49 protein-coding genes and 1 riboswitch (1 of these 50 running past the window's edge) are annotated in these 57,671 nt (G+C 39.5%); of the genes, 18 read left to right on the top strand and 31 right to left on the bottom strand.

Annotated elements, in window-relative coordinates; all coding sequences use genetic code 11:
• Positions 1-390, top strand: the 3' portion of a protein-coding gene (locus tag ADS77_RS17355; RefSeq protein WP_054205690.1) for a hypothetical protein. It extends 48 nt beyond the left edge of the window; the window shows 390 of its 438 coding nt (coding positions 49-438); its start codon lies beyond the left edge, outside the window; the stop codon is at positions 388-390.
• Between the two features lie 30 nt (positions 391-420).
• On the opposite strand, the gene ADS77_RS17350 is transcribed toward ADS77_RS17355, so the two are convergent.
• The 5 genes from ADS77_RS17350 to ADS77_RS17330 form a co-directional block, all read right to left on the bottom strand.
• Positions 421-984 (bottom strand): PepSY-associated TM helix domain-containing protein, encoded by a 564-nt coding sequence (locus tag ADS77_RS17350; RefSeq protein ID WP_054205689.1) that lies wholly within the window; start codon positions 982-984, stop codon positions 421-423.
• Complete coding sequence (locus ADS77_RS17345) at positions 977-1,462, bottom strand: DUF4920 domain-containing protein (protein WP_054205688.1); 486 nt, start codon at positions 1,460-1,462, stop codon at positions 977-979. The genes ADS77_RS17350 and ADS77_RS17345 overlap by 8 nt, the downstream gene beginning before the upstream one ends.
• 132 nt (positions 1,463-1,594) lie before the next feature.
• Entirely contained in the window at positions 1,595-2,023 is a 429-nt protein-coding gene (locus ADS77_RS17340; protein ID WP_054205687.1) for a hypothetical protein, read from the bottom strand.
• A 106-nt stretch (positions 2,024-2,129) separates the two neighbouring features.
• Complete coding sequence (locus tag ADS77_RS17335) at positions 2,130-5,051, bottom strand: UvrD-helicase domain-containing protein (RefSeq protein WP_054455543.1); 2,922 nt, start codon at positions 5,049-5,051, stop codon at positions 2,130-2,132.
• A gap of 107 nt (positions 5,052-5,158) precedes the next feature.
• Entirely contained in the window at positions 5,159-5,671 is a 513-nt protein-coding gene (locus ADS77_RS17330; protein ID WP_082355713.1) for a M23 family metallopeptidase, read from the bottom strand.
• A gap of 193 nt (positions 5,672-5,864) precedes the next feature.
• Here ADS77_RS17330 and ADS77_RS17325 point away from each other — a divergent pair, with 193 nt between their 5' ends.
• A complete protein-coding gene (locus tag ADS77_RS17325) occupies positions 5,865-7,610 on the top strand; it encodes a methyl-accepting chemotaxis protein (RefSeq protein WP_054455541.1) in 1,746 nt (581 codons plus the stop codon).
• 123 nt (positions 7,611-7,733) lie between these two features.
• Here ADS77_RS17325 and ADS77_RS17320 read toward each other — a convergent pair whose 3' ends face one another.
• The 5 genes from ADS77_RS17320 to ADS77_RS17300 all read right to left on the bottom strand — a co-directional run bounded on the left by ADS77_RS17320 (position 7,734) and on the right by ADS77_RS17300 (position 13,876).
• Positions 7,734-9,071 (bottom strand): SPFH domain-containing protein, encoded by a 1,338-nt coding sequence (locus tag ADS77_RS17320; RefSeq protein WP_054455539.1) that lies wholly within the window; start codon positions 9,069-9,071, stop codon positions 7,734-7,736.
• Positions 9,064-9,402: a hypothetical protein gene (locus ADS77_RS17315; protein ID WP_054205683.1), complete on the bottom strand. Its 339-nt coding sequence runs from the start codon at positions 9,400-9,402 to the stop codon at positions 9,064-9,066. Before ADS77_RS17315 ends, ADS77_RS17320 begins: the two co-directional genes overlap by 8 nt.
• Before the next feature lie 192 nt (positions 9,403-9,594).
• Positions 9,595-10,419, bottom strand: coding sequence for a phytanoyl-CoA dioxygenase family protein (locus ADS77_RS17310; protein ID WP_054455537.1), 825 nt, complete (start codon positions 10,417-10,419; stop codon positions 9,595-9,597).
• Between the two features lie 295 nt (positions 10,420-10,714).
• Positions 10,715-12,922: a M14 family zinc carboxypeptidase gene (locus tag ADS77_RS17305; protein ID WP_054455535.1), complete on the bottom strand. Its 2,208-nt coding sequence runs from the start codon at positions 12,920-12,922 to the stop codon at positions 10,715-10,717.
• Between the two features lie 144 nt (positions 12,923-13,066).
• Positions 13,067-13,876, bottom strand: coding sequence for a sulfite exporter TauE/SafE family protein (locus ADS77_RS17300; protein ID WP_054205680.1), 810 nt, complete (start codon positions 13,874-13,876; stop codon positions 13,067-13,069).
• Positions 13,877-14,438: 562 nt separating this feature from the next.
• Between ADS77_RS17300 and ADS77_RS17295 the strand changes: the two genes are divergently transcribed.
• The 3 genes from ADS77_RS17295 (at position 14,439) to sbcB (ending at position 18,457) form a co-directional block, all read left to right on the top strand.
• Positions 14,439-15,413 (top strand): DUF1852 domain-containing protein, encoded by a 975-nt coding sequence (locus ADS77_RS17295; RefSeq protein ID WP_054205679.1) that lies wholly within the window; start codon positions 14,439-14,441, stop codon positions 15,411-15,413.
• A 43-nt stretch (positions 15,414-15,456) separates the two neighbouring features.
• The gene (locus tag ADS77_RS17290; protein WP_054205678.1) at positions 15,457-16,500 is read left to right on the top strand and encodes a methionine synthase; all 1,044 of its coding nucleotides are present in this window, start codon (positions 15,457-15,459) and stop codon (positions 16,498-16,500) included.
• 511 nt (positions 16,501-17,011) lie between these two features.
• Positions 17,012-18,457, top strand: coding sequence for an exodeoxyribonuclease I (gene sbcB / locus ADS77_RS17285; RefSeq protein ID WP_054455533.1), 1,446 nt, complete (start codon positions 17,012-17,014; stop codon positions 18,455-18,457).
• 84 nt (positions 18,458-18,541) lie between these two features.
• Here sbcB and ADS77_RS17280 read toward each other — a convergent pair whose 3' ends face one another.
• Positions 18,542-19,423 carry an NAD(P)-dependent oxidoreductase gene (locus ADS77_RS17280; protein ID WP_054455531.1) on the bottom strand — a complete coding sequence of 294 codons (882 nt, stop codon included), beginning with the start codon at positions 19,421-19,423 and terminating at the stop codon, positions 18,542-18,544.
• Between the two features lie 122 nt (positions 19,424-19,545).
• On the opposite strand from ADS77_RS17280, the gene ADS77_RS17275 reads away from it, so the two are divergent.
• From ADS77_RS17275 to ADS77_RS17255, 4 genes are all read left to right on the top strand, one after another.
• Complete coding sequence (locus ADS77_RS17275; RefSeq protein ID WP_054205675.1) at positions 19,546-20,067, top strand: glutathione peroxidase; 522 nt, start codon at positions 19,546-19,548, stop codon at positions 20,065-20,067.
• Complete coding sequence (locus ADS77_RS17270) at positions 20,024-21,013, top strand: 2-hydroxyacid dehydrogenase (RefSeq protein WP_054205674.1); 990 nt, start codon at positions 20,024-20,026, stop codon at positions 21,011-21,013. The genes ADS77_RS17275 and ADS77_RS17270 overlap by 44 nt, the downstream gene beginning before the upstream one ends.
• A gap of 1,220 nt (positions 21,014-22,233) precedes the next feature.
• Entirely contained in the window at positions 22,234-23,442 is a 1,209-nt protein-coding gene (locus ADS77_RS17260; RefSeq protein ID WP_054205672.1) for a beta-propeller fold lactonase family protein, read from the top strand.
• A gap of 235 nt (positions 23,443-23,677) precedes the next feature.
• Positions 23,678-24,115: a hypothetical protein gene (locus ADS77_RS17255; protein ID WP_054205671.1), complete on the top strand. Its 438-nt coding sequence runs from the start codon at positions 23,678-23,680 to the stop codon at positions 24,113-24,115.
• A 154-nt stretch (positions 24,116-24,269) separates the two neighbouring features.
• Here the strand turns inward: ADS77_RS17255 and ADS77_RS21770 are convergent, their stop codons facing one another.
• On the bottom strand, positions 24,270-24,524 hold the full coding sequence (locus tag ADS77_RS21770; protein WP_231659057.1) for a zinc-ribbon domain containing protein: 255 nt from the start codon (positions 24,522-24,524) through the stop codon (positions 24,270-24,272).
• A gap of 232 nt (positions 24,525-24,756) precedes the next feature.
• On the bottom strand, positions 24,757-26,079 hold the full coding sequence (locus tag ADS77_RS17250; RefSeq protein WP_054205670.1) for a sodium-dependent transporter: 1,323 nt from the start codon (positions 26,077-26,079) through the stop codon (positions 24,757-24,759).
• A 153-nt stretch (positions 26,080-26,232) separates the two neighbouring features.
• Between ADS77_RS17250 and ADS77_RS17245 the strand changes: the two genes are divergently transcribed.
• Complete coding sequence (locus ADS77_RS17245; RefSeq protein WP_054205669.1) at positions 26,233-26,979, top strand: 4'-phosphopantetheinyl transferase family protein; 747 nt, start codon at positions 26,233-26,235, stop codon at positions 26,977-26,979.
• Here ADS77_RS17245 and lysC read toward each other — a convergent pair.
• Both lysC and nhaD read right to left on the bottom strand, forming a co-directional pair.
• Positions 26,956-28,359, bottom strand: a complete 1,404-nt coding sequence (gene lysC, locus ADS77_RS17240; RefSeq protein WP_054205668.1) for a lysine-sensitive aspartokinase 3 — start codon at positions 28,357-28,359, stop codon at positions 26,956-26,958. The genes ADS77_RS17245 and lysC overlap by 24 nt on opposite strands.
• A 77-nt stretch (positions 28,360-28,436) precedes the next feature.
• A riboswitch (Lysine riboswitch) is annotated at positions 28,437-28,609 on the bottom strand.
• Positions 28,610-28,724: 115 nt separating this feature from the next.
• Positions 28,725-29,972: a sodium:proton antiporter NhaD gene (gene nhaD / locus ADS77_RS17235; protein ID WP_054205667.1), complete on the bottom strand. Its 1,248-nt coding sequence runs from the start codon at positions 29,970-29,972 to the stop codon at positions 28,725-28,727.
• Positions 29,973-30,150: 178 nt separating this feature from the next.
• Here nhaD and ADS77_RS17230 point away from each other — a divergent pair, with 178 nt between their 5' ends.
• The 4 genes from ADS77_RS17230 to ADS77_RS17215 all read left to right on the top strand — a co-directional run bounded on the left by ADS77_RS17230 (position 30,151) and on the right by ADS77_RS17215 (position 35,619).
• A complete protein-coding gene (locus ADS77_RS17230; RefSeq protein WP_054455529.1) occupies positions 30,151-31,446 on the top strand; it encodes a hypothetical protein in 1,296 nt (431 codons plus the stop codon).
• Between the two features lie 5 nt (positions 31,447-31,451).
• The gene (locus ADS77_RS17225; protein ID WP_054205665.1) at positions 31,452-31,997 is read left to right on the top strand and encodes a condensin complex protein MksE; all 546 of its coding nucleotides are present in this window, start codon (positions 31,452-31,454) and stop codon (positions 31,995-31,997) included.
• Positions 31,997-34,783 (top strand): hypothetical protein, encoded by a 2,787-nt coding sequence (locus tag ADS77_RS17220; protein ID WP_054205664.1) that lies wholly within the window; start codon positions 31,997-31,999, stop codon positions 34,781-34,783. Before ADS77_RS17225 ends, ADS77_RS17220 begins: the two co-directional genes overlap by 1 nt.
• Positions 34,784-35,073: 290 nt before the next feature.
• Positions 35,074-35,619: a DUF4136 domain-containing protein gene (locus ADS77_RS17215; protein WP_054205663.1), complete on the top strand. Its 546-nt coding sequence runs from the start codon at positions 35,074-35,076 to the stop codon at positions 35,617-35,619.
• 234 nt (positions 35,620-35,853) lie between these two features.
• On the opposite strand, the gene ADS77_RS17210 is transcribed toward ADS77_RS17215, so the two are convergent.
• Positions 35,854-38,130, bottom strand: coding sequence for an acyl-CoA dehydrogenase (locus ADS77_RS17210; protein WP_054205662.1), 2,277 nt, complete (start codon positions 38,128-38,130; stop codon positions 35,854-35,856).
• A 182-nt stretch (positions 38,131-38,312) separates the two neighbouring features.
• On the opposite strand from ADS77_RS17210, the gene ADS77_RS17205 reads away from it, so the two are divergent.
• Complete coding sequence (locus ADS77_RS17205) at positions 38,313-40,157, top strand: M2 family metallopeptidase (protein ID WP_054455526.1); 1,845 nt, start codon at positions 38,313-38,315, stop codon at positions 40,155-40,157.
• Between the two features lie 85 nt (positions 40,158-40,242).
• Here ADS77_RS17205 and ADS77_RS17200 read toward each other — a convergent pair whose 3' ends face one another.
• The 13 genes from ADS77_RS17200 to ADS77_RS17140 form a co-directional block, all read right to left on the bottom strand.
• Positions 40,243-41,037 (bottom strand): putative porin, encoded by a 795-nt coding sequence (locus ADS77_RS17200; protein ID WP_054205660.1) that lies wholly within the window; start codon positions 41,035-41,037, stop codon positions 40,243-40,245.
• Positions 41,038-41,243: 206 nt separating this feature from the next.
• Positions 41,244-41,618 carry a PH domain-containing protein gene (locus ADS77_RS17195; RefSeq protein WP_054205659.1) on the bottom strand — a complete coding sequence of 125 codons (375 nt, stop codon included), beginning with the start codon at positions 41,616-41,618 and terminating at the stop codon, positions 41,244-41,246.
• Positions 41,618-42,529 (bottom strand): ABC transporter ATP-binding protein, encoded by a 912-nt coding sequence (locus tag ADS77_RS17190; protein WP_054455524.1) that lies wholly within the window; start codon positions 42,527-42,529, stop codon positions 41,618-41,620. The genes ADS77_RS17195 and ADS77_RS17190 overlap by 1 nt, the downstream gene beginning before the upstream one ends.
• Entirely contained in the window at positions 42,526-43,344 is an 819-nt protein-coding gene (locus ADS77_RS17185) for an ABC transporter permease subunit (protein WP_054455523.1), read from the bottom strand. Before ADS77_RS17185 ends, ADS77_RS17190 begins: the two co-directional genes overlap by 4 nt.
• Positions 43,345-43,463: 119 nt before the next feature.
• Entirely contained in the window at positions 43,464-44,648 is a 1,185-nt protein-coding gene (locus ADS77_RS17180; RefSeq protein WP_054205656.1) for a cystathionine beta-lyase, read from the bottom strand.
• Positions 44,649-44,691: 43 nt separating this feature from the next.
• Positions 44,692-45,615 (bottom strand): NAD(+) diphosphatase, encoded by a 924-nt coding sequence (nudC, locus tag ADS77_RS17175; protein ID WP_054205655.1) that lies wholly within the window; start codon positions 45,613-45,615, stop codon positions 44,692-44,694.
• A 438-nt stretch (positions 45,616-46,053) separates the two neighbouring features.
• Complete coding sequence (nagB, locus tag ADS77_RS17170) at positions 46,054-46,848, bottom strand: glucosamine-6-phosphate deaminase (RefSeq protein WP_054455521.1); 795 nt, start codon at positions 46,846-46,848, stop codon at positions 46,054-46,056.
• A 216-nt stretch (positions 46,849-47,064) separates the two neighbouring features.
• Positions 47,065-48,210, bottom strand: coding sequence for a transmembrane glucosamine N-acetyltransferase NagX (nagX, locus tag ADS77_RS17165; protein WP_054455519.1), 1,146 nt, complete (start codon positions 48,208-48,210; stop codon positions 47,065-47,067).
• Positions 48,211-48,274: 64 nt separating this feature from the next.
• A complete protein-coding gene (nagA, locus tag ADS77_RS17160; RefSeq protein ID WP_054205652.1) occupies positions 48,275-49,393 on the bottom strand; it encodes an N-acetylglucosamine-6-phosphate deacetylase in 1,119 nt (372 codons plus the stop codon).
• Positions 49,393-50,307, bottom strand: coding sequence for an N-acetylglucosamine kinase (gene nagK, locus ADS77_RS17155; protein ID WP_054205651.1), 915 nt, complete (start codon positions 50,305-50,307; stop codon positions 49,393-49,395). The genes nagA and nagK overlap by 1 nt, the downstream gene beginning before the upstream one ends.
• 364 nt (positions 50,308-50,671) lie before the next feature.
• Positions 50,672-50,884 carry a helix-turn-helix transcriptional regulator gene (locus ADS77_RS17150; protein ID WP_054205650.1) on the bottom strand — a complete coding sequence of 71 codons (213 nt, stop codon included), beginning with the start codon at positions 50,882-50,884 and terminating at the stop codon, positions 50,672-50,674.
• A 1-nt stretch (position 50,885) separates the two neighbouring features.
• Positions 50,886-51,314, bottom strand: a complete 429-nt coding sequence (locus tag ADS77_RS17145; protein WP_054455517.1) for a hypothetical protein — start codon at positions 51,312-51,314, stop codon at positions 50,886-50,888.
• Between the two features lie 126 nt (positions 51,315-51,440).
• A complete protein-coding gene (locus tag ADS77_RS17140) occupies positions 51,441-51,980 on the bottom strand; it encodes an NYN domain-containing protein (protein WP_200909656.1) in 540 nt (179 codons plus the stop codon).
• Between the two features lie 189 nt (positions 51,981-52,169).
• Here ADS77_RS17140 and ADS77_RS17135 point away from each other — a divergent pair, with 189 nt between their 5' ends.
• Together ADS77_RS17135 and ADS77_RS17130 are read left to right on the top strand one after the other, a co-directional pair.
• Complete coding sequence (locus tag ADS77_RS17135) at positions 52,170-52,796, top strand: hypothetical protein (protein ID WP_054455515.1); 627 nt, start codon at positions 52,170-52,172, stop codon at positions 52,794-52,796.
• Complete coding sequence (locus ADS77_RS17130) at positions 52,793-53,536, top strand: DUF3307 domain-containing protein (protein WP_054455513.1); 744 nt, start codon at positions 52,793-52,795, stop codon at positions 53,534-53,536. The genes ADS77_RS17135 and ADS77_RS17130 overlap by 4 nt, the downstream gene beginning before the upstream one ends.
• A 46-nt stretch (positions 53,537-53,582) precedes the next feature.
• On the opposite strand, the gene ADS77_RS17125 is transcribed toward ADS77_RS17130, so the two are convergent.
• Together ADS77_RS17125 and ADS77_RS17120 are read right to left on the bottom strand one after the other, a co-directional pair.
• Complete coding sequence (locus ADS77_RS17125; protein WP_054205646.1) at positions 53,583-55,007, bottom strand: DEAD/DEAH box helicase; 1,425 nt, start codon at positions 55,005-55,007, stop codon at positions 53,583-53,585.
• A 274-nt stretch (positions 55,008-55,281) separates the two neighbouring features.
• Positions 55,282-56,121 (bottom strand): isopenicillin N synthase family dioxygenase, encoded by an 840-nt coding sequence (locus tag ADS77_RS17120; protein ID WP_054455511.1) that lies wholly within the window; start codon positions 56,119-56,121, stop codon positions 55,282-55,284.
• A 267-nt stretch (positions 56,122-56,388) separates the two neighbouring features.
• Here ADS77_RS17120 and ADS77_RS17115 point away from each other — a divergent pair, with 267 nt between their 5' ends.
• Positions 56,389-57,591: a bifunctional alpha/beta hydrolase/OsmC family protein gene (locus ADS77_RS17115; RefSeq protein ID WP_054455508.1), complete on the top strand. Its 1,203-nt coding sequence runs from the start codon at positions 56,389-56,391 to the stop codon at positions 57,589-57,591.
• The last annotated feature ends 80 nt before the right edge of the window (positions 57,592-57,671 follow it).

Genomic DNA, 57,671 nt, shown 5'->3' with positions numbered 1-57,671 from the left:
ATCACAGCCCAACAACCATCAATACAAAATGTAAGTTTGCCAAATAGTCACGTCTCTATTTCTGAGCAGGGAAAAGACAAGCTCAATCAAGAAAATAAACAGATAAATAAAACCGAATTAGGAGAAAGTATAGCCAAGCAGCTATATGACAATGCGCAACATGGCGTTGATAAAAAAGAGGACGAAACGAGTCAAGATCCAACCGATAGAATGATTGCTAAATTAAAAGAGCAAATAGCTGAGACACAAAAAGAGCTACAAAAACTGAGTGACGATGAATCTGAGCAAGCAGTAGAACAAAAGAAAATACTTCAAAATAAAATCATTGATTTAAATGGGCAACTGCTAAGTCTGATGGAAAAAAAACTTAAGAAATCTAAAACAACTTAATTACTAAAACAAGGTGTTAGCTTACAGCCATCATAAAAAAATATAGCCCGCAGGTAATAGAATACCTAACCCAATCCACAGTGATTTAACCCCTAGAGGAGAATATTTACCTTTAACCATAAATAAGCCACTCAAAGCGAGAAAAATCAGTAATCCGGCAAATATGTCAGAAAATATTACCCACGATTCTTTTGTTTCATTTAGGTGTAAGCGATTAAATGCCTGAAATATATGCCTTGCTTCAATGCGTTCATAAGTAATAGAGCTTGTGGCTAAATTCACACTTAGGTTATTACCATTTTTCAAAAACACTTTAAATTCATCTTTTGCAGACCAGTATGAAGCTTTTACTTCGACATTAGCTTCAACATGAGATAGCACCTGTAAAATTAACTCACTATCGTTTTCTTCATGCCACTGTGTGCCCGCTGCATCAATATGTGTCACATCGACTCTATAATTGGGGTTCCAATCATCTTTATGGTTTACAGCGATCCCCGATACTGAAAAAATAAGAATCAAGCCAACACAAAAATAGCCTACATCACGGTGCAGACTACGATTTAATTTATACCAATTTGTGGTACTACTCAAGGATGTCTACCGCACTTGGATTTAATTGATAAATAGCCATTGGTTCCGTAACACTGCTTGGATCAAAGTCGTCACCAGCTTTTTGAGCTCTGTGCGCCATAACAGTTTTTGTGCGCTCCAGGGTCAGTTCAATTTTTTTAAGTTCTCCCGTTGCAATTGCTTTGCGGCCTTTAGCAGTCATAGGAAACACCATGTCACCATCGTTGACTTTAATCCGTAAATTTTGAAAGCGCTGATCTGATGCCAATGACATCCAGCAACCTCTTTTTTCGCAAACACCTACAATTGTTCCTTCTATAGTAACGGGCGTGGCTAAATAATCATCCGGATCATTCATTATCGTTGAAATCTTGGTAATATTGCCCGCGTTGACCTCTCCACCAAAGTGAAGCGTGCCTGCTGATACGTTAAACGCAAATCCACTGAATAAAAGCACAGCACAAAAAATCGTTTTAGCCTTTTCAATCCAAATTTTCATTTAAAATTCCTTATCGACTTAAAATTTATAAACTAGCTAAAGTAATAAACACTTTATGCGCTTTACATATGCAGAACCCATCGCACTTTAATGCAAATAAAAACCATTTTCAATAAATTAACGATAGAATAATTACTCAGCGCTTTTATTTTTAAAAAGTTTACCGTTTTCTTCCCATTCAATTGCCCACTCATGAACCCTATAAAGTTTAATTTTTGCAGTTGTCATTGCAACACCAAACGCAACGGGAACTAAAAGGTAATATAAAGGGCCCAAACCGAGTAATATACATCCAATGATGTACACAAGTGCGCCAATAACACCGACTGATATACGGTGTTTAACTTTGTAAGTTCTACCCACGAAACGAGCAAAATAGCCTATAATCAAAGGGGATAAAAATAGCATAATCAGTAACAAACCTCCCATTTCCATAAATAAAAAATAAACCGCAATAGCCGGCAATGAGCCTGATAAAGCGCCTAAAAAAGCTAATTTTGGATTTGCATGCTCGTTAATTTCTGTAAAAGCAGCCTCCATTTCTTCAATCGAAAATCTCATTATTAAAATTACCTAATCATTGTTGACGAGTAAAAACACTTATTATTTCATGAGTTATTTTTATAGATAATTTTTTATGTCCCTTTAAAAAAAGCTTTTTGAACCACTAGACCAACTCTGGCCATTTAATTGCCATGCTGTTTTTACTATTTTTGCAGCTGAGTTCTTCATTGCCTTGATAGTTTTTGCATCCCCAAAACTGCCCTTTTGCACTGCTGCGTAGCACCATTTCAGCGTCGCATTTATCACACGTTGGCACTAAGTGATTACAGCGTGTATTTACACATAGTTTAAAACCCGTATAGCGACTTCGAGTCATGGGACTTTGACATTGTTCGCAGGGTTTTTCTGTATGTTCACAACGTGGATAGTGCGAACATGAATAAAACACACCAAACCGCCCTGTTTGTTTTTTTAATACACCGCCATTACAGCGCATACAGTTCATATCCTCGCCGTGGAGTTGATCCACCTCAGTGCTAAATTCATGCTGTTCTATGTCATGTTCAGCTATTAATTCAGTAACAAAACAGCTGGCATTGGCCATATCGGCGATAATATACGCACGATGTTTGGCTCGCGTTAGTGCTACGTAAAATAACCGCCGTTCTTCTGCATAAGTAAACGCTTCTTTCGCTGGTAATAAAGCCTCTAAAATTGCAGGTGTGGCTTTTTCACTCGGAAATCCATGCTTGCCTTTTTGTAACCCGATAATGATCACGTAATCAGCTTCTTTGCCTTTTGAGGCATGAAAAGTCTGCGATTGAATCTTTAACAATGGGTATTTAGCGTACATGGTTTGAATATCTGTCTTACTTGGCAGTTGGAACCAAAATCGCGCTAAAAAATACACCGTTGTTGGTTTGCATGTTTTAGTATGAATTGCATTAAGCACCTCATCAATCGCGCCATTTACAAGCTCAGGTATATCACTGTGATAATTACTTTTAAAAACAGCTGGCGCGTTACTTCCTCGCTTTAATAATGACACCGCTGACTGTGAAACGTGCGTTAAAGAAGTAATCGTTTTATTAAGCTGCGCTGGGTTTTTACTAATAAAGGCAGAGGCAACCTCGCCTATTTTATTATTAAAACGAAACGTGGTATCCAAGGTGGTTTGCGAGGTAAAACCAAAGTAGTTAGCAAACTCAGTGGTTAGCTTAATATCAGCCCCACTAAAACGATAAATTGCTTGCCAGTCATCGCCTACCGCAAATACCGAGCTACCTTTGAGGCTATCGCACAATGCTTTAACTAATCGGGCTCTTGCCTCAGATATATCCTGAAATTCATCAACCATAATATAACGCCAAGGCGATTTAAACTTACCTGCCTCTACATACTCAATTGCTTTGATAATCATATCTTCAAAGTCTATTTCGCCGCGCTGCTGCAAGTGAGCATTGTAGTGAGTGAGAATCGGCTTTAATAACGCTAGTGCCTGCGTTGTTTGCTTGACATCAAGCGAACGTTTAAGCACTTTCACTTCATCCGTAGCACTTAAATATGCGCCTTTATATAAGCTGAGTAATTGAGCAAATAATCCCGCTAATACAGTGACTCTCCCCGTCTCTTTTAAACTTTCAAGCAGTGATTCAACTGGCAGCATCTGAGTGTGCACGTTAACACTTTTTAGTGCCTGCTCAAGTTCACTTAACAACGCACCTTGTTTATGTTGCCCATAGGTCAGCGCTATACAGTGAGTGTTATTACTGGTATGGGTGGTGTTTTTCCAGTCCATTGCGTTGTGATATTGGGCTTTATCAATATACGAGGCGGTATTACCGGCCTCATCAATGCCATAATACTCAATGTATATATCGTACTCAGGTAAATAAAAGTCCGGCTTATATTGTCTACGATCAATAGTTTTAACCGCCACTTTGTAAGGCGCTTCGTATTGATAATCTATACCGTGATAAAAAAGCCAATTAGCAATGTAAAGCTCACCAAAGCTTTTTACTTTGTCACCTTTGAGGCTGCGGATATCATTATCATTTAAGTAGCTGTAATAATCACCTAAGGTTTTGAAATCAAATTCATTCTTTTCAACGTAATAATATTTACTAAAATAATCTAACACCAACTTACGGTACGTTGCACTCTTTTCAATCAGTGATTCAAAACATTGTTGCACCCATTTAGCTTTGGCTTTTTCGTCTTCAGCAAATACACTCATGCTAGGTTTAGCCTGTTCAACCTGTGAGATAATCATTAGGCCAACACTATGAAACGTCGCCGCTTTTATTTTATCCGTAGCAAGTTTTTGTTGAATACGTTCATCCATTTCATCTGCGGCTTTTCGGCCATACGCCAAAAGTAAAATATCACTGTAACGCGCCTGCTGGCTTTGCACTAAAAAACCAGCGCGCCCTATCATCACGCTGGTTTTACCTGTGCCAGCACCAGCCAATAACAAATTGTTATCGTCATCAATCACACAAGCATGTCTTTGTCTTAGCGTTAACGGGTTTGCTTCAATACAGTCAAAAAACTCGTGGTGTAATTTAAGTTGTTTGGTCACGTATTTTTGTTGCAAATAGTATGTAAGGGCATCATCCCAATGAGCATATTGCTCTAATACCTTTATTTTTTTATTGACTAATTCAAGGGCTGGACTGTTTTTAACCCACGGTAGCCATCGGCTGTGCTCTTGCAGCGCAAGCTGCTTAATGCGACTCACATGAGACTGGCGCAAATATCGCTGATTAACCAGTTTGGTTACTTTATTTAAAAAGGCATCAAGCTTTACTGTATTCGCATTAACCCAATATTGTTCACACTGTGCACGTATTGCCCTATGAGTGCCATACGCACGCATTGAAAAAGTGTAGCTGTGTTGCGCTGTAGTAAAGCGAACGGTTTGACCCAAAATGCCATACGCAAACGACAGCGGTGCAACCAGCTCATTCCAACTAATATGGATGATAGAGTTACCTTGACGAATAACGAGTGTATGTTGATCAAAGGCTAAGGAAGCTTGTTTCGAAAATAAACGCCCAAGCAGGCTAAATGCAATAGAATCCATTAACTGCTGAATTCCTAATTTAAAAGAGTCAATTGCTGGTATTTTAAGTTAATCAGCAAAGTAAGTGTAAAAATAACGGTATTTATTTTGTCTGCTTTAGCGTGGATTCACCGATACAGTTTTTTATGAGGGTTTAAAAAGAACATTTTCTTCCAACCTTGGTTTTGAGTGGTCATCAACCAAGGATATGGTAATAAAGATAAAATAGAGTAATGCACATGAGGTTGCTTACCTGCGGCATTGCCTGTATCTCCCAAACTGCCAATGACTTCGTTGACCGAAACATAATCGCCAGCACTGACCGAGTGATCCTCTAAATGGGCAAAGTAATGAATTCTCCATTTAGGCCCAAGTAATGCCACCACTTTTCCACCACGTTTTAATTCACCAGAGTACACCACGACTCCGCTCACGGCTGCAACCACTGGCGTGTGTTTTTTACCAAAAATATCTATCCCTTTGTGTACGCCAGATCTCCCCCATGGTTCATACCAAAAGGTAGTGTGATTCCAGTCATTCGCCGTAGCACCTTGCACTGGAATAACTATTTTTTCAGGTATTAATAAACCTATGGTTAATAAAATAATTAAAACAACTATAAAAATTTTTATTCCTTTCAAACTTCACTCCAGACGGCTTCTGTCAGTAACTTCATCATATGAACCTATACTAACGTAAAACACAAACTATTCAGCTTTTATATAAAATTTTAATCCCCTGTTTCTATTAGCTTATAAATACAAGTAAATTATATATTTGCACTTCAAACAGATTTAGCTACCTTTAATGTAACTGTATAAAAAAGAGTATGTTATGGACGTACGTTCAATAAAGTTCTTAATGACCTCCATTTTTGGAGGGCTGATTGTATTACTTTCGGCACTTACATTTTTAATTTTTTACTTAAACGCGGAGTTAAAAGAAATTGAAAGTGCCACTGAGAACCGCTATTTAGCTTATCAAGCTGCAGATGAGCTCCGCCAAAGCTCAGATGAACTAACTCGTTTAGGCCGAACATACACAATCACGGGGGATGAAAAATACGAAAAAATGTATTTTGATGTACTTGCTATTCGTAACGGGGATAAACCTCGGCCAGTCAATTATCATACAATTTATTGGGATCTCGTTCTTGATTATGGTAATAAACCCAAGCCCGATGGCTCAAGGGATAACCTTATTAACCGAATGAAAGAGCTTGGATTTTCTAAAGTCGAGTTGTCTTTATTAGAAGAAGCTAAAAAAAATTCAGATGGTTTAGTTCAGTTAGAAGTTGAGGCAATGAATGCGGTTAAAGGAAAATTCAAAGACTCAAACGGTCAGTTTACTCAGTTAAGGGAACCTGATCTAAACTTTGCCTCACAACTTGTCCACTCAGACGAATATCATGAATTCAAAGCAAACATAATGAAACCAGTTGATAAATTCTTTACTCAACTTGAAAGCAGAACCAGTCAGCGATTAAAGAAAATTGAAGATGAAGTCCGCTCTTTACTTATTGTTGCGGTTTGTGTGGTGATTTTCTCTTTATCATTTTGTATGGGAGGGCTCTACATTGCGCGTCGTCGCGTGACAAAACCAATCATAGAACTAGGTATTGCGTTTAATGCAATTGGTGAGAGTAATAATTTAACAACCACAGTCCAAGAGCAAGGTGTGTCTGAAGTAAAAGAAGTTGCATCTATAGTAAACAGAATGCTTAGCAGTTTTAGATCAACCATACAAGCTATAGCTGTAGCAAGCACTCAAATGACCTCGGTAGCTAAGGAAGTATCGCAGTTTGTAAAAGATAACCGCAACATAGCACACGAACAAAGCGCTAAATTGGAAAGTATTGCCACCGCAGCGGAACAAATGACAGCCACTTTAAATGATGTAACCCAAAACACAGTAAGCACTGCAGATTATACTAATACAGCTGAAGACGAGGCACGTAAAGGCCTTGAAGTCATGACCCAAACAAATAAAAGTTTCGCTGAACTCTCTGAACGCTTTGAGTCAACGGCACAGATTATCGCTGATTTAACCGAGCAAAGCGGACAAGTTTCTAGCGTAGTTGAAGTTATCAAGGCAATAGCCGAACAAACTAATTTACTTGCTTTAAATGCAGCTATTGAAGCAGCCCGCGCAGGCGAACAAGGGCGAGGATTTGCAGTTGTTGCTGACGAAGTGCGATCTCTTGCTCAAAGAACACAAGAATCCACCGCAGAAATAGCCAACATTATCGAACAGCTTCAAACAAAGGCTAATACTGCAAATGGTGCTATTGATATAAGTAAAAACCAAGTTAAAGCCACTGAGTCTCAAGTATCAGATTCACAAGATGTTTTACAGGTTATTTTTAATACTGTGTCAAAAATTAGGGATCTTAGCAATGGGGTAGCAAGTGCATCTCAAGAGCAGCTCTCAGTAACTGAAAATATAAATGCAAATATAAACGAAATGAGTCAACTATCACAAGATTCTGCTCATAAACTCGATAACTTTATGACCATTGTACAACAAATGGAAAAAACAGGAAAAGAACTACACGCAAGTGCCTCACAATTTAAAGCTTAAATGATTTATACGCCCTGAGTTTATCGGCTCAATGCAGCAAGTAAATTTTGCTTCCTAAAAGTTATAAAAAACGCCGGCAAGTAAACTTGCCGGCCTTGAAAATATAAAATAGAAATACCTAAATTATTTTTTCTCTAATCGTTTTTGCAGATTTAACGCTGCGTCAGCTGCTAGTAAGCGCATAAATTCTGAGCCATTAGCCTGTTCACCTTGCCCACCACCAATCATAATTTCAGGTACTAAGCGACTGTTACCTAGACTTTTAAATAATGCTGTTTGAATTTTAACTTCTGCTTTTAATGTTTCATCAAATACATATTTAGGATCAAGTGCCGCAGACTTCGCTCTTTGACGCGCTTCAGCAAGTACATCCATACCTAATGCTTCTAAACGTTGTTGTTTTAAAATCTCAGCCTGCTCTTTAGCAAGTTCGGCCTTAACCGCTACACGTTGCTGCGCTGAAATAATTGCATTTGCTTTTACACGCTCAGCATCAATTTGCTCTTTGATCTTTAGCTTCTCTGATTCTGCGCGCTGCTTAGCAATTGCTTGCTCACCTAAAGCCACTTCAGTTCGTGCTTGCTGCTCTGCTTTTTTAAGGTTTTGTCGCGCAAGTGCTTCATCTGCCGCCGCTTGCTTTTGTGCCTCAAGACGTGCGTTTACTTTACTTTCGTAATCAATATCGATGATACTCGCATCTACAACCGTAATCCCATACGCACCTAAAATAGGTGCATTACGCAATGCGTTACCTTCAGCATCTTTACGAATATTAATAGTTACTCGTTGTTGTTTGCTTAGGTTATTAAGATCATCTGTTTTATCACGCTCGCCTGTACTTATTATTTGCTCAGTCACAAAAATACCATTTGTAAGCTGATCAGAAAAATCTTGGCTTAATTGACCATTACCGCCAGAGTAATGCTGCTCTACTGACATCATGCGCGCCGACGCTTTTACATTTTCAGTGGTTGCACGCATTAATAGATTTGAGATGAGCGTTTCTTGCGAACCAAATTCTTCATGTATTTTAAGTAGTCCGCGAAGAGTACCTGACTCACCCGCAGGTACATTACCAGGCAGTCTAAAACGTGAGACTCCTCTTGCGCCACCAGTTGTAGTATCCAAAAAGCGAATAGGAATTAACGGCACAATAGCACTGGCAGTTGCGGTGCTGTCGCCTGTAAAGTTAATTGAAATAACTTTTTTATACGCCGAAGTAGTACCAAACGCTTTTAAATAAGGGCCAGCTTGATCAATCACCGTTAAATTACCGGTAAAGGCTGATTGATGAACCAACCGTTCATCTGCTTCATTCCACGAAATAACTTGTGAGGTCAATGTTGCAATCACTACGAGTACGATGACAATGGCACTAATTAAAATTACGCTACGACGACCAAAGCGCCCTATAAAAGATCCTTTATTTGCTTGTGTAGCGGGTTGTTGCTGGCTATCCATTTTTATTACTCTCCATATTTAATTTCTTTTTAACAAAATAAATGATTTCTTGCTCGCTTAATTGCGCACAAAAACTTCCTGAACGGTGTAACTCAATAAATGTGGTCAGGATATCTTCTTTGCTCTTGCGTGCTTTATCTTCGTTTTCTTGCGTTTGATTTTTTTCGGTAAGTTGAGTTATCAAGTCATCTACTATCGTATCTTTATCAAATAACACATTGTATTCTTTAGATTTACTGACTCGTGTTCTATGTATGTTACTGTAAATAACATAAAGCGACGAGCACAATATAACAATAAGTATACTTATCCCAATGATATACAGAATCATAAAATCTACTTATATAATTTGAATTGTTGATTTTTATAACAACTATAAAACGCTGTTTACAGATGTTAAGTTAATAATTTTACAGGATAACGCAGAAAAAAACAGAATAAAAAATATTGCATCAGCTGTAGCTATACGTAACTTACCCCACAATGTAGAATTCAGCATTGGTTTAACAGCTATTTGTACGAGTTATTGCGCAAACTCGAAACAATACTCGGCGGCTTCTATTTGTTGAGTATTATAAAAATCATTGGGGAGTTGAAAATGCCTTTGGGTGTGTTCTAAATTGAGTGCCTTAATATTTGCCATAAGTGCTTGGCGTTTTTCAATCCACTGACTTGAAAATCTTGGGTTATTAATAAAGTGAGATACAGCTCTAAATTCAAAGTAAATGGTTCTGCGTATTGCTGAACTCTCCTGCCTTCCCGAACAGTGGGCGGTATTTACATGATGAATAACCACATCCCCTGCTTTGGCAGTCACATTCACGCTTTGTAGTCTAGAATCTGATAGCTGGCGTTTTATATCGCAAACACACAATTGGCTACAATGAGAACCAGGAACTACTTTTAACGCTCCTTGCTCTGCTATCGCATCGTCTAAATATATTCCAAGTGTGATAATAGGTTCTTGCGTTTTTACGGCCATATCACGGTGCCAGTCGAAACCAAGTGAGTCTAATGAATTTTTAATAACGATAGACTCATAACTAGGTAAAACCGGTTCGCCAACAATAGCCTCAACATAACTCATTAGTTTGGTGTGTGCTAATAAACAAGCAAACCGAGGCTGAAACTGAAAAAGTGAATTAATACGGTAAACAAAAGGCTCGCCTGCTTGTTGCATAATGGCAACATTATTAAGCGACCTCCCAGCTAAATGTTGTGACTTTACATCGTCAGTCAAGTGTTGGCAAAAATGCCCAAGCGCAATAACTTCACTCGGTTCTATCACTTGTTTTATTAGCACAAACCCCTGCTGTTTTAACTGTTCTGATACTAATTTAGTTTCCATCTTTCAAACCTCCTTATTCGTTATATTGTTGTGGTCAACTAATACAGCACAGTAGCTTATCTAAATTCAGGCCTAATTAAGGACTGTGTAGTATTTTTTAACAACACAAGACTCCCAACAATATATTTAGCAGGCAGTTTGGTGGACTCAGATCGCACAAAAAAGTAGATAATGAGTGGAAAAAATCACCGACTGCACAGTTAATCCATAATTTTGTTTAAATAATTTAAAAATACCAGTTAGCGTAGACTAACTGGTATTTTTTTGTGGCTAAATGATCACTGTTAACGTTATTTTATAGCTTCAGCTTTTTTCTTCGTAAAACAAATAACCCTAACAAAGTTAAAGTTAGAAAATTAAGTAAACCACCTGAATTTTTAGCTTCGGGTTCTGTTACATCAGGTTTTGGCGCAACAACTACAGGTGGAGTCGTATTTGCTGTAAATACAACTTCGCTTTGTTTGGTGGCAGTCTGGCCGTGTTCATCAGTGACTTTTAGTTCAACAGCATAAGTGCCATCTTGTATGAAGTCATGTTCAAATTTGCCAAGCTCACTCACGACATCGGCATCTATCGTCCATTCGTATGTCAACTGAGATCCATCTAAATCACTACTCAGCCCAGCATCAAAGTTACATACATATATTTCGCACGCCTCGCTAAAATTAGCTTCTGGTTTAATGAGTTCTTGCACTTGAGCATTTATTTCAATGCTTTGTGTAGTACCAAACTTATTAGTGAGTTGATAGGTGACTTTGTTCTCGCCCAGTTGAGGCATTACAGCCGTAAACTGCTCTTCATTGTAGCTATTATCAGCAAATTGCCATAAATATGAGTAACCACCAAATTTGTTGCCTGCTTTAAACTCACATTTTGCGCCTTCACATGTTGCTGTCGCTCGGAGTGTTGGTAAGCTCGCATCTAAATTAAATGCTGATACAGGCCCTACTTGCCCTGTTATATCTTTCCCTTGAAAATACAGTGTGATTTTTCCATCAATTAAGTCTGATTGATTAAATGTAGCAATAACATTTTCTGTTTTAGCGTCGGCGTTGCCATCTAAAAATGTCGCTAAACGGGTATTTCCTGCACTTGGGTATTCGTTAAGACTGTATTTTACTGTTGCAATGTTATCTGCGACTAAATCACCATTGAGCTTACTAAAGCGCTCTTCTGTTACGCTAACTTTAACTTCAATGTTACCACCAACACTGCCAACGACCTCAATAGATTCAATATCAGGCCCTTGGGTTAATAAGTATGGGGCTTCCACTACTTTTGCCGCATATAAAAGCGCTTTTAGATTATCGGGTTTTAGTGTTTCTTGGTAATAATCACATGACTGAAAAAAGTCAGTACCTAACTCAAATGTAATATGCGCAATACCCAGCTCTCCGTACGCCAAGCTATCCGACGTACCATCTGTAGCATATAAGCCTATCGATTGTTGTGGTAAGTAATTATTGAAATATGCAAGCTTTTTACCAAGCGATTCAAGCCCAGCTTGGTTTGGAGCTGGTTTATCAATATTTCCCCAAGGCCAAAGTATGAGGCGGCTGTAACTGTGAATATCAAGGTATAGGCCTTGTGTATCACTTGGCGCAGCATCATCGTCATTTGTGCCTCTCACATCAGGATATAACTTGCGTATATAATCTTCTATCGCAGCCACTTCAGGTTCAGACGCGCCGCTTTTACCGCGATATGTTGCTTGGCAAGCTTGCCCGCTAGATCCCCCTTCAACCGTATTCCAACCAAATGAATAATTACGATTGAGATCAACACCCACATTCCCCGATGGGCAATGGTTTTCATTGTGATTTTTGCGTTGTAAGTAGCCTGCCTCAGCAATTTTTCGACCATCAGGGTTACTTTGAAATAATATATGAATTTGATGACGCTCTAAAATCCATGCGATATCCGGATTTGTTTTCGCATCATTAAGTAGCATTTTAGCAAAGTCGAGAGTGAGGCCTGCTGTCGCATATTCTCTGGCATGTAATGCGCTTTGAATAAATAACACGGGTGGATTATCAAGGTTTTTATTACCTATTTTTAATACTTTTAGATCGTAACCTGAGCCACCATTTATTTTTTGCCAACTATCACCAATGTCTACCCATTGCGTTATATCAGGATATTGCTGCGTTAACTGCTCGACGCTGGCAAGTGTTTCTTCAACTGTTGCATAACATGCAAACCCTGGGATCCCCGATGTTTGTACACTTTGAGATACATGCTGTTCCTGCATTTTTTTTACTTTACTGTGCCATAAAGCATCTGCTGGTGTCAGTTTAATACCCTTGCTTTGTAAGCGTAAAACATCCTGATTTGATAACTGTAATAAAATGCCATTTCGTTCATCAGATAAAAGTGCATGATGAAAGCTTATGCGCGTTTTTATTTCTTGTTGTTCATTATCAAACGTCGCTAAATAAACTGGATCTTGTACTCCAGCCAGCGATAAAGTACTTGCTAATAAAAGAGGGGCTACAAATAGCATTCTGAATAACCAATGTCGTTAGTATTATTTTAACTAAAATATAACATTTAAGTTAAAACTTAAATGTTTAGTTCCCAAATAAATGTTAAATGAGCTTTTTAAGCTTTAACTTCCTCTATGTATTCTAACCATTCTATCTATACTTTAATTAAACATCATATTTGCAGCCATCACTAACAATAATACTGCAAAGATTTTTTTGATCATTGGTACAGGTAGATGATGTGTTGCTTTGGCACCTAGAGGCGCCGTAAACCAAGACGTGCAAATAATACCGAATAAAGCAGGTAAATATACAAACCCAGCAAACCCATCTTCTAAAGCAAAATGACTACTGCCTGAGCTGATATAACCTATCGATCCAAATAATGCGATGACAATACCGCAGGCAGAAGCACATCCTATCGCTTTTTTCATATCGAGTGAGAAAAACGTCAATAGTGGCACTAGAAGTGCGCCACCGCCAATCCCAATCATGGCTGACAAGCCGCCTGTAATCGTTGTAAAAAAGGTTAACAGGCCTTTGTTAGGCATTTTACGCTCAACAGGGGAATCACTTTTACTGCTTAAAAACATCTTCAACGCAATCAGTGTCACGCTCACTGCAAACACAATACGCACGGTTGCCTCTGGTAATAATGCGGCTAAAAAACCACTGATAAGCGCGCCAAAAGCAACCCCTGTCATTATCCAAGGGGCAAGTTCCCAAGGTACATTGCCATTTTTATGATGCGCTATTGCTGACGACGTTGAGGTGAATAATATTGACGCCAATGATGTTGCAATTGCAACGATAACAACCTGTTCAGCAGGTAAAATAGCTAAATAAAGTAAAATACTGCTTAATATTGGGACAATGACAAGCCCACCGCCAATGCCTAACAGCCCTGCTAAAAAACCTACGCCGCTGCCTAATATCGCGCAGTATAAAATTAACAACATCAATTCACTCATTCTATTCTTCTCTTATTATATTTAGGGACTACTACATGACATAATTGCAGTGTTTTACGCAGTAACATAATTGCTCAATTGTAAAGGACTTAAGCTAAATTAAGGTTAACTTTTAAGCTCATTACATACGCCGCGAGTATATCAATATAACCACGCCCCGCTCACTCTTTTGACTAAAATGAGCCCTGAATATTCTTCATGTTTTACATGAAATAAACACACATTAAACATCTAGAAGTCTAGAAGTTCAGAAATCCTTGTGAGATTTTTAGCGTTTTATCCAATTCGATGAATCGCTATTAAGTAACATCGCAAAATTATAATAAGCAATGAATATGGCTCATGTTTTATGTGAAATAAAACCGTTTTTCTTCATGTACCGATCCACGTATAAATTACTCAACGCTTAGCGCTAGACAACATATAGCCACCCCTTCATTGGGCGTAAACAAAAAGGCTGTGATGGTTGCTAACTAATTAAATCATAAAAATTGATTGGAAAGTCCAGCAAGCGTAACCCATAAACTCAGTTTTAAATCAGACAATTGGATACTAGATCACCATGAATAAAGACTTCACATTTACTATTAAGAGCATTTGTCTTGATGAAGATTATCACCCATCAGACAATACCCGTATCACCACTAACTTTGCTAATTTGGCCAGAGGTAGTCACCGCCAAGCTAACTTACGCAACGCTTTAAAGATGATTGACAACAGTTTTAATGCCTTAGCAAATTGGGATAACCCTAAAGGCGATCGCTATTCTGTTGAACTTGAAATTATTTCTGTTGATATGGACATTGAAGGCAGTGGCCAAACTTTCCCATCAATTGAAGTATTGAAAACGAATATTGTTGACCATAAAACAAATAAACGCATTGAAGGCATTGTAGGAAATAACTTTTCTTCTTATGTACGCGATTATGATTTTAGCGTATTGCTACAAGAACATAATAAAGATCAACCACAATTTAGCATTCCAGATAATTTTGGCGAATTGCATGGCAAGCTCTTTCAATACTTTGTAAATTCAGCTGTTTACAAACAAAACTTTAGTAAACCGCCGGTTATCTGCCTAAGTGTATCGGATAATAAAACGTATCATCAAACTGAAAATCAGCACCCAGTATTAGGTGTTGAGTATCAGCCAAATGAGTCGTCTTTAACTGAGCAATATTTCAAAAAAATGGGCCTGCAAGTTCGCTATTTTATGCCTGCAAACAGTGTAGCGCCTTTGGCATTTTATTTCTTTGGTGATTTGCTTAATGACTACACGAGCCTTGAGCTTATCAGTACCATAAGCACAATGGGCACCTTTCAAAAAATCTACCGCCCTGAAATATATAATGCCAATGCAGCTGCAGGAAAAGCGTATCAACCAAACCTAAAGAACTTAGATCATTCATTAACACAAATTGTTTATGATCGAGAAGAGCGCAGCAAACTCGCTAATGAGCAAGGAAAGTTTGCCGAAGAAAAATTTATCAAACCATACCAAACTGTGCTTGAACAGTGGTCTGCTAGCTACGCTTAATTGCTCGGTTGAAAATCAATCCAAATTTACGGCATTATTTATTATGAAAACACAGACTAATAACACACTATTACCCACTTCAACCGCAGGCAGTTTACCTAAACCTGCTTGGCTTGCAGAGCCAGAAACGCTTTGGTCACCTTGGAAATTACAAGGCGATGAATTAATTGCAGGCAAACAGGATGCGCTACGTTTGTCATTACAAGATCAACAACATGCAGGTATTGATATTGTGAGTGATGGCGAACAAACACGCCAACACTTTGTAACCACATTTATTGAGCACCTCAACGGTGTTGACTTTGAAAAACGTAAAACCGTTAAAATTCGCGATCGCTATGATGCCAGTGTACCAACAGTTGTAGGCCCTGTTAGTCGCCAAAAGCCTGTATTTGTTGAAGATGCCAAGTTTTTACGCAAGCAAACCAATCAGCCAATTAAATGGGCCCTGCCAGGACCTATGACGATGATAGATACACTCTACGATGACCACTATAAAAGTCGAGAAAAGCTTGCATGGGAATTTGCTAAAATTCTCAACCAAGAAGCCAAAGAATTAGAAGCGGCAGGTGTAGATATTATCCAATTTGATGAGCCTGCATTTAATGTATTTTTTGATGAAGTCAATGAATGGGGTATCGCCTGTTTAGAAAGAGCGATTGAAGGCCTTAAATGCGAAACAGCAGTCCATATTTGTTACGGTTATGGCATTAAAGCCAACACTGATTGGAAAAAAACCTTGGGCTCTGAATGGCGACAATATGAAGAGGCTTTTCCAAAACTGCAAAAGTCTAATATCGATATTATCTCACTAGAGTGTCACAACTCTCATGTACCAATTGAGTTGCTTGAACTCATTCGCGGTAAAAAAGTAATGGTAGGCGCGATTGACGTTGCAACCAATACCATTGAAACACCAGAAGAAGTAGCAGCCACCCTGCGCAAAGCACTTAAATATGTTGATGCCGACAAGCTCTACCCTTGTACCAACTGCGGCATGGCCCCGCTACCTCATCACGTAGCAAAAGGGAAACTAGATGCCTTAAGTGCAGGTGCAGAGATAGTCAGAAAAGAGCTTTCAGCTTAGACGCAATGATAATAGAGTTGCCTTTAGGTTTGTTCTGATTCAACGCAAGTAAATGCTCTATTTATTTAAAACGAAGCCTCATTTTTACGAGGCTTCTAAACTTACTTTGAAATAAAAATAGCCACTGATTGGCTAAAATTAATAGTAATACAATATAGAACAACATTTCTTCTAGCCGAATTAAGTTATTATTTTATCCCAATTACTCCAACCCCCCAGTGATATTAGCGCGTGTTGACCTTTGTGGATTGAAATTTATTCAATCTAGGGGCGATTTAATCGCGACGCGAGGTGTGTAACCTAGACTATGCGCTTTTATGTGTAAATTCCTTCTGCTGTTTTGTTGGTTTCGCACCACTGAGCCCTACCGACTCCTGAAGAGTATGATTAGCATCATTTCATCATTCAAACCTATAAACTCCATTGCCCGTGTGCCATAATCTAAATAATTCATGAATTTAGTAACTTGGCGGCATTTAAACCGTTTCAAGCTAACTTAAAGGGTTTTTAAATGGCTTATCAAGAGCAAAATCAAGCAACTATTTACTGGCACGATTATGAGACCTGGGGAGCGAGCCCGCAAAAGGATAAGCCTAGCCAGTTTGCAGGGATTCGGACCGATCTTGATTTAAACATTATTGGTGAGCCGTTGATTGAATATTGCAAACCGGTGGCTGATTATTTACCGCACCCTGAGGCGTGTTTGATCACAGGCATTACCCCGCAAGTGGCGATGCAAAAAGGTTTAGTTGAAGCTGAGTTTATTGCCAAGATCCATGCTGAATTTAGTGTGCCTAATACCTGCGTAGCTGGCTATAACAGCATTCGTTTTGATGACGAAGTAAGCCGTTACAGCTTTTACCGTAATTTTTACGACCCCTATGAGCGTGAATACAAAAACAATAATAGCCGCTGGGATATTATTGATTTAGTGCGCGCTTGTTATGCGCTTCGCCCTGAAGGCATTGAATGGCCGCTCAAAGAAGATGGCAGCCCAAGTTTTAAGCTGGAACATTTAACCGTTGCCAATGGCATTGAACACGCCGCTGCACATGACGCGTTAAGCGATGTAACCGCCACTATTGCCCTAGCTAAACTTATAAAAGACAAGCAGCCTAAACTGTATAACTTCTTTTTTGGTTTACGTGGTAAAAAAGCCCTAGCTGAATTAGTAGATGTGTTTAACATGACGCCACTGGTACATACCTCGTCACGTATACCTGCTAAACAAGGGTGTACAAGCTGGATTGCACCAATGAGCTTTCATCCAACCAATAAAAACGCGGTAGTATGCTTTAACCTAACGGAAGATCCGCAAGTGTTACTGGATTTATCAGTTGAAGAGCTGCGTACGCGTCTTTATACCAAGCGCAGTGATCTTGCAGAGGATGAACGACCCGTTGGTTTAAAGCTAGTGCATTTAAATAAGTGCCCTATTTTAGCACCTGCTAAAACATTATTACCTGAAAATGCAGCCCGTTTAGGTATTGATCGCGAGCAATGCTTAAAAAATCTTGCGATTTTAAAAGCCAATTCAACACTGCGCGATAAAGTGACTGAAGTGTTTAACGATAAGCCCGATTACGGTAAAACCACCAATACCGATTACATGCTATACGACGGCTTTACCAGCCATGCTGATAAAGCTAAATTTGCCATTATCCGAGATGCTAGCCCTGAGCAATTAGCCGGTATGAAGTTAGATTTTGAAGATAAGAAGTTCGATAACTTACTATTTAAGTACCGCGCTCGTAACTGGCCACAATCACTTAATCAAGATGAACTCGATCAATGGCGTCAATATTGCCAAAACAAGCTAATGCATGGTGAAGATCAACCCTCGATCAGCGCACAAGATTTTATGGTAACCCTTGAAAATCTGGCCCATGAACATGACGATAATGAAAAAAATCTGACTATTTTAAAAGCGTTGTATAACTACGCACAGAGTATGTAAGCGGTAAGCGGTAAGCGGCTTGATCTTAATAAATAAAGCGCCTTCGTCTATATGATTTAAGGCGCTAAGCTACAATTAAAGCTATTACTTTTTATGCAGTGCTTCAATACGTGCTAATAAGCTTGACGTATCATAGCGACCACCACCGAGTGCTTGTACGTCAGCGTAGTACTGATCAACCGTTGCTGTCATCGGTAGCGTTGCGCCATTACTTTTCGCTTCATCTAGGGCTATGCCTAAATCTTTACGCATCCAATCTACTGCAAAACCAAATTCGTATTCACCTGCCCACATGGTTTTATAGCGATTTTCCATTTGCCAAGAACCCGCCGCACCTTTTGAGATGGTTTCAATCACTTTTTCGCCATCAAGACCTGCTTGCTTTGCAAAATGTAATCCCTCAGCTAAACCTTGTACCACACCAGCAATGCAGATTTGATTGACCATTTTACATAATTGACCAGAGCCCACTTCACCAAGTAATTGACTAAAGCGACTAAACGCCGCCATGATAGGCTGTACTTTTGCAAACACTACCGCATCGCCACCAGCCATTACCGTTAATACGCCATTTTCAGCGCCGGCTTGGCCACCCGATACTGGCGCATCAATAAAGGCAATATTTTTAAGTGCTGCATTAGCCGACACTTCGCGCGCCACTTCTGCCGACGTTGTTGTATGATCCACTAAAATAGTGCCCGTTTGCATACCTGCAATCACGCCGTCTGCGCCATATACAACTGAGCGTAAATCATCATCGTTACCTACACACATAAATACAACATCTGCATTTTCAGCGGCTTTTGCAGGCGTTAATGCCACCTCACCGGTGTACTTTTTTGCCCATTGTTGTGCTTTTTCTGTGGTGCGGTTATATACCGTTACATGGTGGCCTGCAGCAGCTAAATGACCTGCCATTGGATACCCCATAACGCCTAAACCGATAAATGCGACTTTCATTGACATAAAATTGACCTATTTCAGTGGTAACTTAAAAAGATAATTTGATTATCTCAACCGAATAGACAAAAAGCGAATGAAAAAGTCTTCATTACATTTCTTCATGGACGAGACAAAACAGGAAACCTATGGATAGCATATATCAATTCAGCGCCCCACTTTATAATGGCGAAAACTTTGATCTGAGCCAATTAACAGGCAGCACTATTTTAATTGTTAATACGGCCAGTAAATGTAACTTTTCAGTGCAATTAACAGCGCTTGAAAAGCTGTACCAACAATATAAGCATTTTGGTTTTACTGTGTTGGCCTTTCCGTGTAATCAGTTTGATTACAACGAACCAATAAATAACCCTGATATTAAAGACTTTTACCAACAACAGTTTAATGTTAGCTTTCCTGTGTTTAGTAAAGTAATGGTGAATGGCCCTGAAGCTCACCCATTATTTAACTATTTAAAAGCACATACCCGAGGAATCGCACAAAACCGTGCCATAAAATGGAATTTTACTAAGTTTCTAATAAACTCTGAGGGGCAATTAGCCGTGCGCTACGCACCGCGCACTAAACCCGACACCTTAAAACAGGTAATAGAGAGCACAATTAATGACGCAACTAACAATGGCGCTTTTCAGTTCGCAAAAGTATGAACAAACATCTTTTGATGCCTGCTTAAAAGATCAAACAGACATCAAATTAACCCATTTTGAGCAATCGCTCGATGCGCAAACAGCCATACTTTGCCAAGGCTTTGATGCGGTATGTGTATTTGTTAATGATGTGGTTGATAAAACCGTCATTAAACAACTCGCACACAACGGTATTAAATGTATTCTACTGCGCTGCGCGGGGTTTAATAACGTTGATTTAGCTGCCGCAAATGCACATAACATCAAAGTATGCCGTGTGCCAGCCTACAGCCCAGAAGCAGTTGCTGAACATTGCATCGCATTAATGCTCACTTTAAATCGTAAAACCCATAAAGCATATAACCGCATTCGCGAAGATAACTTTGACTTAAACGGCTTGCTTGGCTTTAACTTATTTAAAAAAACCATTGGCGTAATTGGCTGCGGGAAAATTGGCCTAGCATTGGTTAATATACTCAATGGCTTTGGTGCAAATGTATTGGTTTGCGACCCTTATGCAACAGAGGGTAATTACACCCTATGCGATATAGACACTTTACTCACCCAAAGTGATGTTATTTCACTGCATTGCCCATTAAACGAAAGCACCCACCACTTAATTGATGAAACAGCATTTAGCAAAATGAAAACTGGCGTTATGCTTATTAACACCTCACGCGGCGCATTAGTCGATAGTAAAGCATGCATTAGCGCACTTAAAAGTAAGAAACTAGGCTACTTAGGCCTTGATGTTTACGAGCAAGAATCAGAGCTATTTTTTAAAGACCGTCGTGACGAAATCATGCAAGACGATATATTTTCACGATTGGTAAGCTTTCCTAACGTATTAGTCACCGGGCACCAAGGTTTTTTTACCAAAGAAGCACTGACTGAAATAGCCCAAACCACTATTAATAACGCGATTGAGTTTGCTAATAACCAGCCGCTGAGTAATGAAGTTAAATAAGGTTAGGTGCTAGGTCAAAGATAAAAGGTTAAAAACCAAAGCACAAAAAATCAACCACGTGAACTTTGCTAAGCCTGTTAAGTTACATCGGCTTCAAAAAAGGACAGGCATATATTTCAACCCCGTTGGTATTGCGCATAAATTGTGACTGTCCTGTTTTACACGGGTAGATTAAATGTATTAATGATTGAAAATAAGAAGGTTGAATTACAATTCGAAGAACTACGAGGCTGCTTGATGTCTGAAGTCAAGATTTGACCCTCAAGGCTTTCAATTCGAAGAACTACGAGGTTGCTTGATGTCTGAAGTCAAGATTTGACCCTCAAGGCTTAAAAGGCTCTTTTAAAATTTGTTCGAATGGAACAGACTCGGACATAGAAAGCCATAGACGTAAGGAACAACACATTTTACGTAAGTGGCTGTTTGACGGCAAAGATGTTGAGTCATGTGCAATATGTAAAAATGAATTCAGCGTTAGCTCTTTGGTCACTGCGCATAAAAAGAAAAGGTCCAAGTGTTCTTTTAATGAAAGAATAGACCCAAATATTGTAATGCCCTTGTGCAAATTTGGGTGTGACCATTTATATGAAATTGAAGCATTAAAAATTAAAAATAATATTGTAATTTCGAATAGCAAACTTGTACAAACCGTTTTTGAGCAGTCATATATTAATTCAGTTTCTGATAGAACCATTAAATCAAAATGGTTAGAGGGAGAATCAGGGTATTTCTCACAGTAAGAAACTTGAAATGACACCCATCTTAATTTCATCGGAAGTAAAACAACAAACGCATCGATTGAAATCAGCAGCAAGTGAACATTTTAAACATAATCACGGTTTCATTCTCCTTAGCTCAATCCATAAACGCAGTCACCTAAATTACAGACATAAAAAATAGTGCCTTAAGGCAATAGTTGACGTTTTAATTGAGTGTGAAAAAACTAGGCCAGTAGTTTCTCGCTGTTACTGACGTTGCTACGCCGTTTTCTGTTCAAGAAAACTTAACAAACTTTAAAATGGCTGTCTTTTTTGTTTTCATTTTTTTGTTTTCACCTTTGTCATAAGTTCAAATAACCTACAGTAAGTATAAAATTTATAGCTGGCAATAACTTACACTATTTGCTATTAATATAGCTCATAAAATAAGGATGTCTTCGGGCTAAAATAAGGAAGTGTCCTCTGATAAAGCTGTTATGTTTTTAAGAGAGTTTATAGTTAATGTTTAACAATAAAAAACTGATTACATTTTTCTTTTTTATAATGCTAGTTAACTTCAATGCAACTTATGCTAGTGATATAGAAAGTCTTCAGCTCATCCAAATACTAAAAGATGATGTTAACGATGTTGATGGTTTAGGTAATCCTAGAAGCGTTAAAGTTCTTTCAGATAATTCTAAGGTTTTTGTTTCTAGTGGAGACGATAATGCTTTAGCTGTTTTTAATTTAGACGAGAATTTTAATCTAACCTTCAGCCAAGTGTTTAAAAATGCCTCTACCAACATAAATGGTTTAGAAGGCGCCTCTGGTGTTACCTATTTTGATCACGGTAATCAGGTAGTCGTTACTGGATTCTATGACGGTGCCTTAACAAAATTTTCTAAAAGTAATAGGAGTTACCGTTTTAGTCAATTTATCAGTGACGGTCTAAGCTATGACAGAGTATTTGATAGTGATGTGCCTGTGGGTGAACTGGATAACTTTGGCCTTTTAGGCGCTTGGGATATAGTCAAGACTACCAACGAAAAGCAACTCTACGTTGCAAGTTATATGAGTAACGCTATTTCTATTTTAGATATAATGTCGGATAAAAAGATTAGTTTGAATAGAGTAGTAAAAGACGCCAAGCCACTTAGCAATGACTTGGGAAAACCTATTGCAGTAGCTTTATCTCCATTAAATAATGAATTATATGTTCTAGGTTTTGATGGTCATCAATTAACCATTTATGATAGAAGTGTCAGGGGCGACTTATTGGTGAAACAAGTATTAAAAAATGGCGTTGCGGGTGTGAAGCAATTTATTAACCCACAAAAAATGGTTGTCTCACCAAATGGAAGATTTTTGTATGTTGCTTGTTCAGGAAGTAATTCTCTTGTTGTTTTTCACAAACTGGATACTGGACAATATGCATTTTTACAGGCAATAAATAATTCGGATATTGGCGGATCTGGCCTAGAGGGAGCAAGTAGCTTAGCGATATCGTCTGACGGCTTAAAAATATATGTAGCTGGGGAGTCGGGTAGCGGCCTATATTTATTTAGCGCGAGTGCTGATGGGCGACTTAGCTATAAGAATAAATTATTAAGTGTTCATGATAATAAATTAAATAGAATTTCATCTATAACTGTTACCGATGATAATCGTCACTTATTGGTTGCGACTGGTAAAGGTAATTCGTTATTTGTATTTAAAATAAAGACACTTTAGATATCTGAAGTAAAAACAAACCTTAGTCCGCTTAATATAGCGTTGTAGCTGTAGAATTACTCTTTTTTAAGAAAAACAGCCTGTTTTATGGGTTCCAAATGCATTACCTAATGCTTTAAAAAAGCTTAGAGTTAATACAGGAGCTCGTTTTTTATTGAATTTGGCTGTTGGAGTTATTTTACAGCCTCGTTATATTGCTACATAGGCTCAGTCTACTTTCAGCTCTGGAGAATAAATGAAAAAAGGATTTTCGGATATATTTGAAACGGACTCAGTATTTAAGATTCTAATTTTATGTGTGCTAACTATAGGCTCGTATTTAATTTATAAGCTCTATCGTTTCACAAGCCAAATTAATCAACATACCGAACTTAAAATACCTAACTTATTTATTGCAACAGCCGTTGTTTTATTTATTATTTCATTAGGTAGTTTAATTTATAGTTTAGCTAATTATCATGACCTTACTATTCTAAAAAGCTCAATTGGTATTCATGCTATATCTAGTGCTTTCGATGTAACTTGGGTTATCATGGTACGTAATCGTATTAATTTAATTGCGGGCTCTAATAAAGGTGACAATCTTTGGTTAAATCCTTTTATTACATCAATTTTCCATGTTATTTATATGCAACATAAAATCAACCAAGGATTGGCTAAAAACGCAATATAAAAGGCAGAAGGGGTCAAATCTTGACTTCAGACATTAAAACCCTTAATCCCTGCAATTGACAGACTTCTGACTGTCAGCTTTGGTAAAGCTCAGTTAATCGGATCTGACAGGTTAAGTTAAAACTTCATCACATAGGTCCCTTAAATACGTCTACTTACATTTTACGAATAGCGTTTAGTTTATTTATCTTGTTGATCACACCTAAATCAAACAGTTGTTCCGCTGTAGACTTGAGTAATTGGGTTTCCTCTGGCGTTCTATGTTCTTTAATGATTAAGTTTGCATAGCTAATTTGCAACCGATTTATTACGCGGCTTTTCTTCCTGCATTCAAAGCATTTGATTGCATGTGCATCAATCCAAAACCTTAATTGTTCAAACCAGTATTGCTGCTCTTTAGCAAAAAATATAAATGATCTGTGACAATCGACACATTGCTTTTATATATCAATGTAGAGATTTCGTGGGTATATACAATAACGTTGCTGTTCGATAGCTACGGGGATCGCGCGTCTCTGATAGATAGCGCATCCCCTAATATCACCAATGGGTATTATCAATTTCTTGGTTTGTAAAACTAAAAACTAAAAAACTGACGGCTGACGGCTGACGGCTGACGGCTGACGGCTGACGGCTAAACTATCAACCAAACGCGACATTGGCAAACACAGCGGTCATCAATATTGGGCATACAAAACGAATATACTGTGCAAACCAATAACGTACACCACTTGCAGCTTTATGCAATTGATTACCACGGCGCCATAACCAACCCACAGTGATAAAGTAAAACAAGCCCATCAGCGGTAATTGATACTGTGTTAATACCATAATCACTAAACCGAATAACCAATCAAAGTTAAAAATAATCAACGATGATGCTGTAAGTACTGTAAGGCTTACTAAAAACGTCGCTTGTTTACGCTCTACTTGATGGTTTTCGACGAGAAAAGCCACCGGAATTTCGGTTGATGAAATTGTTGAAGTAAGCGATGCAATCGACATCAATACAAAAAATAGTAAACCAACTAACAACCCGACTTCACCCATGGTATTAAATAACTGCGGTAAAATTGCAAAAATTAACTGCCCTTCGCCCACCAATTTACCATCACTAAATACTTGAACGCCATTGTGCTGCGCCACATAAATGGCAGGAATAATTAATAAACCGGCTAAAAACGCCACCCCTGTATCTAGCAATGCTACCGATGCGGTTAAACGCGGTAAGTTAGCATCAGGCTGTAAGTACGAGCCATAAATCATCATACAACCCACACCCAGTGACAACGAAAAGAACGCCTGCCCCATTGCCGCAATAATTAATCCTGGGTCGAGTATTTGGCTAAAGTCAGGGACTAAATACGCAGCAAAGCCATTACTAGCGCCATCAAGCGTTGCTATATAAGCAATTAATCCCACCAGTAAAACCAACAACATAGGCATTAACCTGCGAGACCAAGTTTCAATCCCAGATTTAACTCCTTTGAGAATAATGCTCGCGGTGAGTAACAGCATCAGTGGCGTAAATATAAAATTACGTGCCATCGAGTCGGTTTTTAAAAACGTGCTGATTTCAGTAAACCCTAAAAATAGGGCTATAGGCTCAAGCGCGTAGGCAAGCATCCATCCAGCTACAATGGAGTAAAAGCTAAGCATCACAATAGCGCCTGCTAAGCCTAGGTAACCCGCAGCAGCACCTACTTGTGGCGCTTGCTCTTGCCATGCATTTCTGAGTGCTTTTACAGGATTAGCTTGCGCTTTATGACCTAAATATAACTCAGTATATAAAGCGGGTAATGCCAATAAAAATATTACAATAAAGTAGACTAGTAAAAATGCGCCGCCGCCATGATTTGCAGCTTGCGTGGGGAACCCCCAAATATTACCTAATCCTACCGCAGCGCCAGACGCTGCTAAAACAAAGCCAAGGCGGCTTTGAAAACCATCACGCGATTGTGCCATACATCTACAAATCTGTTATTATTTTTCATTATTGTGAATTAAACCATATTTCACAGTCACTGAGTAATAAATTTGCCTTGGCTTAAATAACCAGTGCACATTCGCACAAAATATAAACATGTTTATTCTTTTATCTCTTTAATTGTGGATTTTATGCCGGCGTTATTTTTTCAGCAGCAACTAGTCATTACAAAGCACACGATGCAGCCACTCAATACACACACTATTTTATTATGTGATGCCCAGCATTTAAATATTGATAAGTTCGATTTAAATACGCTATTGAGCCCTTTTGAACTCGCGGTGATCACTCGTCGTAAAAGTAACAAAGCCAAGCAAGAATATTTAGCTACTCGACTGCTGCTTAAGTATTTAGTAAAACAAAGCTCCCCAGAGTTTGCCAAGTTACCAGCTCATCATATTAGCTCTGAATTTGACGAGCCTAGCAGTAAATTACTCATACATATAACGGGCAGTAACACCGTGTTTAGCAGTTGCCTGTCGCACTCAAACGGTTTTGTCGGTGCCGCGCTGAATATTGAGCGAATTGAGTTTGGTTTTGATATTGAAAAAATAAGCACAAAGCGCCCATTTGAAAAGCTCGCAAAGCATTTTTACCACCCTGATGAAGTAAATTTAATAACGCAAAATCAACAACAAGGCGCTGAGCGATTTTTTAGAATATGGACCTTAAAAGAAGCACTCGCTAAAGCCACCAGCCAGCCGATTGCAAAATTGCTTAGTCCCAATGTGTTTGATCAATTAACGCAGGCTCATTTGCGCGCTGTAAGCTGCCAATATAATGAGTTTGATGTGAGTGTAGTGAGTAATCAGAGCACTGACTGGCAGTGCTCTGTGGTAAATACTATCGACCAATTACGCGGCGTTTTGAACTTCTAATAAGCGGCTATGAATGGCTTGTACAACGCGATCCGATTCAGCTTGTTCTACCAAAAAGCATAAGTTGTGCTTACTAGCACCATGGCAGATTAAGCGAATATTAAAATCACTTAATACGTTCATTAAATTCATTTCGTGCTGACGTAATTGAATTTGTGAGCCAATCAGCGCCACTAGCGTTAAATTGTTCTCTACCGAGACATGGCAAAACTCTGCTAATTTATCTAAACAGTCTTGATCAAGCTCAGGACGCGATGCATTTGGCGCGTTATCCAATGTAATAGCCACGCTTATTTCTGACGTGGTAACTAAATCAACCGAGATGTTAAACTCGCTTAGAATCGTAAACACGCGCGCTAAAAAGCCGCTGGCTAATAGCATTTCAGGGCTCTTAAGCGTAAGCAATAACTGGTTTTTACGCTGTGTAACTGCACGAATACCTGGCAATTGTGATTTTTCACGCTCAATCCACGTACCACCACGCTCTGGTTCACGGCTCGAACCTACAAAGACGTTAATGTGACTACGGCTTGCTGGTAAAATAGTCGCAGGATGTAGCACTTTAGCGCCAAAAGTTGCCATTTCTGCCGCTTCATCAAAACTTAAGCGCGCAATCGGTGTTGCTTTGGCACATAAACGTGGATCAGTGCTAAATATACCTACCACGTCCGTCCAAATATGCACGCTTTTGGCGTTAATTGCCTCGGCCAATAATGCTGCGCTGTAATCTGAACCGCCACGGCCAAGAGTGGTCGTTTGACCATGCGCATCACTGCCTATAAAACCTTGTGTGACAATAACATGCTCAGCTAATAGTGGGAACAAATGCTCTTTCGCAGCCGCAGCGGTGGCCGCTACATCTGGTGTAGCCTTTGAAAACTGGCTGTCTGTTTTTAATACTTGGCGCACATCAAAACGAATTGCGTTTAAACCATTCAAACGCAGCACCTGAGTAAATAAATACGACGATAAGCGCTCACCAAAACTCAGGAGTTCATCTTGTTGTTGTTTTGATTTAACGCCTTCACTGGCTAAAGCTTGAAACGCTTTAATAGTTTCGTCAAAGCCATGGGCTAAGTCCGCATCAAGCGATAGTTCATTTAAAATAGCTTCTTGAATGGCTAACACGCCGGTGATGTTTTCTGCGCGCTCACCCATTGAGATATCTTTTTTACACAATGCAACAAGGTGATTAGTGACACCTGCACTGGCACTTACAGCCACTACGCGTACATTGTTATCGGCTACAATAATTTCACTGCAACGACTCATAGCGTCAAAGTTGGCCACACTGGTGCCGCCAAATTTTGCTACTACGTGATCTGTTTTTTGGTTTTGTGCTGACTGTTGCGCGTTATTAGCAGCTAATTGGGTATTCATGTCGTCTCCTTTTGTGGCATTCAAACCACGGTAATACAAGAAGAACTTGGCAAGGGGGTGCTCGATAAGAAAAGTCCACTGCCAGAAGCTCTCCACCTAATTTGGTGACAGTTTTGAGGATTCAGCCCCATAAACCGAAAAACCACTGTGACGTGCAGTTGTTTTCCTCGGCGAATATTTCCCTCCTTAATGGTCGTTGGCAGTCGTCGCCTCACATTAAGTACCTAAATACCGCACCTCTTCTGAATGTTAGATTAATTGCATTTTATAATTGCCAATTAAAATAACAAAGCCCACATAAAGTGGGCTTTGAAAGTTATCGTTTAGACGTCTAGCTGTCAAGTTGTTTTAATTAATAAAGGTCATTAAATAAAACTACCTGCTAAATATGAGCCCATATAACCGATTGTATACGCTATTAATAAATACAACGACATACGTAAATAACTTAAAAATGTGAGTGCTTTTACTTTACTCATCGCAATAATACCTGCCGCAGAACCAATAATAAGCATTGAGCCGCCCACACCAGTTGCATACGTGAACGACAACCATTGTTGCGGACTCATGACTATTTCAGCTTTAAGCAGCGCAGCAGTCAGCGGGACGTTATCTACCGCAGCAGAGAGTATACCCATTAAGTAGTTTGCATACTCTGGTGCCATTAACTCATACAAATTCGTAAACTTGCTTAGCATACCCACTTCTTTTAGCGCACCAACAAGCAGTAGTACACCCACAAAAAACAGTAGCGTGTCGTATTCAATTTCACGAATGTAGTCGATGATTTTTTTGTTGACGTCTTTTTTGCGCATTAAAAATTGCGCCGTCAAAAACATTAACGATAAACCAAACAAGAACGTTAACAATGGAGGTACGTGATACATCACACTGAGTGTCAGCGTTGCAATAATCGTCGATAAGAAAATAACGGCAATGGTTATATCCGTTTTTTCAATTCGGCGATCTTCTTGCTTAGTAAACTGCACCGCACCGTTTAACCCAAATGACAGCATAACGGCCAATAAAGCAACACTAAATAATGCAGGGGCAATTAACAGTAGTAAATTTCCAATACTGACTTTACCATCAAGGAAAATCATCAAGGTTGTTACGTCACCAGTAATTAACGACACACCACCAGAGTTAACACTGAAGATGATTAACGTTGCGTACTTAATCAGTTTTTTCGGGTCCAGTTTTAACGACATAACAACGGCCAATGAAATTAGCGTCGCGGTAATGTTGTCTGAAATCGACGAGAATAAAAATGAAAAGCCACCAATCAAGAACATTAACTTTCGCTCGCTAATCGAGCTTGGCATGATCTTGTGCACAATATTTTGGATAAAACCTTTAGAGTTTAAATAGGCAACAAAGGTCATTGCAGCCATTAAAAACAACCATAATGTGGCAATCTCTAAAATATTGTGGTCAAGTTGGTGTTGTACACTTTCGGGGGTTTGCCCGTTTAAAGGCGAGATAAATAAGATAATCCAGCATAAAGTACCAAAGAAAAGCGTGGTTTTGGCCTTGTTTACATGGATAATATCCTCTATAACGATGAGCACGAATGCAAGCGCTATCAGGGTTAGGATAATTGCAGTTACCATGGCGTTTGAACAACCTTTATAAAAATGTAAAAATTGTATACTAGGTGTCAGTAATCGACACGGCGCGCAGTCTAGCACCAAAGGCTGTGTAAAACTATTGCCAATTTAATATTATATAAGTAATTGCTGTGTCCAAATAACACAGGTACACAGCACTCATTAGATTTTTTGGAGCTTTATGATCCCAGCTAAAAAGTTGCTAAATACCCTAACCGAGCACTGGGGAATGTTAGAGCTGCTATTTAAACGTTTTAAAATGGCCGATTTTAGCCTAAAAGACGTACAAAGTGCGATCAAACAAAAACAACCAACGTGGTCAAACGAACGGATCTATAAAGAAACCAATCGGCTTTTAAACCAAGATATTATTATTCCCTTGGCAAAATCATCTCAGCTTGAAATTAACCGTGCCATTGCAGATTTCGCCACCTTTTTATTACAGGAAGAGCATTTAGGCCTAGCACAAGAAATTAGCGTATTGGTTGAAGATTTAGCACGCCTAGGCAACCGCCTAGATAATGCAGGTAGCATTGAAGACTACGATGAGATGCGCCGCTTTAGCCGCATTATGGATGATCGAGTGCGTAAAATAATGAAATTATTTGCCCACAATGAAAACGCCATTTTAAACATAGTCGAACAAGCTAAAGCCAATAACGCAGTGCAATCACTGCAAAAGCGCTATAAAGCCGTCATTGAAGCATTTGACGAGTACATAGAACCAATGCTTGAGATGGTTGATATTCGTGGCGATTTTCATGCGTGTTTTAGTACCATTGAAACACAAATAAGTACGCAAATTGAGTACATAGAGCGCTCAGGCAAAGCCTACCAAGACAAACGTATGCTAGAGCAACTGCGCACCCGCATTTTAGAGATGCACCTAGTGGGTCGCGAAAGCTTACGTAAAAGTGCAGATATGTTGATGCCACTGCGTGAAGAGTTACGCCGCAATAATATGATCACTCGCCAAGCGGCAAAAGTGCTGGGATTGGTGCGTAAAAATGGTGTTGATAATATGCTAAGTGCAGTTCAACCTCATTTTGTATCTGACACGCAACGTTTTTCACTCGGGCAACAACGCCATATCATCGCTTATATGGCCACTTTAACGGAGTTTGAGCACAGTGAATATGAACTACCCGACCAAAACGATGTGCCTGCTTTTGTTACTCCTAATATTCCTGATTACAACAATGTAAAAGCGAACTTTAAAAAGCGCTTTAATGCGAAGCGTAAAAAACCACAACCATTATTAAGCTTTTTAGGGGAAAGCTACCCTGACCTTGAAGCAGACGAAATGCTATTTTTATATCAAAAGCTAGTAAGCGACACTGATATTGAAATAAATCAAAGCGATAAAAAAATGCGCGTTAAAATCGCAGGACAACATTTTTCACTCTTTCCTTTTAATACAACACCCTTTAATTCTAACCCTGTTGCATCTTCACAATCATCAACAGGAAATGAGTAACCGTTATGACACACATAAATTTAGATGAACTAAGCCACCTACAAACGATTAATAAAAAATTAGTCACGGGCTATCATATTAGCGAACAAGACACGGTAATGTGGCAAGAACTTGATCAACAAATTGATGCATATCGCGCATTATTTAGCGCCCTTGGCCATGATTTACAACACGATAGCCGTGGTTTTTATTACTTTGCCAGTGACGAAAGCACCCCAAATATGGGAAAAATCTCCCGCGCGATTGCCCTAACCATTTACATTTTGATTGAACACTATGCCAACTCAGGTAAAGATCCAATGCGCGCCCTGTTTGATGAAGTGAATGACCTTGAACTAATGCAAACATTAGTACAGATGAACAAACACTTGTTTGATCAACTCGAAATTTTTTCAGGCTCTGACTTACGTAAAGACGTGTACTTACGCATGATACGCTTAGGCCTTGCCCGTGAAGTGGAAAATGGCTTTATGTTACAAGCACCTGCTTATCGCTATATCGATGCATTAATGGAAGTGAACGAAGAAACCTATATTGGTGAGGACGAATAATGAAAAACCTTTACGGACTCAGCAAACTCGCACTTTTAAACACCGCAGGTTATGCAAAATGTGTGATCCCACTTGATAAAAGCAGCTCTATTTGTGCCCCTAATAATACCGGTAAAAGCTCGGTCATTAACGCCCTGCAATTTCCGCTGATCAATGATTTACGCCTTACCGAATGGGATGGCCATGATTTAGACGAAACCCGTAAGTTTTATTTCTCGTCAGATCAATCTTATATTTTACTTGAAGCCGACCTCCCCCATGGCCCTGTTGTTATTGGTGTAGCAGGGCTTGGTAAAATAGCAGGTTACGCGCATCAGTTTTTTTGTTACCAAGGAAAGCTTAACCTTGAGCAGTACACTCAAGGTAAAACCATTATAAAATTCACTAAGCTATTTAATCACTTAAAAGAGCAAGGCTTTAATCCTATTGAGCTTAAAGCGCAAGAATTAAACGCGTTATTAACAGGCGGTGCTACGCCATTTGATGGCGACATTAACTTAAAAATGATCCCGCTTAATAATGTGCAAGATTCGGCTATTTATAAAGAGATTTTCCGCCGAATTTTAAACTTGCATAAATTGGGTGCTGCAGATGTAAAACGCTTTATGTTGCGCGTGTTTGAACGCCATATGTCAAATTCAAAAGTCGATTTTTATGAAGTCTGGCGTCGCTCGTTCGATAAAGTAAACCGCGCAAAACGTGAGTTAAAAGCGCTAGAATCTATGCAAGAGCCAATTAGCGCGCTTGAGTCTATGCTTGAAAACCAAACCGTGCTTAAAGGTAAACTGGCCGCATACGCACCAAAAATTGATCAAGCCTTAATTGATTTTGACACGTATCAAGAAGCGCAATTAGATGAACTTAATATCGCCCTTGAAAACATAGAGCACGAAAAGCACGAGTTTGAGCAAAAACAACAGCTTTATGTGCAGCAATCGCGTGATATTGAGCGCAGACAAACACAAATCGAGCAATGGTTTTTAGATTTTGGTGCACTAAAATCTGAATTTGAATTGGTGAATATGGCGACCTTAAAAGTGAGCCTTAGCCAGTTAAAGCAAGATTACGAGTCACTTTCGCACTCAATAAATAGTGCGCAAGGGCAAAGCTTACACACCCTTGACTACCGCATTAGCGAAACACAAAAGCAAATAAAAAGCTTAAAGCTGCAACTTAAAAACCTTGAGTTCAATTTATTCACGCGTATGCGCGAGGACTTATCGTTAAAAGATGTTGAAGAAATTTCACGTATTTTAAACCCAGATATTCTCTCGTTCGCCACCACCAGCAATGGCGATATTGATATCACCGATGAAGATGTGTTTGGCGCATTTTTAGAGCAGTTATCAGATAACGTTAAAGGCGGTGTACTTACCCTGCCCGGCGCAACGATTAAACTTAAAAAGCTCTCATCAGTGCAAATGCAAAGCGGCGAGAACAAAGAGCAATTAACCGCCCAGCTAACAGCGCTTGAACATTCATTAAAGGAATTTAAGCAACAGCGCGATGTAGCTGCCAATGTAGCTGACAAACAAAAAGAAAAAGACGCGTTATACGATGAACTCATGTCAGCCGAAAGCGCGTTAAAACGCTTTGAACAGTTTGAGGTAATGCTGCAATCTGTCGATGCACAATCGATGCTCAAAGAGCAATTACTTGCAGAGCGTGATCAAGTAGACGATTACTTACAAGATATTCAAAAAAATAGCGGCTCAATTGCTGACAGACGCTCGATTATTAAATCGAAAAAAGATCTTATTTCTCGCCAAGCTGATCGCCTACGCCAAGTGAAATCTGAACGAATTGACCATACTCTTGATTTGTATACTGGTAAAATCACCCCGTACATGATTGATATTCAAATCGACTTTGATAATCTCAGTGATTTAGTACACCACTTTAATAAAAACTGCCAAGAGCTACGTAACTTTGATATTAACGTGCGTAACACTTATTTACATATTTATAATGCGGGTATTACTAAGTTTGATAACGAAAACGACGAGTTTAGTAAATACCAAAAACTCATCGGTGCATTTCATAATATTGATAATGAACGTGACGCTGTTGAGCGCCAAGCGCGTGTTGCACTGACCGAAGTTGCAGCCACGATTAAAGGCCTGCGGGAAGATTTAGACCGTCTGCGCCGTGAAATGAACAGCTTTAATAAAGGCATTAGTCAGCATCGTATTTCTAACTTACAAGCGTTTAAAATCAATGTAATACCACGTAAAATGCTGGTTGATAGTATTGATACAATTATCAGTACGTCAAACCAGTTTGAACAAGGTGATACATTAGATTTACTCAGCCAAGAACCTTACAGCGAAAGCGCGGTTAATGAAGCAAAAGATCATTTAATTAAGCTTGCCTCTGATAAAGCGGGTTTAACATTAACCGATTTATTTGATATTCGTTTTGAAGTGGTAAACCGCGCTGGTGAAACGGAGCACTTTGAAAAAATCGATTCAGCAGGTTCAAACGGAACGCGTATCACCATTAAATTATTATGCGGCATGCTGTTTATTCGCTACCTATTGAGCGACCAAGAACAAAACTTATACCGTATTCCTATTTACATTGATGAGGCGGCCGATATCGACCCGCAAAACCAAAAAGCAATTATAGAGACCGCATTAAGCTTTGGTTTTGTGCCAATATTTGCCTCGGTAAAACCACAAATTAGCTGCGATTACATTGTGCCTATTCGCTCAGTTAAAGATGGCGCACAAAACTGGGTCGATGAAAAAGATTGGATAGAAGTAGAGCACACTACTGATGACTAATTAATCTATAATTCAGCTAATAACAACTAAACTTACAACCAAGTAACTTGAACTCTGGATAATAAGTCTATTTTCAGTCGCTAGTTTAAATGGCAAGTTTCAACGCTAACTACGTTGAATTTACTTGCAATTGGAAAGCGTCTGACGCGTAAGTTAGTAAATATCTTAACCAGAGTTCGAGTTAGGTAAACTTTAATAACACAAACATATTGAAAAATGTCATTTGTGGGATTTTTTTTATGTTATGTTATCAAATGAATAGAGTTTAAATTTGCCAAGGAGCAAACGTGATGAAAAACCTACTAATTGCAACAGCAGTGCTATTTTTAGCAGCATGCGCAAAAACCCCTGATTGGGATTACGATAAATCGGCTGATTTTAGTAATTATAAAACCTTTGCTTGGGTTCAAGATGCAAGTTTAACTAAAAATACGACCAATTATCAGATCAGTCCATTAATGGAAAAGCGCGTACGTGATGCAGTTAATACAGAGCTGACAAACATGGGCATGCAGTTGAGCGAAATAACGCAAGCTGATGTACTTATTAACTATCATGCATCGGTAGACACAAAAATTGATGTAGACACATTTAACACCGGTTACAGCGCACGTTGGAACTACTGGGGTATGGGTTACAATACACAAACAACGACGCGTGAATATGAAGTAGGCACGTTAATTGTTGATGTTGTTGACCGTGCATCAAATCAATTAGTATGGCGCGGAGCAAAAGAAGGTCGATTAAGAAAAAATCAATCACCTGAAGCGCGCACTGACGCAATTACTAAAACAGTGGCTGATATTCTAAGCAACTTCCCACCAGATAAGCAGTAATAAAATAACTCTTCATAATAGAAAGTGCATATTATGCGCTTTCTATTATTGAAAAGAGCTAAAAACCACGTATTTTCTTTACTTAAATACACCCAATGACATTAGCTCCCCCCCTTAAACATACACATACAAATACGCTGTGCTGTAAAGCTTTATCGCTAGGTATTAATGTGTATGAGCATTTAACGTATAAAAATAAACCCCGCATAAAATACGAGGTTATATACTTAAAGGTTAAAGTTCACCTGGTTGAAAGTTATCTACCGCAATAGCCTGTTTGCGTAAATTATTAGCTTCGTGCAACTTTACGCCTTGCTCGGCTGTTATGAGCTGCTTTTCAATCGCATTGGTAATCGCCGTTTCAATATCATCATTGCGGCTAAGGGTGCCGTCGCGTTGCCACTTTTTCAACTGCTTGAATGCATCACTGGTATTATGCATAGCAATAAAGGCATTTTCCATTACGCCAGTCCCTGCTTTATCATCCACATAACATAAATGCGTTAAACGGTTTCTGAATACTCCAGGTTGGGTCATATGCTCACACATTGCCTGAGCAAGATCATCACTCGGACGATGATAATGATTACCAAACGGAAATACGATACGCTTTAAAGCAAAGTTAACAACTGGGTTTGAGAAGTTCTTGAAAAAGCCGTTAAACGCTTGACCTATTTCAAATAACGATAATTCAACGGCATATTTAACAAAAGGCAGATCGGCTTGTTGACGTCCTTCATCTTCAAAACGTTTTAACACGCATGAAGCTAAGTAAAGGTGGCTTAATACATCACCTAAACGTGCAGAGATCATTTCTTTACGCTTAAGCTCTCCCCCTAAAATGAGCATCGCCACATCCGTACAAAAAGCTAAACCACGACTCATTCGCCCAAGCTGCTTATAATAATCTGCGGTTGCGCCACATACTGGGGATTTAGCAAAGTAACTACGCGTTAAACCATGGATTAACGCCATACTCGCATTAGTTGCAGCAAATAAAATATGCTGCTGTAGTAAAGAATCAAATTCTTTTAACGCGAGTTCATCATCTTCCATTGCCGCAGCTTCCATTTCTTTTAATACAAATGGATGGCAACGAGTTGCTCCTTGGCCAAAGATCATTAAATTACGGGTTAAAATATTTGCCCCTTCCACCGTAATTGATACCGGTATACCCATATAGCCATGTGCTAAATAGTTATTAGGACCCACTTGTATTCCCTTACCTGAATGAATATCCATTGCATCATTCATAACTGTACGGCCCATTTCAGTCATATGGTATTTAGCAATTGCGGTCACCACTGATGGGCTCAATTTTAAATCTATTGCCCCTGCGGTCATTAAACGACACGCTTCAAGGCTATACGTTAATCCACCAATACGTGCAAGTGCTTCTTGTACACCTTCAAATTGACCAATTGATACACCAAATTGCTGGCGAACCGTTGCATAAGCAGATGTCATTCGCGCACACAAATGCCCTGTCGCGCTACTTAGTGCTGGCAATGAAATACCACGCCCTGCGCTTAGGCACTCAACCAACATTCGCCAGCCTCGACCAGCACCTTGTTGACCACCGATGATCCAATCAAGGGGAATAAAGACATCTTTACCGTACGTTGTGCCATTCATAAACGCCATGTTAAGCGGAAAGTGACGCTCCCCAGTCTCTACCCCAGGGTGATCTGTTGGGATCAGCGCACACGTGATCCCTAATTCTTTGTCTTTACCTAATAAACTATCCGGATCATACATTTTAAATGCTAAACCAAGTACTGTCGCAACAGGGGCTAGTGTTATGTAACGTTTTGACCAATTTAAACGTAGACCAATGACTTCCTGACCTTCAAACTCGCCTTTACATACAATACCTGAATCGGGGATACTGCCCGCATCAGAGCCGGCTTCTGGACCAGTAAGTGCAAAACACGGTACATCTTTACCACTTGCTAAGTTTGGTAGCCAGCGCGCTTGTTGTTCTGTGGTTCCATAATGTAATAGTAATTCGCCTGGGCCTAAACTATTTGGCACCATAACAGTCACTGCGGCCGTTAAACTCTTAGTCGCAATTTTTGCGACTATGGTTGAATTAGCGATAGCAGAGAATTGGCGTCCACCGAATTTTTCAGGAATTATCAACGCAAAAAAACCTTGGGCTTTTAGGTAATCCCATACTTCTTTAGGTAAGTCTTTATCTTTTTGCACAATTTGATAGTCATCAAGCATCGCCAGTAATGTTTCGACCTCAGAGTCTAAAAACGCACGCTCTTTTTTACTCAACTCAGGCTTTGGGTAACTATGTAAAACCTGCCAATCGGGATTGCCGCTAAAAAGTTGCCCATCCCACCATACATCGCCTGCTTCCATTGCTTCACGTTCAGTTTGCGATAGCGGCGGTAACACTTTTTTAAACATTTTAAACGTTGGTCGGCTTACTAGACTTAAGCGGATATCTTTAACCGCAAAAATGACTATTACCACCACCAGTAATAATACAAACACTGACATGGGAACGATCCTTATAAATTAATAAAAATACACTCCTTCAATTATGGCTGATCCTTGTATAAATACAATGTCGCTGTAAACATGTGTTACCCATAATGTTCAATGCTAGGCTTGATAAATTTTGCCTAACTTCAAGACGCTGCTATTATCCCACGTGATAAATAACAAATATAAGGGTCAACATGACTACTCCACATTTTAAGCTCAGTTTGAGCGCTTTAATGGTCGCCAGCACATTAGCATTAAGTGGCTGCAACCAAGATACAACAAACACATCAGCTCAAGCTGTCAGCCCTGCGCAAGTGACGGCACAAGACGCACAAACCTTTTTAGATGCAACAGAGCTTGAACTCAGTGCACTGTATTTAGAATCAAGCCGCGCAGAATGGATTTACGCTAACTTTATTACGCACGACACCTCTGCACTTTCGGCCGAAGTAAATCGCAAGATGACAGAAGCGGTTGTTCGCCTTGCAAATGAAGCTGCGCAATTTGATTCTCTTGAACTGGGTTATGATGCACGTCGTAAGCTTGATAAATTAAAACTCGCTTTAACTTTACCAGCCCCACAAAATGCGGAAAAAACAGCGCAGCTTTCTCAGCTTGTCGCTGAACTAGGCGGTATTTACGGCAAAGGAAAATACTGTAAAGAAGACGGCAACTGCCTAAGCTTAGGTGATATGACGTCTAAAATGGCCACTAGCCGCGATTACAACGAGCTACTTGATTTGTGGCAAGGCTGGCGTCAGGTTTCAAAACCAATGCGCCCGCTTTATGAGCAACAAGTTGCCCTTACGAATGAAGGTGCAAAAGAACTTGGTTATGCAGACACTGGCGCAATGTGGCGTAGTAAATACGATATGCCAGCCGATGATTTCGCTAAAGAACTTGACCGTATTTGGGGCCAAGTAAAGCCACTATATGATTCACTTCATTGCCATGTTCGCGCTAAGCTAGGCGAAAAATACGGCGAAGATAAAGTACCGCAAGATCAAGCTATTCCTGCGCATTTATTAGGGAACATGTGGGCGCAATCATGGGGCAATATTTACGATGTAGTTGCACCTGAAAATGCTGATCCTGGTTATGACGTAACAGCATTATTAGCGCAGCATAAGTACGATGAGCTTAAAATGGTTCGCGGCGCAGAAAAATTCTTCACTTCAATGGGTTTTGACGCACTTCCAGGCACTTTTTACGAACGTTCATTGTTCACTAAGCCTGCCGATCGCGACGTTCAGTGTCACGCCTCAGCGTGGAATATTGACAGTAAAGACGATTTACGTATTAAAATGTGTATTCAACGCACTGGTGAAGAGTTCTCTGTTATTCACCATGAGTTAGGCCACAACTTCTATCAACGCGCTTACAATACACAGCCACTTTACTATCAAGAAAGTGCTAATGATGGTTTCCATGAAGCAATTGGTGACACGATTGCCCTGTCAGTTACGCCTGGATACTTAAAAGAAATTGGTTTATTAGAGCAAGTGCCTGATGAATCAAAAGACATTGGCCTATTAATGAAAATGGCATTAGATAAAGTTGCTTTCATTCCATTTGGATTATTAGTAGATCAATGGCGCTGGCAAGTATTCTCTGGTGAAGTAACACCGCAAAACTACAATAAAGCATGGTGGGAATTACGTGAAAAATACCAAGGTGTTAAAGCACCCATCGCGCGTAGCGAAACTGATTTTGATCCAGGCGCTAAATACCACGTACCGGGCAATACGCCGTACACGCGTTATTTCTTAGCACATATTTTACAATTTGATTTCCACCGTAGTTTATGTGAAATAGCAGGCAATAAAGAAGCCATTCATCGCTGTTCGGTTTATAACTCAAAAGCGGCCGGTGAAAAGCTTAATACTATGCTAGAAATGGGCTCAAGCCGCCCTTGGCAAGAAGCCTTAGCAACTGTAACGGGTAAGCCTGAAATGGATGCAACAGCACTACTTGATTATTTTGCGCCACTGCAAAAGTACCTTGATAAACAAAACAAAGGTCGCCAATGCGGTTGGTAAGCAGGTTTTAATATAATTCAATTCTAAAATACAAAAGCCAGCTCAAGTGAGCTGGCTTTTTAGTACTTTACAGTTAAAAATTAAATTAGAACTGTAAGCTTACATTTGCAAAGTAAGCATCTGAGCCAGAATCATCCCAGTTATTACCGTAACCCGCTTTTAAACCAACATTTTTATTGAAGAAATGTTGAGCACCCAAGGTGTAATCATCGTTTTTATTAAATGTAACAAACGCTGATGTCGCTTTTGAGAAGTAGTAATTAGAGCCTAAAACCCAATCACTTGATGCATTGTCATTATCTGACACTGTTGCTTCAACTGTTAGGTAGTTACCTTGTTGAAGATCCATGAAATATTTAACATTCAACGCACGATAATCAAACTCATCATCTGCTGTAACAGTAAAACCGATATAATCAGTGCTGTTCAACTTGTGATTGTAAGCTACATCAAAAAAGAAACGATTGTCTGCATTTTCAACATCAACAAATCTTACTTTTAACAGTAAGTCAGGGTTGAAAAAGTAACCTGCTGATAATTGAATCATATCTGCGCTTGAACCAAGATCTAAATCTAGGTTTTGGTATTCAGCACCAAGTACAAAACTATCTAGAAAATACTCACCGCCCACAGTAGCTCGGTCGCTAAAATCATCATCTGAATACTTACCATATACATTACTTTGTTTATTGATGTATTCGAACTGGTCATAAGGACCTAGTGTCATTTTTGGTGAGAAATAGTATGTTGAATCAAGGCTAATTGTGTCATTACCATCTGTATCCATATATTGTAGATGGCTAACTGATTCATAAGTGTCTGCAGCAGCCGCGGCACTTGAAAGAAGAATACTCGAAATTATCACTGCTAGTTTTTTCATTATAAGATTTCCCTATTAAATTGTTACATTGCTATGTCTTTAGCCGACTGGCTAAGACGTGGGCATGCTAACGTTCCCAAACTGAACAAACACTTAACTAAGTGCTTGTTTTTAGTTGCTTAAATGTTAAGGGATGTTAAGGCTGGGATATCTATATAGCAAAAACGCGGACATTTTTGCTATACATGAAAAACTAGTTTATTCCTTTAAAGCGCATATTGACTGATAATACGGTACACATCGTTGATGTTGTCACCTGATTTGAAGTCTTTACTTATCGGCGTAGGGTCTGAGCCAACCCAAATTTTTAACTCGGCATCTAAATCAAAATGACCGGCACTTTCTTTACTAAATTTAGTTATTTTTGAGTAACCAATGCTGATCATCTCTATTTTAGAACCCGTTACGCCCTGCTTATCAATTAAAATGAGTCGTTTATTAGTAAAAATAAACATATCACGTACTACTTTATACGCTTTTTCAACTTGTTCACCTTCGACAAGTGTATTTGCTAATACCTTTTCTAAATCGGCATCATCAACTTCACTTGCGTTACCCATTAATCCGCTAAATAAACCCATTATATTTTCTCCTGTGTAAATATTTGGTTTTCTAATGTATGACCATTCACTAACTGTCGATAGCGCCAGCCTTGTTGATGGCAATATTTCAGTAATTCAATATCAAACAAAGACGCTGTTTTTTGATATTCAACAACATATTCCTTTGCTTGACTCATATAAACTCTATTAACTGCTGCTAAGCTTTGAATGCTTTGCTCAATATTAGGATAGTTTTCAGCAAACAGTATTGTCATGTGATGCTGTGTTTGTTCTATATTGCTGTTTGCTTGGTGTTCAGTGATTTTACCTTTATCAAGGTGTAACACTTGCCCACATAATCGCTCTAATTCTGTGAGGTCATGTGAACTTAAAATAAACGTCGCTTCCTCACTTAAGTTTGAAACAAGCTCTCTCACTTCACGTGCGTGAATAGGATCGAGCCCAGCTGTAGCTTCATCAAGCATTACAATTTCGGGTTTGCCTATTAAAGCCTGCCCTATTGTTACGCGCTTACGCATGCCGTGCGATAAATCATCACTGCGTTGTTTTGCAACCTCAGCTAAACCAACTAATTCGAGTACTCTGAGAGCTTCTGATTGACTTTGCTTAGTCGTTAGCCCTTGCAGTTGCCCATAAAATGTTAACTGATGCGCAATACTAAAACGAGGATCTAACTGGGCATCTTGTGGCAACGCTGATAGCTTTCCAAACAATGCACTTGCGCCAGGGCGGTGCCCCATTATGGATAAACTGCCCGATGTAGGCATGATATAACCGCATAACAAACTAAATAAGGTTGTTTTACCGGCCCCATTTGGGCCAACTAATGCTACGGGTGCACCTTTTTTAACTTCAAAGCTCACTTGATCTAACGCTAATTTAGCCCCGTACTGTTTAGAGAGTCCGTTAGCCTGTATTAATGTACTCATAGTGAACTCCTTGAGAAGATACGCTGTGCTGCCACTAACAACACCACTGTTTGTAATAAAGGAATACCTATACTGCTAAATAAATCTGCATTCTGCCCTGCAACTTGCTCAAGCTGAACGCCGGGAAATATATAATTAAGAATAGCAAATATAGGTAGTTGCCAGCTCATAAGGCTAACGACAATATTACCCACTGCAAAAAATAATATGGCCATGATCACCGTTAATCGTGAAGATCGAGCAATAGTATTTAAAAACGTCATTAACGCAATAAATGGTAGTACTGTGACCACTAAATAGAAAAACAAAACTAGGCTGCGATTTAGCCCGCTTAACAATAGCGATGACTCTCTAAATGCAAGTGTTGCCACTGTTGCGACTAAAGTGATGGTAATTAATATTGCTAAAATAAGTACCTGACCTAAAAACCGGCCAAATAATATTTCGCTGCGCGTTGCCCGTAATGACAAAAAGCGTAGTGTACCGCGTTGTCTATCACCCACAATTTGGTCACTACACAAAAATAAGCAAAAAATAGGAAAGCTATACAAAGCAATTAGCCAATACATCGCCAACTCAGCTTCAGGCCACATTAATAGTTTACTTAAACCAATGACGCCAAATATATGTTGAGCAACTGCAGCAAGCTCAGGTGAACTCATAGTGCTTACCGCTTGTCCTACTGGGTAGCGTAAAATAAGCAACCAACAAATAGTAAATGCAGCAACGGCAAGTAAGCCACGTTTAGTTAAAAACAGTCGAGTTAGTTCAAACAAAGTAATATTTAAAAGTCGCTTGGGGTTTAATTGCGTCACACAAAGTCCTAATCGTGAAAGTGTTTTCCTTACATTAAGTGCAAACGTATTGAATTACTAGCAAAAAAAGCCAACGTAGGCGTTGGCTTTGTAACAAAGAATGTAAATTATGTTTTTACTTAATTTAAATGTTGCTTATACAGCTCAAGTGCTTGATTAAGATCAGTGATTAAATCATCAACATCCTCAAGGCCGATATGCAGCCGGATCACAGGACCTAACTCCCACCCTGTTTGTGAACGTAATCCTTTCATTGTTAAGTTAGCTGTTACTAAACTTTCAAAGCCGCCCCACGAAAAGCCCATTTTAAAATGATCTAAGCCATCCAAAAATGCATCTATCGCCTGCTGGTTACCTTCTTTCATTACAAAGGAAAACAAGCCATTACTGCCATCAAAGTCACGCTTAAAAAACTCATGCCCTGGGCAGCTGTCAAATGCAGGATGGCGGATATGATCAACTAATGGATGACTCTCTAACCACTTAGCAACTTCGATTGCTGCTTTTTCATGCTGATTGAGTCTCACAGCCATAGTACGTAAGCCACGTAGTGCTAAGTATGCATCATCAGCTGATGTGCACTGACCAAGTAAGTAAGACTGTTCACGTAATGTAGGCCAGTATTTTTTATTCGCAACGGCTACGCCCATCATCACATCTGAGTGACCAACTATATATTTTGTTGCCGCTTGAATGCTGATATCGACACCATGCTCAAGTGGTCGATAATGCAAACCGTTGCCGTAAGTATTGTCGAGCATTGTCATCACGCCTTGTTCATTAGCCACAGCAACCATCGCTGGTACATCTTGAACTTCCATCGTAATAGAACCTGGAGATTCTAAAAACAAGACTTTGGTATTTTCTTTGATGAATGTTTTTATACCCGCACCAATTGTAGGCGGATAATACGTGGTTTCAACGCCGAATCCGGCTAAAATTTTATCGCAAAAATCGCGCGTTGGTTCATACGCATTATCAACCATTAAAATGTGATCGCCTGCTTTTACAAACGCCAAGAGTGCACTGCTTATCGCTGCTGCACCACATGGATAGAGCGCACAGCCTTCGCCCCCTTCAAGCTCTGTGATTGCTTCTTGTAACGCAAAATGTGTCGTCGTACCACGGCGACCATAAAATAGCGTTTTATCACCTCGGGTTTTTGCGGCTTGTTTTAGTTCAGCAACAGAATCAAATACAATCGTTGATGCCCGTTGTACTACGGGATTAACTACGCCGTGCGTGTACGCTTTTTTTCGCCCGGTACTTACTAATAGAGTGTTTTTATTACTTTTACTCGTCATCATTAATCCTTAAAATATTTCGTTAGAACACACTACACATTGCTTAAATTTTTAAATTACGCCAATAGTCAATTATATAGCGAGAGATAGAATCAGCTCTGGGCAACTTTAAGTGTTCGCCTTCGATATCCCAACTACCAAAGTTATTAAGTTCGTCACGACTAAACCACAGCGCATCATCAAGCTCGTCTTTATCTACTTGTATTTGTTCAGTAACGGCTTCGGCAATAAACCCTAACATAATTGAAGATGGAAACGGCCAAGGCTGTGATGCGATATAACGTACATTATCTACTACAATTCCCGCCTCCTCCATCACTTCACGCGCAACAGCTTGTTCAAGTGTTTCTCCGGGGTCTACAAATCCAGCCAAAGACGAATACATGCCTGGCGCCCATGCTGCTTGCCTACCAAGTAAACAGCGTTCTATACCATCAGCAAATGTGCGCGTGACGACCATAATTACGGCAGGATCGGTACGTGGAAAGGTTGGATGTTTGCACTCTTCATTCGTGCATAAACGAGAGTGCCCTGCTTCAACTAGTATATTATTACTACCACAGCGCCCACAAAAGCGGTGCGTTGCATGCCAATAACAAAGTCCACGCGCCAAAGCAGCAATGGAGCCTTGCTTAATCTCAACGTTCACACCATAACGGCGAATATCAATAAATTCTGCATTAGCGGTTAATGGCGCTAAAGTCGTCACATCGACTGTACTTACATCGAGTGCAAAAAAACTGGTTTGCTGTTCGTCCAAGCCTAAAAATATCGCTTCGCTTAAATCTAAGTGGTTAATATCACTAAAACTTAAAAATGTGACAGTAAAGCTCTGAGCATCAAATAAAGTCTGGTTATTATGAACTAGGATCCAACGGCTTTGAAAGTTGAGTTGAGTTGCTAACCATTGTGAGTCTTTTCGCAAATTAGACGCGCGATCTAATGGCATTTGACTATAATTAAGCATGCTCATCCTTTTTATTTTTTAGATGGCTAAAACTACCATAAGCTTATATTAATTGCATTAAACAAGTCGCTAATCGCCATAGCGAACAAAGGTATATACCCAAGCCACCTCAAGATGCAGAATTCAGCGTTTCACAGGGGCTTAATATCAAGGCGTTACTTTGCAATAACCATCACTTTTAAGAAGTAACAACGTTGATAGTAAGTGCCTGTGAAACGCCCAACGGGTTGGTTTAAAAGCGATTTATACTGCGTTACTTTTATAAGGGATTGATTTTAACAATAGAACCACTATTACTTGCAATCAATGCCTTGCCTAAATCACTTTTAATTCCAACGACGCTCGCATTTTGAGGTGGTTTGGGTATACATTTATCTTATTACAGACGAAAAAAAAGCCCTTTCGGGCTTTTGAACACACAATAAATTTATTTCATCATTACAAGGTTGCTAAATGCGCCTGTAACTTTTGATTTTCGGCTTCAATATGCTGATAAAACTCTAAATCAGCTAATTTACTTGCCGCAGCTTTATCAATCACAATGACAGCATCTTGATGAAGTTGTAGGGCAGATGCTGGACATGCAGCCATCAATGGGCCTTCAATCATGGCATGTACTGCATCCGCTTTATTTTCACCGGTTGCAAGTAACACAACTTTTTTGGCTTCTAAAATAGTGCCAATACCCATGGTGATTGATAGATGAGGCTGATATTCATCTGCACCAAAAAAGCGGGCATTATCATCAATTGTTGCTTTGGTCAGTGTTTTAACACGTGTGCGTGAACGAAGACCTGAAGAGGGTTCGTTAAATCCAATATGGCCATTACGCCCAATACCTAACAATTGTACGTCTACACCACCGGCGGCAACAATTTTCGCTTCGTATTCTTTGCAAGCCGTGATTGGGTTTTCTGCATCACCCGCTGGAACAAAGGTATTTTCTTTATTTATGTCAACATGACTAAATAGTTGCTCATTCATAAAGTAACGATAGCTTTGCGAGTGTTCACCGGTCAAACCAAGGTATTCATCTAAATTGAATGAGGTTGCATGTGAAAATGAAATCTCACCTGCTTTATTTTTAGCAATTAATTCTTGATATAAAGCAACCGGCGTAGAGCCTGTTGCTAAACCGAGCACTGATGTTGGTTTTTTTTGTAATTGTGCTGCGAAGATATTTGCGCCATATGCCGCTACAGCAGCTGCATCATTTAAAATTACTATTTGCATATTAGTTTGCTCAGTTATTAAATTAGTTGATGAAAAAATGGGATCTAAGTCCCAACCCCACGTGCAATCGAATTGGGCCTTAGATCAAACCAAACAGGGATACACTGTTTGGTTAATACCATTATGACAACGCTGTCATTATTACCACTTCGATTTAGTTTGTAAAGTAAAAGTGAATAAAAAAATTACATTTTACCGTTTGAATACAATTCGCGGCTAAACGCTGACAAAAATCTTGCGCTTATACATCCAATGTAAAAGTAATATTTGTACTAATAACAATGCTATTACAGCCATAACTGGTTGCCACGAAGGCGGTACTGCGTTAATAAACCCACCAAATACGCTCTTACTAATAAAGGTCCAATTAACTAAACTAGATGCTAAATAAATAATAATTGAGTTCGCGCCAATAATAACAAATGGATATGCTAGCTTTTGGCCATTCAAAAGATCCACCAATGCATAAAAAATCGCTAATAGTATTGCGCTCCAGCCAACCGTTACCAGTACGAACGAACTAGTCCATAGCTCTTTATTTACAGGAAAATGTAAATCCCACAACCACCCTAAGCACACGCTGACAACACCTGCGGCAAACAAAACACCTGCGGTTTTCCACTCGCCTATCTGGTTTGCTCTAGCAATGAGTTGACCCGCAAATACGCCTATCAAAGCATTAACAATCGCTGGTAAACTTGATAGTACACCTTCCGGATCTACGGGGCGATTTTGATAACTGATCCCTGGAAGAAAATGCGTATCAAACCATGCGTTCCAACTTCCAGCAGCACTTAAATCACCCGCAGTACCTCCTGGTACAGGAATAAAGCACATTAGAATCCAATAACCAATCAGCAGGCTTATCGCGGTGATAATTTGAGTACGAAGACTGGTATGCCACACTAACATGGCGCAAAAAAACCACGCGATTGCAATTCGTCCAAGCACACTGCTATAACGTATTTCATCAAACGCCAAGGGTATGCCTGTCCCCCACCCGTGGTTATACATTACTCCCAATGCGCACAGCAAAAACAAGCGCTTTATCGCTTTACGGTAGTAGACTTTGCGTTCAAGCCAAGGAAGGTGATCAATTCGTTTTGGCGCTAAGCCCATTGCCACACCGGATAAAAAGATGAACAGCGGAAAAATTAAATCATAAAATGTAAAACCGTGCCATGCGCTGTGTAATGTGTGCGCTTCAAATACTTTCCAACCGGTCCAGCCAGTTAAAATAAATAAGGCGGCAAAAATAGACTGCCCGCCTAAAATCCAAAACATATCCATGCCACGTAAAGCATCAAGTGATGCAAGGCGCTTTCTAACTGGTTTATCGGTATTGTGTTGTGTTGTTGTCATATTTTTTACTCATAGAAACAAAAAAGCCCCGCGATGAAGCTGCGGGGTTTTTTCCAGGGAAACGTTAAATTGCAATGCCTGCAATATAAGTGCCTTTGACATATTGATGCTCATCAAGCACCACAAAGTCTGCGTCAAAGCCATCAAGTAAACGTCCCTTTTTCTTGAGGTCTAAATATTGTGCTGGATACAATGCTGCCATGCGTAAGCTTTCGCTTAAACTAACATCTAATGTATTTACCGTGTTGCGCACAGCACTTGCCATATCTAATACACTGCCCGCTAATTCACCAGTACTTGAATTGAGTCTATCGCCGGTACGAATTACCTTTCGTCCGTCGAAAAAATCAAATTCCATGTCATCAGTGCCTACTGGCGGCATAGCATCTGTTACCAGCATGATTTTGCCACGTTGCTTTGTGCGAATCGCTAATTGCGCCGACAGTGGATGAACATGATGCCCATCAACAATAAGCCCACACCAGCTATTATCATGCCACAGCGCAGCACCAACGACACCCGGTTCACGCGAGGTAAACGGTGACATTGCATTATATAAATGTGTAAACCCATCTGCGCCTGCATTCAGTGCTGCAATTGTGGTTGCATAGTCTGCATTTGTATGACCAATCGATACTTTTACGCCACACGCCACTAAGCGTTCAACATCAGCAATGCTGACATTTTCAGGTGCTAACGTGACCATTTTTATGCCTAAATCTTGGCGAGCATAAATGGCAAATTCTTGTTCGCTGATTGGGCGAATAAATTGTTCACTGTGCGTGCCTTTTTTTGGAAAAGACAAATGCGGGCCTTCAAAGTGAATACCTAATACACCAGGTACGCCTTCACGTATCGCTTTTGCAGTTGCATCAGCTGCCGCTTGCATTACTTCAACTTTATCAGTGATCAAGGTTGGCATTAATGCGGTACTACCAAATTGACCGTGTGCTTTAGCAATGCGATCTAAACATTCAGTACTTTGATCAGCATTAAAAAATGCACCGCCACCACCGTTAACTTGCACATCAATAAATCCTGGAGCAACTAAGCCATCAAGCTCTATAACGGGATCTGTCGTCTCAGTTTCTAAATTAAATACGCCTTTTTCAACACTAAATAATGCATTATCGATAAAATTTTCAGCGGTAAATAAGCGAGCCGCACGATAGAAAGTTTTCATTACAGCGCTACCTTTTGATTTTGTTCAAGTACAGATTGCTGTGCAAAATAGATTGCCCCCATTTCTGGTGGTTGCTTTGGTACTTCAACTAGCTTAGCGATTGCAGGATCAAGCCATTTATTTAATGGTTCTGCAAGGCCGCCGATCATAGATAAACGCGGGGGGTTATTTTCAAGTAGCCGGTGGGCTAATTTACTTACGTAATCAGCACCCTCTTTTACAATTGCTAACGCAATTACATCGCCCTCGTGAGCTGCATCAAATACATAACGCGCCAGCTTTGCATAACTACTTGAAGGCTGCCCTGCCATTTGCTCAGCGATCCCCATTGCAGTGTCTGTATTAAAGTGGTTTTTTATAACGTTACTAATTGCAGTGTGAGGACCTAGCCCGTCGATATCTACGAGTGCGGCTTTAATTGCTTCAAGCCCCATCCATGCGCCACTGCCTTTATCACCTAAAGCAAAACCATGACCGCCATAATTAACAGATTGGCCTTTAACATGTGAAAAACCACATGAGCCTGTTCCTGTAATAATCACCGCGCCATCACCACCTTCATGGGCACCTATGCATGCTGTGTGTAAATCTGTGGTCAAAAACATTTGTTTGAATGGATGTTCCCATTCACTAATTTTTTCATACAAGCTAGGTAAATTAACACCCGCAAGGCCCAAGCCGGCATACACTTGATGCACAGTTTCTAACTGCAAACCCGCATCACGCATTGCTAATTGTGTAGACACCATTATTGACTCTAATGTGCGCTCTAACCCATGTAATGGATTCGCGGGGCCACCTAGGCCGGTGCCCAATACTCCATGTTGTGCAGAGTATATAGTTGCACGGCACTTTGTTCCGCCACCATCGATACCAATAAACAATTGGTCCTTATTCGCACTCTTAGCCATCATGTAACGACCTCTAACCTTCGTTTTTATATTTGTAATAACCGCACTTTTTTTATTGTCTTAATGCGATTCACCCTCAACCCATGTTGAATTAATGTTACACAACAAATGACAGCGTTGTCATTATATTTTTTATAAAAATTCATATATCTTTTATATTTATTGCTAAAATACTGAATTAGAATGAATAATTAACGAAAATAAAATAAAAACTTGTTTGTGTTGATAACATATTAGCTAATTATTTAGTTTTACTACGTCATTTTTGAACAATAAAAGAGCTAACTGTATTACTTTTAGTACCAAATCAGCATAAAAACAATACAGTAATGTATCAGCTTACCTAAAATAATAATTTAGTAAAGTATCACCGATTATATTGGAATATTTTTTCTAACGGTTGACCGAATACAATGGCTATTTTAAAAGCGACCTCTAAAGAAGGTGAATATCTTGCGGCTTCAATCGCTGCTATTGTTTGTCGCGTTACCCCCACAATCTCGGCTAACTGTTGCTGGGTCATTTCTCCGTGTTCAAAACGTAACGCCCTAATCGTATTAGTAATTGGTAATTTTGCCATGCTAGCCTCTATACAATAACCATGCTTCAACACCTTTGCCTATCACGTCACTTAATAGTGCAACAATCACCAATTGATGCAATGGACTTATTGGCAACCCATATTGTGGCCCAATCAACATTGAAAACACCGTGTGTACAACCCCAATTTGCAAAATAAACAGCGACACACTTTTGGCCTTTAACGCTATGCTTTGCTCTCGTTCATCTTTTGCTTGATTGGCATATTTTGCATTAAATGCAGCTAATATAATGTGCATTACAATAAGCATAGCAACCGTTTGTATTGCTAACGAGATCAATAGACCACTGGCCAATGTTACGTCCATTTGTGCCTGTGGTGTCATCGACAGTACTGACTGCATATAATTAAACAATACAATTAAAGTGATAACCATCTCAAGTAATCGTGATTTTTGTGTATAACTCATAACCCACCTTTTAAAGTTAAGTAAAACAAACTTAATGTTAAATATATTTAACATTAAAACTATAAGTCTACTTTATAGCCATGTCAAATATTTTTAACATAAGGTTAGTTATTTAATATATGTGTTCTATAAAAGGAGTGAATCATCAATACAATAAAATTGCGCAGCACTTTGTTTTAATGCTTCGGCTGTTAACCTATCTGCTCCATATACATCACAAGGCACATTATACCGCTGCTTTAAATGACCCAGTAATAAAGCAAAATCACCGTCACCAGAGAGCAAGATAACTTTATCAAGCTTTTTACCGTATTCAAGCATGTCTATTGTGATCCCTACATCCCAATCACCTTTTGCACTGCCATCGCGACGTTGAATAAATGGCTTTAACTTTACTTCAAAACCAATCGCACGAAGAATATTTTGAAACTGAGATTGTTTTTCATCACCTCGATAAATTGCATACGCAATCGCGCAATCAATTTCATATTCTTCGCTTATTTTTGCCCAAAAAGAATTGTAATCGAAGTTTTTCCGATAGCTCTCTCTACAGGTATAATAAATATTTTGCACATCAACAAAAATACCTACTCGCGGTTTACTTGAGTTCTTACCTGTCACAAGCTCTGATTGTGTACTCGCTGGTATCTGCGTTTGCTCTGTCATGTTATTTTCCTCATAAACATCGTTACTTATTAGGGCGTGCCAAATCTTGTCGTTACTCTATCATCCTTGCTTTTTAATCGTTAGTAACCTAAATTAGTTACATATTTCAATGTAACCATTTTAGGTTACATACCTCAATGTAACCTAAAATGGTTACTTATCTATATTGGCTATACTAACAGGTATTTTATGATTGCAGTGATAAGTGGTGATGTAATTAAATCACAGAATATTCCCCAGCATGAGTACGATGCAATGCTGTACCAGCTTGATCAAAGCCTAAGAGCTATAACTCAAAGATGGCAAGGGCAAAGTACGCTTTATCGCGGTGATGCATTTCAAATTCAGCTCCAGCAACCTCAATACGTTTGCATGGTTGCCTTACTGCTATATTTAAATATAAAAGCAGCTGGGTATGAAATCCGCCAAAGTCTAGCCATTGGCGAAATTGACAACGCACGTGCAGATATCAAAACAGCGACCGGCTCTGCATTTACAATGTCAGGGCGCAGTTTAGATGAAATAAACAACCAACGTTTAATTTTAAATATAACCAATCAAAATATAGACCCTAGTCTTGCGCTAAATATAGCTTTTGTTGATACCTTGTTGACTAAAATGACGGCAAAACAGGCAAATGCTCTGTATGTGTATTTAACCGCAAAAAACAAGCAGCATAGCGAACTGGCAAAGCAATTAAAAACAAGCCGGGAAAATGTAACCAAATTACTCAATCTTGCACACTACCAATTAATTGAACGATTTTTACATTATGCTGAAGATACAATTTCGACTCTCAAAGGAGTCAAATCATGAGTTTTACTGTATTGATGGCTGCATTAGTAATTGGCCACATATTAGCTGACTTTTACTGGCAACCGATGAGTTGGGTAAATAATCGTAACACGCGTCATTTTCGTGCTAAAAAATTGTATTTACATGTACTCGTTCATGGCGTAACGACCGCTTTAATTGTTACATGGTGGGAGCTTATTTATGGCTGGCAAGACGTATTACGTATTTGTGGCGCAACAGCTATCGTTATGGTGACCCATTATCTCATTGACCTCGCTAAATCGTATTCAAGCAAAGGAGTCGTGCCTTTTATATTTGACCAGCTTGCTCATTTAGCCGTAATTTTACTATTGGCTATTTGGCTAAGTGATAACAGTGATTTTTTTATAGCCGTATGGCAATGGTTAATTGCACCTTCCACATTATGGGTCTTGTGCGGTTATTTATTAATACTCAGTCCCAGTGCTGTATTTATCCGTATGATGTTGGAGCGAATAACCGCTGGTTTTAGTGCTACAGGCAGTTTGCCCGCTGCTGGGCAAAGTATTGGCATGTTAGAGCGCGTACTAATGCTTACCTTTATTTTATTAGATCAATTTGCGGGGGTTGGCTTTTTACTGGCTGCAAAATCGGTGTTTAGATTTGGTGACTTAAGCGCCAGTAAAGATAAAAAGCTAACTGAATATGTCATGCTCGGTACTTTATTAAGTGTCACCGTTACTCTATTTATTGGCCTAGCAATTAATTATCTCAGGGCATAAAAAAGCGCCATATGAAATGGCGCTAATTAAAACGACTCAGTATAACTTACGAGTTACCTTGTGATCCGCTATTATCTGGGCGACGACGGCGCTGACCACTGCCACTTACTGACTGGCGCTTAGCCCAAGGGTTTTGCGCTTGCTCACCACCAGCTTTATTCGCATCCGGTTTTTTACCTGAGCCACCACGGCGTGGGCCTGTGCCATTTCCACCGTTATTCGGTTTTTTACTGTTTGGTTTACTGTTATCAGACTTAGGCTTATTAAATGGCTGTTTAGCTTTTTTAGGCTTTTTAGGTGCGATTGGTCTCGCATCAAGATCTCGCTCAGGCACACCTTGCGTTGGCTCAAAGCCCGGCTCTTTGGCGCGTGGAATTAGCTCACCAATAAAGCGCTCAATACCATATAAGTCAGCAGCATCATCACTTGTTACAAATGAAATTGCATGACCCGTTGCACCCGCACGGCCAGTACGACCAATACGGTGAACGTAATCTTCATAAATGTTAGGTAAGTCATAGTTAACAACATGTGGTAATTCAACTATATCTAGGCCACGAGCAACAATATCAGTCGCTACAAGTACACGTACTTCACCGTTTTTAAATCCATCAAGTGCTTTTACTCGTGCGCCTTGAGATTTATTACCATGAATAGCTGCGCCTACAATATCGTCGCGCTCTAGTTGTTTAACTAAACGGTTAGCACCGTGTTTAGTTCGACTAAATACTAATACCTGTTGCCACTCATTCGTGCGGATCAAATGACTTAACAGCGCAGTTTTACGTGCTTTATCTACAGCATACACTGATTGAGTAACACTCTTAGCGGTGGTGTTTTTGGCTGCAACAGAAATTTCAACAGGATCATTAATTAACCCTTTTGCAAGCGCACGAATATCATCCGAAAAAGTCGCTGAGAACATTAAGTTTTGACGTTTAGCCGGTAACTTACTGATGATACGTTTAATATCATGAATGAAACCCATATCAAGCATACGGTCAGCTTCATCAAGCACAAGCACTTCAAGGGTATCGAACTTCAGTGCATTTTGATTATGTAAATCCATTAACCGACCAGGCGTTGCAACTAAAATGTCAACACCTCTGCGTAAACGTTGCATTTGTGGATTTATTTTAACACCACCATACACAACAAATGAGCTAATATCAGAGTGCTTTGCATACTCTTCAACATTTTCGCTTACTTGCAATGCAAGTTCTCGTGTTGGCGTTAAAATAAGCGCACGTACTTGATTGTTTTTAGCTCTTTGACCTTTAGCCAATGACTCAATAAGCGGCAATGTAAAGCCCGCTGTTTTACCTGTACCCGTTTGTGCTGCGGCCATCACATCACGACCTTCAATGATCGCTGGAATGGCTTGAGCCTGAATTGGTGTTGGCGTTTCATAGCCCTTTTCTAAAACTGCATTAACTAAAGACTGTGATAAACCTAACCCATCAAAACTCATATAAACTCTCTTTTAAATAAGGCCAAAGCGGCCAGTTGCGCGCATTATACCGATCGTGACCAATAATGCATTGAATATTCACGTTTACAGCAAGACAGCTAATACAACAATAGTGTCATGCAGAGCAAAGCCTAAGAGTAATACCAATCTGGATAGATGTGGGGTCTATTTAATTCGTTAAATTGTTCAAATATTTATGCTGGTTGGTATAAGGCCTTATAAAACACAAAAGCGGCACAATGGCCGCTTTAGGAAAACGCTTATTACGTGAGCATTATTTAACCCCTAACTCACGCAAGCGCTCTTGTAAGTAGCTATCAGCCGTGTATCGCTCAGACAAAACAACGTCCGGGCGTGGGTGTAAAAACAAAGGAAGAGAAATACGCGACTTTGTAGACGCTTTGCCCGTAGGATTAATTACACGATGAATAGTCGATGGAAAATAACCACCCGATGCCTCTTGAAGCATATCGCCAATATTAATAATTAAACTGCCAAAATCACACGGCACGTCTAACCAACCACCATCTGTTTTTTGCACTTGCAAGCCGGGCTCATTTGACGCTGGTAATACTGTTAATAAGTTTATATCGCCATGTGCAGCAGCACGAATCGCACCGGGCTCTTCATCGCCAGTCATTGGCGGATAATGAAGAATACGCAGTAATGTTTGTTCAGAATTCGCAATCATATCTTTTAAATCAATCGAGAATTTAGCGCGCACATCAGCAGGTGCTTCAGCTTGTACCCAGCTTAATAGCTCTGCTGCAAATTCGTTTGCTAAACGGTAGTACTCACGCACATCAGCTTCAAGTTCAGCAGGAACACGACCATTTGGATAAACATGAAAGTACTCTTTAATATCTTTTACCGTAAACCCTTTTGCCACTTCTGACACTGACGGTGGGAAATAACCATCTTGCGTTTCTTTTGAAAATAAGAAGTCATTTTTTTGTTCTGAATTAAAAAAAGCCTGCCAATTTTTATAAATTGACTCAACCAATGACTGTGGTATTGGGTGATTTTTTAATACACCAAAGCCCGTATTTCTAAGAGACTCAACAAATTGAGCGGCCGCATCGCTCGCTTTATAATCAACGGTAGGTAATTGCATGTTCGTATCCAATGAATTAAGTTGTCAAAAGCTTTTGCTAATCATAGCAGTTGCTCCATTGTAGCGCTTCGCGAGAATAATAAACTAGCCTTAAAAACATAAGGACTTATGTCCGCCTTCATTTGGTAAGCGCTTATTACTTGATGTAAATCAAAATGTTGCTATTGTAGGTAAAGCACGAAACTAATTGAAATCATAAGCACAATTTTATGGTCTACTCTTTCATATCCTATTTCGCTAATATATTTCAATCCTAAAAGGTCACCTATGCGCCAAAAAATTTCTTTTAAAAGTGGCGACTTAACACTCGCCGGACAACTTGAAACGCCCACCCGTGAGATAAAATTTTACGCCCTATTCGCACATTGCTTTACCTGTGGTAAAGATATCGCTGCCGCCAGTAGAATTAGCCGAGCACTCACTCAGCAAGGCATTGCGGTATTACGCTTTGATTTTACAGGCCTTGGTAACAGTGACGGTGATTTTGCTAACAGTAATTTTTCATCAAATATTCAAGATTTAGTGGCCGCAGCAGATCACTTACGTGATCATTTTAAGGCTCCCCAGTTATTAATTGGTCATAGTTTAGGTGGTGCCGCTGTACTTGCGGCAGCAGAACATATGAATGAAGTTCAAGCAATCACAACAATTGGCGCGCCATCAGATGCACAGCATGTTGCCCATAATTTTGCTGCTCATTTAGACGAGATCAACAGCGCTGGTGAAGCAAAAGTCAGCTTAGCTGGTCGAGAATTTACCATTAAAAAACAGTTTATAGACGATATTGCTAAATACGATAGCAGTCATATTAGTAAGCTTAAACGCGCGTTATTGGTGATGCACTCCCCCATTGATGCCACGGTTAAAATCTCAGAAGCTGAAAAAATATACGCTGCGGCAAAACACCCTAAGAGTTTTATAAGCTTAGATGATGCAGACCATTTACTCACCAATAAAGAAGACGCAGACTACGTGGCACACATAATTGCCTCATGGGCAACACGCTATGTAAAATATGATAAAAGTGAATACACAGCCAAACTTAATAATGGCAATGTACTCGTTGAAGAAAAAGACCATGTATTTACTCAGCACGTCAGTACTAAAGATCACACATGGCTCGCTGATGAGCCTCTTAAAGTTGGCGGCAGTAATTTAGGGCCAGATCCTTATCACCACTTATTAGCTGGCCTTGGTGCATGCACATCTATGACGCTGCGTATGTATGCAAACCGAAAAAACCTACCGCTAGAACACGTCAAAGTTGAACTTGAGCACACTCGTGACTACCACACTGATTGTCACGATTGCGAACAAACCGGTAATCTTGAAGCAATCACACGCAAAATCACCCTAGTGGGCGATTTAACAGACGAACAACGTCAACGCCTGTTGGAAATAGCCGATAAATGCCCGATACATAAAACCTTGCATAATAATCCACTGATCGTAAGTGAGCTAGTATATTAATAACAAAGTTACTTTTCAGGTACTTGATTTACAAGTATAAAAATTTGTTTTTATCATTTACCTACCAACCTCCGCCGCCG

The organism is Pseudoalteromonas porphyrae (genome assembly GCF_001298125.1).
Lineage (GTDB): Bacteria > Pseudomonadota > Gammaproteobacteria > Enterobacterales > Alteromonadaceae > Pseudoalteromonas > Pseudoalteromonas neustonica.
The sequence above is the reverse complement of the archived record's forward strand: the minus strand, read 5'-3'. Positions and strand labels throughout refer to the sequence as shown.

Coding starts and splice junctions, on each gene's coding strand:
- ADS77_RS17345 (WP_054205688.1), bottom strand. CDS start 1,462: ATGAAAATTTGGATTGAAAAGGCTAAAACGATTTTTTGTGCTGTGCTT.
- ADS77_RS17340 (WP_054205687.1), bottom strand. CDS start 2,023: ATGAGATTTTCGATTGAAGAAATGGAGGCTGCTTTTACAGAAATTAAC.
- ADS77_RS17335 (WP_054455543.1), bottom strand. CDS start 5,051: ATGGATTCTATTGCATTTAGCCTGCTTGGGCGTTTATTTTCGAAACAA.
- ADS77_RS17325 (WP_054455541.1), top strand. CDS start 5,865: ATGGACGTACGTTCAATAAAGTTCTTAATGACCTCCATTTTTGGAGGG.
- ADS77_RS17320 (WP_054455539.1), bottom strand. CDS start 9,071: ATGGATAGCCAGCAACAACCCGCTACACAAGCAAATAAAGGATCTTTT.
- ADS77_RS17315 (WP_054205683.1), bottom strand. CDS start 9,402: ATGATTCTGTATATCATTGGGATAAGTATACTTATTGTTATATTGTGC.
- ADS77_RS17310 (WP_054455537.1), bottom strand. CDS start 10,419: ATGGAAACTAAATTAGTATCAGAACAGTTAAAACAGCAGGGGTTTGTG.
- ADS77_RS17305 (WP_054455535.1), bottom strand. CDS start 12,922: ATGCTATTTGTAGCCCCTCTTTTATTAGCAAGTACTTTATCGCTGGCT.
- ADS77_RS17300 (WP_054205680.1), bottom strand. CDS start 13,876: ATGAGTGAATTGATGTTGTTAATTTTATACTGCGCGATATTAGGCAGC.
- ADS77_RS17295 (WP_054205679.1), top strand. CDS start 14,439: ATGAATAAAGACTTCACATTTACTATTAAGAGCATTTGTCTTGATGAA.
- ADS77_RS17290 (WP_054205678.1), top strand. CDS start 15,457: ATGAAAACACAGACTAATAACACACTATTACCCACTTCAACCGCAGGC.
- sbcB (WP_054455533.1), top strand. CDS start 17,012: ATGGCTTATCAAGAGCAAAATCAAGCAACTATTTACTGGCACGATTAT.
- ADS77_RS17280 (WP_054455531.1), bottom strand. CDS start 19,423: ATGTCAATGAAAGTCGCATTTATCGGTTTAGGCGTTATGGGGTATCCA.
- ADS77_RS17275 (WP_054205675.1), top strand. CDS start 19,546: ATGGATAGCATATATCAATTCAGCGCCCCACTTTATAATGGCGAAAAC.
- ADS77_RS17270 (WP_054205674.1), top strand. CDS start 20,024: ATGACGCAACTAACAATGGCGCTTTTCAGTTCGCAAAAGTATGAACAA.
- ADS77_RS17260 (WP_054205672.1), top strand. CDS start 22,234: ATGTTTAACAATAAAAAACTGATTACATTTTTCTTTTTTATAATGCTA.
- ADS77_RS17255 (WP_054205671.1), top strand. CDS start 23,678: ATGAAAAAAGGATTTTCGGATATATTTGAAACGGACTCAGTATTTAAG.
- ADS77_RS17250 (WP_054205670.1), bottom strand. CDS start 26,079: ATGGCACAATCGCGTGATGGTTTTCAAAGCCGCCTTGGCTTTGTTTTA.
- ADS77_RS17245 (WP_054205669.1), top strand. CDS start 26,233: ATGCCGGCGTTATTTTTTCAGCAGCAACTAGTCATTACAAAGCACACG.
- lysC (WP_054205668.1), bottom strand. CDS start 28,359: ATGAATACCCAATTAGCTGCTAATAACGCGCAACAGTCAGCACAAAAC.
- nhaD (WP_054205667.1), bottom strand. CDS start 29,972: ATGGTAACTGCAATTATCCTAACCCTGATAGCGCTTGCATTCGTGCTC.
- ADS77_RS17230 (WP_054455529.1), top strand. CDS start 30,151: ATGATCCCAGCTAAAAAGTTGCTAAATACCCTAACCGAGCACTGGGGA.
- ADS77_RS17225 (WP_054205665.1), top strand. CDS start 31,452: ATGACACACATAAATTTAGATGAACTAAGCCACCTACAAACGATTAAT.
- ADS77_RS17220 (WP_054205664.1), top strand. CDS start 31,997: ATGAAAAACCTTTACGGACTCAGCAAACTCGCACTTTTAAACACCGCA.
- ADS77_RS17215 (WP_054205663.1), top strand. CDS start 35,074: ATGAAAAACCTACTAATTGCAACAGCAGTGCTATTTTTAGCAGCATGC.
- ADS77_RS17210 (WP_054205662.1), bottom strand. CDS start 38,130: ATGTCAGTGTTTGTATTATTACTGGTGGTGGTAATAGTCATTTTTGCG.
- ADS77_RS17205 (WP_054455526.1), top strand. CDS start 38,313: ATGACTACTCCACATTTTAAGCTCAGTTTGAGCGCTTTAATGGTCGCC.
- ADS77_RS17200 (WP_054205660.1), bottom strand. CDS start 41,037: ATGAAAAAACTAGCAGTGATAATTTCGAGTATTCTTCTTTCAAGTGCC.
- ADS77_RS17195 (WP_054205659.1), bottom strand. CDS start 41,618: ATGGGTTTATTTAGCGGATTAATGGGTAACGCAAGTGAAGTTGATGAT.
- ADS77_RS17190 (WP_054455524.1), bottom strand. CDS start 42,529: ATGAGTACATTAATACAGGCTAACGGACTCTCTAAACAGTACGGGGCT.
- ADS77_RS17180 (WP_054205656.1), bottom strand. CDS start 44,648: ATGACGAGTAAAAGTAATAAAAACACTCTATTAGTAAGTACCGGGCGA.
- nudC (WP_054205655.1), bottom strand. CDS start 45,615: ATGCTTAATTATAGTCAAATGCCATTAGATCGCGCGTCTAATTTGCGA.
- nagB (WP_054455521.1), bottom strand. CDS start 46,848: ATGCAAATAGTAATTTTAAATGATGCAGCTGCTGTAGCGGCATATGGC.
- nagX (WP_054455519.1), bottom strand. CDS start 48,210: ATGACAACAACACAACACAATACCGATAAACCAGTTAGAAAGCGCCTT.
- nagA (WP_054205652.1), bottom strand. CDS start 49,393: ATGAAAACTTTCTATCGTGCGGCTCGCTTATTTACCGCTGAAAATTTT.
- nagK (WP_054205651.1), bottom strand. CDS start 50,307: ATGATGGCTAAGAGTGCGAATAAGGACCAATTGTTTATTGGTATCGAT.
- ADS77_RS17150 (WP_054205650.1), bottom strand. CDS start 50,884: ATGGCAAAATTACCAATTACTAATACGATTAGGGCGTTACGTTTTGAA.
- ADS77_RS17145 (WP_054455517.1), bottom strand. CDS start 51,314: ATGAGTTATACACAAAAATCACGATTACTTGAGATGGTTATCACTTTA.
- ADS77_RS17140 (WP_200909656.1), bottom strand. CDS start 51,980: ATGACAGAGCAAACGCAGATACCAGCGAGTACACAATCAGAGCTTGTG.
- ADS77_RS17135 (WP_054455515.1), top strand. CDS start 52,170: ATGATTGCAGTGATAAGTGGTGATGTAATTAAATCACAGAATATTCCC.
- ADS77_RS17130 (WP_054455513.1), top strand. CDS start 52,793: ATGAGTTTTACTGTATTGATGGCTGCATTAGTAATTGGCCACATATTA.
- ADS77_RS17125 (WP_054205646.1), bottom strand. CDS start 55,007: ATGAGTTTTGATGGGTTAGGTTTATCACAGTCTTTAGTTAATGCAGTT.
- ADS77_RS17120 (WP_054455511.1), bottom strand. CDS start 56,121: ATGCAATTACCTACCGTTGATTATAAAGCGAGCGATGCGGCCGCTCAA.
- ADS77_RS17115 (WP_054455508.1), top strand. CDS start 56,389: ATGCGCCAAAAAATTTCTTTTAAAAGTGGCGACTTAACACTCGCCGGA.